Source organism: Pseudomonas sp. 09C 129 (assembly GCF_002843625.1).
Lineage (GTDB): Bacteria > Pseudomonadota > Gammaproteobacteria > Pseudomonadales > Pseudomonadaceae > Aquipseudomonas > Aquipseudomonas chlororaphis.
Genome location: NZ_CP025261.1, coordinates 1,591,321 through 1,647,530, shown reverse-complemented (window position 1 = coordinate 1,647,530; position 56,210 = coordinate 1,591,321). Strand labels below are relative to the sequence as shown.

The following is a 56,210-nucleotide window of genomic DNA, read 5'->3' as shown; positions in this document are numbered from 1 at the left end:
CCGACATTCCCAAGCGTGAGTTCGAGACCCACAAGTCCGGGCGCATGGGCAAGACCGGCACCCTGCACAACATGGCCGGCCAGCTCTGCGGCACCAGCTACGCGATCCAGTACATGGACCAGTTCACCACCGAACCCAAGGGCGAAGCCGGCGACGGCGACCTGTTCGGCGATTCCGGCAACCCGGAAATCACCCTGGTGGGCACCAGCCACAGCGGCAAGAACTACAACTTCGCCGGCTTCCTGCAGGAAGAGATCGGCGCCGACATTCTCAACGTCGCCTTCCCCGGCGGCGGCTTCGAAGGCTCCATGCTGCAGTACCTGGGCAGCGAGGAATTCCAGACCAAGCCACCGAAGATCCTGATCTGGGAATTCTCGCCGCTGTACCGCCTGGACCAGGAAACCATCTACCGGCAGATGATGGCCCTGCTCGACAACGGCTGCGAAGGCAAGCCGGCGCAAATGAGCGCCAGCGCCACCCTCAAGCCCGGCAAGAACGAGCTGATGGTCAACAGCAAGAACATGGACCTGCGCAACAGCAGCCACCAGGTCGATATCCGCTTCGCCGACACCTCGGTGAAAACCCTGCAAGCCACCCTCTGGTACATGAACGGGCGCCACGAGGACATCAAGATCGACAAACCGGAAACATCCGACACCGACGGGCGTTTCGCCTTTGAACTGCGCACCGACGAAGACTGGGCCTCGCAGAACCTGCTGGCGGTCGAAGTCCAGGGTCCGGAAGCCGGCGCCGCGGCACAGAAAGTCGAAGCGAAAATTTGCAAACGCAACGTATTCCCGGATGCCGGTCAACGCACCGCGCAAATCGGGCAATGAGGTTCCTATGCAAAGCAAAACGCTGAAACAGTTACTGGCACCGAGCCTGTTGAGCCTGGCGATGTTCGCAGGCGCAACCCAGGCCGCGGCCCCACTGCGCCCGCCCCAGGGGTATTACGCGCCGGTGGATAAATTCAAGAGCGGCGACCACAGCGAAGGCTGCGACGCCATGCCCGCGCCTTACACTGGCTCGCTGCAATTTCGCAGCAAGTACGAAGGTTCGGACAAGGCTCGCGCGACCCTCAACGTGCAATCGGAAAAGGCCTTTCGCGACAGCACCGCCGACATCACCAAGATCGAGCGCGGCACCAGCAAGCGGGTGATGCAGTTCATGCGCGACGGCCGTCCGGAACAATTGGACTGCACCCTGAGCTGGCTGAGCGCCTGGGCCCAGGCCGATGCGTTGATGTCCAAGGACTTCAACCACACCGGCAAGTCCATGCGCAAATGGGCCCTGGGCAGCATGGCTTCGGCCTACCTGCGCCTGAAGTTTTCCGACTCCCATCCGCTGGACACTCACCAGCAGCAGGCGCAGCAGATCGAGGCCTGGTTCAGCAAGATGGCCGACCAGGTGGTCAGCGACTGGGACAACCTGCCGCTGGAGCAGACCAACAACCACTCGTACTGGGCCGCCTGGTCGGTGATGGCCACCGCCGTGGCGACCAACCGCCGCGACCTGTTCGACTGGGCGGTGAAGGAATACAAGGTCGGTGCCAATCAGGTCGACGCCGACGGCTTCCTGCCCAACGAACTCAAGCGCCAGCAACGCGCCCTGGCCTATCACAACTACGCCCTGCCGCCGCTGGCGATGATCGCCAGCTTCGCCCAGGTCAACGGCGTCGACCTGCGCCAGGAAAACAACGGCGCCCTGAAACGCCTGGGCGAGCGGGTGCTGGCCGGGGTGAAAGACCCGGACGAGTTCGAGGAAAAGAACGGCAAGGAACAGGACATGACCGACCTCAAGGTCGACTCGAAATTCGCCTGGCTCGAACCCTTCTGCAGCCTCTACACCTGCGCCCCGGATGTACTGGAACGCAAGCACAAGATGCAACCGTTCAAGACCTTCCGCCTGGGTGGCGACCTGACCAAGGTCTACGACCCCTCGCACGAGAAGGGCAACAAAGGCTCGTAAGCGACACCTGTAGCCGCTGCCGAGGCACGAGGCTGCGACAAGGCTCGAAGAGCCTTCCGAGGTCCTCAAGAGCACGACCGCTTCGCGGCCGATCGCAGCCTCGTACCTCGGCAGCGGCTACGGACGAATGCAATACGCCGCCCCCGGTTTTTCACGGGGGGGTTTGGGGGGCTCTGGCCCTTTACTGTTGGTCAAACATGGAGAGATCGGGATGGTTTTCTCATCCAACGTGTTCCTGTTCCTGTTCTTGCCGATCTTTCTCGGCTTGTACTACCTGAGCGGGCAACGCTATCGCAACCTGCTGCTGCTGATCGCCAGCTATGTGTTTTATGCCTGGTGGCGGGTGGACTTCCTGGCGCTGTTCGCCGGCGTCACCCTGTGGAACTACTGGATCGGCCTGAAAGTCGGCGCCGCCGGCGTGCGCACCAAACCGGCCCAGCGCTGGCTGCTGCTCGGCGTGGGCGTGGACCTGGCCATCCTCGGCTATTTCAAATACGCCAACTTCGGCGTGGACAGCCTCAACGCGATCATCACCAGCTTTGGTCTGAACCCGTTCATCCTGACCCACGTGCTGTTGCCGATCGGCATCTCGTTCTACATCTTCGAGTCCATCAGCTACATCATCGACGTCTACCGCGGCGACACCCCGGCGACCCGCAACCTGATCGACTTCGCGGCGTTCGTGGCGATCTTCCCGCACCTGATCGCCGGCCCCGTGCTGCGTTTTCGCGACCTGGCCGACCAGTTCAACAACCGCACCCACACCCTGGACAAGTTCTCCGAAGGCTGCACGCGCTTCATGCAGGGCTTCATCAAGAAAGTGTTCATCGCCGACACCCTGGCGGTGGTCGCCGACCATTGCTTCGCCCTGCAGAACCCGACCACGGGCGACGCCTGGCTGGGCGCCCTGGCCTACACCGCGCAGCTGTACTTCGACTTCTCCGGCTACAGCGACATGGCCATCGGCCTGGGTCTGATGATGGGTTTTCGCTTCATGGAAAACTTCAAGCAGCCCTACATCAGCCAGTCGATCACCGAGTTCTGGCGGCGCTGGCACATCAGCCTGTCCACCTGGCTGCGCGACTACCTGTACATCACCCTGGGCGGCAACCGCAAAGGCACGCTGATGACCTATCGCAACCTGTTCCTGACCATGCTGCTCGGTGGCCTGTGGCACGGCGCGAACATCACCTACGTGGTCTGGGGCGCCTGGCACGGCATGTGGCTGGCGATCGAGAAGATGCTCGGCATCAACACTTCGCCGCGCAGCCTGAACCCGATCCGCTGGGTGCTGACCTTCCTGCTGGTGGTAATGGGCTGGGTGATCTTCCGCGCCGAGAACCTGCACGTCGCCGGTCGCATGTACGGCGCCATGTTCAGCTTCGGCGACTGGTCGCTGTCGGAACTCAACCGCGCCAGCCTCACCGGCCTGCAAGTGGCAACCCTGGTCGTGGCCTACGCCACCCTGGCGTTCTTCGGCCTGCGTGACCTGTATCGCAACCCGACGCCGGTCAAGAGCAAGCCTGAAATCAACACCGAGGCCGACGGTCCGGCCACCGCCCAGCCGGGGCTGATCAAGGCTGTACCGGGGGACAAGCCGGACAGCATCCACCAGCCGGGCTACACCGTGGGCGTCGAAGCCCAGGTCCAGCCGGCCTACTGGGTCGCCGACTGGCCGCGTTACGTGATGCGCACCCTGGTGCTGCTGCTGTTCATCGCTTCGATTCTCAAACTCTCGGCGCAAAGCTTCTCGCCGTTCCTTTACTTCCAGTTCTGAGGGATCTGACCATGACCCGCTCATTACGCGTCTTCTATATCGCCCTGTTCCTGGTGACCCTGATGGTCCTGGGTCTGTGGTCGGTGCGCAGCTTCTTCGGCTTCAGCACCAACAACGACGCCACCGTGCTCAACGGTCGCTGGGCCAAGGCCGTGGAAACCCACTACGACGACGAGTTCCCGATCAAGCGCCTGGGCACCAACCTGTGGGCGGCCCTGGACTTCAAGCTGTTCAACGAAGGTCGTCCGGGCGTGGTGCTCGGCCGCGACCAGTGGCTGTACAGCGATGAAGAGTTCCACCCGATCGTCAACGAAGAACTCAACCTGCAAGGCAACTACGCGCTGGTCGAAGGCGTACGCCAGGCCCTGAAAGAGAAAGGCGTGAAACTGGTGATGGCGATCGTGCCGGCCAAGGTGCGCCTGTACCCGGAACACCTGGGCGACGTCCAGCCGGCCAGCATCCACGCCAACCTCTACCAGGACTTCCACGCCCGGGTGGCGGCCGACAAGATCCTCGCCCCCGACCTGCTGGGCCCGTTGCAACAGGCCAAGCAGAACGGCCAGCAAGTGTTCCTGCGCACCGACACCCACTGGACCCCGGCCGGCGCCGAAGTCGCCGCCAACCAGTTGGCCAAGGCGATCGCCGACAAGGCGCCGCTGATGGGCCAGCCGCAACGCTTCGTCACCGAAGCCGAGCAGACCGTGGTGCACAAGGGCGACCTGCGCCTGTTCCTGCCCCTGGACCCGCTGTTCGAGAACCTGATGCCGGCCAAGGAGCCGCTGCAGAAACGCGTGACCCGTGCCGCCGACGATCAGCCGGCCGCCGACGACGCGCTGTTCGCCGACAACGAAGTACCGGTGGCCCTGGTGGGCACCAGCTACAGCGCCAACCCGAACTGGAACTTCGTCGGCGCGCTCAAGCAGGCCCTGCACAGCGACGTGGTCAGCTACGCCGAGGACGGCCACGGCCCGGTGTTGCCGATGCTCAGCTACCTGAAAAGCGATGCCTTCAAGAACAGCCCGCCCCAGGTGCTGATCTGGGAGTTCCCCGAACGATATCTGCCGGTCAATAACGAAATCGGCGACGCCGACCCGCAGTGGGTCGCAGAGCTCAAACAAGCCGGCGCCCGCCAACAGAACGTAGCTGCACTCAACAAATCCGAGACGCCCGATCGGGCGCAAAACTGAAAGAGAGGTGACACCCATGACTTTCACTATCACTCCGCGTCGTCTCGCCAAGGCAATCACACTGGCTGCCGGCATGAGCGTCCTGTCCCTGCCCGCCTTCGCCGGTGGCGACGCCGCGCTGTACGGCCCAACCGCACCCAAAGGCTCGTCCTTCGTGCGTATCTACAACGCCAGCAACCAGGAAGTCAGCGCCACCGTCGGCAGCACCAGCCTCAGCGACGTCGCGCCGCTGGCCAGCAGTGACTTCAGCTTCATGCCCGGCGGCGACTACACCGCCAAGGTCGGCAGCCAGAGCGTGCCGGTGAAACTCGCCGCCGACCACTATTACACCCTGGTCAACAACGCCAGCGGCCAGCCACAACTGATCGAAGAACCGCCGTTCAAGAACAAGCAGAAGTCCCTGGTCCGGGTGCAGAACCTGAGCGACAAGGCCCTGACCCTGAAGACCGCCGACGGCAAGACCGACGTGGTCCAGTCGGTGGCCGCCAAGGGCCGTGGCGAACGAGAAATCAACCCGGTGAAAGTCAGCTTCGCGCTGTACGAGGGCGAGAAAAAAGTCAGCGACCTCAAGCCGGTCGCCCTGGAGCGCGGCGAAGCCGCGGTGCTCTACGTCACCGGCAACGGCAGCAGCCTGTCGCCAGTCTGGGTCAAGCGCCCGGTCTCGACACGCTGATGAATCGATCGGGCAGGTGAAGGCCATTTCTGTAGCCGCTGGCGAAGCCTGCGATCGGTTGCGCAGCAATCGTGAAAACGGCTCACGCGGTCTTTCAGCAAGACCGTAGCGCCTGAATCACGACCGCTTCGCGATCGTTCGCAGCCTGACGGCAGCGGCTACAGGGATCGGCATACACCGCCCGGCAAGCAACAAAAACAAGAGAGTGAAACGACAGAACGCAGTAGCTCTAACCCAAACGATTTTTGAAGGAGTAACAACATGATTCCGGTGATCTTGTCAGGTGGTAGTGGCTCACGTCTTTGGCCGCTTTCGCGTAAGCAATTCCCTAAACAGTTCCTCGCCCTGACCGGCGAACACACCCTGTTCCAGCAAACCCTCGAGCGCCTGGTGTTCGAAGGCATGGACACACCGATCGTGGTCTGCAACAAGGACCACCGCTTCATCGTCAACGAGCAGCTGGCGGCGCGCAAACTCGAAGCGCAGCGCATCCTGATGGAGCCGTTCGGCCGCAACACCGCGCCGGCCGTGGCCCTGACCGCGATGATGCTGGTCAACGAAGGTCGCGACGAGCTGATGCTGGTGCTGCCGGCCGACCACGTGCTGGAAGACCAGAAGGCCCTGCAACGCGCCCTGGCCCTGGCCACCGTGGCCGCCGAGCGTGGCGAGATGGTGCTGTTCGGCGTGCCGGCGACCAAGCCGGAAACCGGTTATGGCTACATCAAGTCGACCAACGATGCGCTGCTGCCGGAAGGCGTGAGCCGCGTCTCGCACTTCGTCGAGAAACCCGACGTCAAGCGTGCCGCCGAGTTCGTCGAGGCCGGCGGCTACTTCTGGAACAGCGGCATGTTCCTGTTCCGCGCCAGCCGCTTCCTCGAAGAGCTGAAAAAGCACGACCCGGACATCTACGACACCTGCCTGCTGACCCTGGAACGCAGTGCCCAGGACGCCGACACCGTGGACGTCGACCCGGCCACCTTCGCCTGCTGCCCGGACAACTCCATCGACTACGCGGTGATGGAAAAGACCCAGCGCGCCTGCGTGGTGCCGCTGAGCGCCGGCTGGAGCGACGTGGGCTGCTGGTCGTCGCTGTGGGACGTGCATGAAAAGGACGTCAACGGCAACGTCAGCAAGGGCGACGTGGTGATCCAGGACAGCCGCAACTGCATGATCCACGGCAACGGCAAGCTGGTATCGGTGATCGGCCTGGAAAACATCGTGGTCGTGGAAACCAAGGACGCCATGATGATCGCCCACAAGGACAAGGTCCAAGGCGTCAAACAGATGGTCAACACCCTCAACGAGCAGGGCCGCAGCGAAACCCAGAACCACTGCGAGGTCTACCGTCCGTGGGGCTCCTACGACTCGGTGGACATGGGCGGGCGCTTCCAGGTCAAGCACATCTCGGTCAAGCCGGGCGCGTGCCTGTCCCTGCAGATGCACCACCACCGCGCCGAACACTGGATCGTGGTCAGCGGCACCGCCGAAGTCACCTGCGACGAGAACGTGTTCCTGCTCACCGAAAACCAGTCCACCTACATCCCGATCGCCTCGGTGCACCGTCTGCGCAACCCGGGCAAGATCCCGCTGGAGATCATCGAAGTGCAATCGGGCAGCTACCTGGGCGAAGACGACATCGAACGCTTCGAAGACATCTACGGCCGCTCCACCCCGGTGGAACGCGGTATCTCGGTGAAAACCATCGCCCAGTAATCACAGCGACAAGTTTCAAGCGGCAAGCTGCAAGTAAAAGCAGGGAGTCGTTGCCAGCAAGTCCTTGCCCCCCGTCCGACCGACTGCGTCCCCTATCCGCAGGCGGTTGGGCGGGGGATTTTTTTCAGGAGCAGCGGCAAGTGGCAAGCTTCAAGCGGCAAGCTAGATCAACAGCCATCCGCGGATACAAAAGGTTGTTTCAGGCTAAAAATATCGAGTTGACCACCCTCTCGCGGCTCCCTATCCTCGCGCCTGTCACGACTCATTCGTGATCGGGATTGACGGCTCGGTTGTTTTCTCAGGAACGCAGTTTTTCCAACTCTGTTTTCTTTTGGAGCCCTCCATGACCGACCGTATCGCTCTCACCAGCAACGAATCCTCCACTCCCACCCTGTTCATCGACACCCGTGCGCCCATGGACGAACTTCACGCCAGCGCTGCCTACCGCATCCTCGCGGTGACCCAGCTGATGGAAAGCCTGAGCCACATGGACACACGCGACGCCGATGCCACGGACCTCAGGCAAATCGCCCATGCCAGTGCCATCCTGCTGCGCGATGGTTGCGACCTGCTGGATGTTTTGGGGCGGAGTATTCGTCGTAGTGAATCTCTGACAGATCACTAAAAAATCGCAGCCTGCGGAAGCTCCTACGGGTGTACACGTCTCTTGCGTAGAAGCCACCGCAGGCTGTCTGACGACATGGTGCTCCCGATCTTGTACCAGGCTGCGTTTCGCCAATTCCTACATGACTTTTTGAAAACGCCACTGGTCGTTTCAGATAGCTCTCAACGACTTCATCCACCCCGCTCATTAGTGTTTCGCGAGGCTCAAAAACACAGCGAACACAGCGATGGCCGAGCAATCTTCCGGCAATAAATACACCACCGATTCCCGCGGCAAACCGACGCCAATGCCCCGCGTATTGCGCCCGACCAATCCCAACCCGCCGCTGCCGGGAGCGCGGCCGAAGAACCCCGCGATACTGGGCAGGCCGCAGACCTCTCCTCCCCCTACGGAGCCGGTTCGCCCATCCGCCCCAGCGGCGCCCGGCTTCTACGTCGTGCCCCAGAGCATGCCGCTGGCCGAACTGCAACGCCGTCTGTTCGACAGCCCGCCACCCGACGTCCTGGCCAAATACCTGTCCCTCAATCCGGGCCTTGGCGATACGGTCAAAGCCGGCAGCCTGATCGTGCTCAGCGATCCGGCCAACCACGCCTGCACCTACGAGGAAGCGCAACTCATGCAGGCCGCCGAACAGGTTAAGATCGCCCTCGAACCGCTGACGCCCGACGAAGCCGACTTTATGGTCCACCATCAGGCCGAGATCACCGGCTTTACCGGCCAGGCCTCGACCTGGCTGGGCATCGGCACCGCGACGATGGGCAAACACCTGGACAAACTGCGCGAGACCCTGCACGACATGGAACGTCTGCATCAGGACAGCTACCGCCAACACGGCCACTCAAATCCCCCGAGTTCTTCTCCCGGCGCCAGCAATTGCTCAGGCAACTGGACGCCCAACTGCTGAACTCCACCCGCCTGCGCGGCTACACCACCCTGGGCGACCACCCCAAGCTGAAAACCGCCCTCGGCCTCTCCAGCCGCAGCCTGGTCCATCAATGGGACAAGGCCGGTGGGCCCGGGCAGATACCGGGCTATGTCGCCCACGTAAAATCGGTCAGCCGTGCGGCGAAGTACATGCAGATGAGTGGGTATGTGGGGATTGCGCTGGGTGGGGTTTCGTCGGTGTTGAAGGTTCGGGAGGTTTGTCAGGCGGGGGCGGGGGATGAGAGTTGCAGGAAGGTTATGTTTACTGAAACGGGGAAGTTTGCGGGGTCAACCGCTGGAGGAATACTGGGTACTGAAACCGCAATGGCAGGAAGCAGATTTATTTGTGCTGCTCTCGGGGCCTCTACCGCAATTGGCGGAGTGCTATGTGTTGCAACCTTGGTAGGCGTAGGAGCATCCCTGGGAACAGATTCTGGTGATGTGATTGGGGAGAGGATTGGGGAAATCATTTATGAGCGCGCGCAGCCATGGTAGATGAGAAATTCTGGTATTCAGGGATCGCGCTTGTACTGCTCCTCTGTCCAGTTCTGCTAGCTCTTGCAAGTCTTACATTCAGCTACTACCTGAGTCGCCGCCACTTGAAAGAGATGCTGGTAGCCATGCAGGAGAGTTCTTACTTCTATGGATGGCTCGACAAGCTTCCCTATCAGGGATGGTTCGAGCGCATTCTGATGTTTGTCAGCGTTCGAGGAATGATGCTCTTCCCCAACGCCGGAGTTCGTAGAGGCTTTCTTTGTGCAAAGGATGTACGCAATTTCCCTCCACGACTGAAACACCTTCTGACTGTAAAGAATACGTTGGACGGCGTCGTGATCCTATGGACAGCCATTGTGTATACGTTTTTGAAGTTGAATAGCTGATGACCTCTATGGAGCTTTACACGTCTTGTGGGATGAAGGCATCCAAGACAGTTATTCAGGTGATGAGCCGGGAAAGAACTGAGGAAGTTATTTACGGGGTAATCCGACCATGATGGCAAAGAGTTTTTGGTATTCATGGTTAGGCCTCGTACTGGTCGCCAGTCCGCTTCTACTGTGCGTAATAAACCTCTCGTTCAGCTACTACCTGAGCCGTCGCTACCTGAGAGAAATGCTGGAGGCCCTGCAACGGAGCCAACACTTTTATCGCTGGGCCAAGAGCCTTCCCTACGAGGGATGGTTCACCCATTTTTTATGCTGGCCGCCGTTCGAGGATCGATGCTTTGGCCTGGTCCTGCGGCTCGTAGAGGCTTTCTTTCCGAGGAAGACATAGACAACTTCCCTCCCCATCTCCAACGCCTGTTAACTATCAGGAACTGGATGGATGTTGTGCTACTGACCTGGGGCTCGATCATGTATGCGTTGTTGAAATTAACAAGCTGACTTTCTCTAGCCAGGGAGGCATCTTTTCATCAGGTTTTATTTTTAAAGATGCACATGTACATCCTCGAGCGTCTCGAAGATCTCTTTCCCATCGGCGGCCAGTATATTCAGTTCGCCAAACACCGTTTCCCAGTTGCCCAGCGCTTCCAGCGTCTGATCGATGTAGTCGTCAGGCTTGAGAAACTTGTAGTCCGCACACAAACGCCTGATCGCCTTTCTGGAGGGGCGCCCCTGGCCGTCGAACGCGGTGGTGTGTTCTCCCATGCCGGTGGAGAAGGTAAGGTCGTACGCGGGCGCGAGAACCCATTGCCCCTCCAGGCCGTCCTGCCCCTCTTCGTACAGAAAGGCAAAGTTCTTCGCGTGATCGTCGTAGTTGTGGGCCAGGCCGTTGAACACCATGAGCCGGGCCATTTTCTCCACTTCCTTGGCGCTCTTGGTCAGTGCGAAAGTCAGCCTCAGCAAGTCCTTGTAGTCCAGGCATGGAATTCTGAAGTCCGCATGCAGAATCCCGGCAGCGGTCATCATGTGGACTTTCCGGTTGTGCTGTCGATCAAAGCGTCGAGTCGCAAAGAAGCGCTCGTTCCATCCCTGCTCCGAGGGCACTGTGATCAGTTCGCAATGGGCCATATCAACCCCGGCCGTGCGGGCCATGCGGGCATAGGCACATTCAATTGCGCCCATCGACCACGGCTCCTGAAGGGCTCTGAATTTCACGATCCAGTGCGCATAGCCCTCAGGCAAGGGTTCAAAGGCGGAAACCACATGGGACAGATCCTCCGAAAACGCAACGGCTGCCTTGGGACGCGCGCCCCCCGGTGAGCCACCGGCAATCCGCAGAGCCTTCAGGACCTCAACCGTCTCCCCCACCTGGACCTGGATCGAAGCCTCATACAACGCTGAAAGACTGATGGGCTCCCGAGCCACTTTTTCCGACATGGGGTAGTACTCGAGGGCGCCCATCCCCCGGTTGCCGATGTAGGCAAGCCGGTCGAGCTGAGTCAGGCCATGGGTGACCCGCGCGCCATACTCCGCAGTAAAAAAACGCCCCATCAGCAGCAACCCCCAACCGTCGGGAAGGGAATCGGCAAAGGCCCCATGGATACCGAGAAACAGATGGGTATCGGGCTGCTGCGGCTTCTCGTCGAAGGTCAGTTGGGGGGATAGGTTGAAACCCTGGGTCAACCAGTCCTTGGCGTAGGTGAAGTAGGTACCTTGGCGGTTCCAGCTAAGCAGCCCCACCTGCCGGCCATGCATGAAGACCCCCAACGCCTCGATCGGCTTGTATTTCTTGATGCCTGGTTCAGTCATCGGGTTCCCCTTTGGCGTTTTGAGTTTTGCAACTCAAACAGCGTGTTCGGTGAAGGTGGCTTGAACAGTTTGAGCATCGGATCGAGTTCATCCAAAGCTGCCGCGATCAGCACCATCGATTCGAGGGAAATTGCCCCATGCAGCTCGAAGCGCTTGATCGTCGAAGCGGGTACCCCGGATTTCTCGGCCAGGGTTCTGCGCGACAGGTTTTTTGACAATCTGAGGGCCTGTGCGTTTTTTCCGATCTCGGCCGTGATCTCGGACGGTGTGTACATAAAACGGGTAAGCGACATAACGCTGCGTCTGCCTCCGGCCTGCTGATTATGAATCAATCATATGGACAACATAGGATCCATTATAGTAAAAAATTAACAATAATAGACCCTATATTACCCATAACAAAAATATTGGCTACGAGGCATTGAGTAAAACGTAGCCAAGGCATCATCCATCGCCAACCCCACCTACGCTTAGGTAGGATGACGGCTCTATTTCCCCCGAGGTTCTCCTCATGTTCATCGGCGTTCTGCTGGTTATCACCTGGCTGATCCTGCTGGTCCGTTACCCCGCCAAGGCCTTGCCGGTGTCCATGGCCGCCGCTGTCGGGCTGGGCCTGGTGGCGGTGTGGGTGGTCTGGCTGGACAACCGCGAAGCCCAGCAACTGGCGCGCCTGGAATTGCGCATCAGTTATGCCCCCGAGCATTGCCCGGCGGATCGCCCGCTGCTGCTGAAGATGAACAACGGCAACGATGTGCCACTGACCGAACTGCGCTGGCGCGTCGCCGCCTACGCCCCGGGCGACACCGTGAACCTGGCCGACAACCAGTACAGCGCCCCGCGTTATCGCGGCCCCGGCGAGTTGCAGGCCGGCGCCAACTGGGAAGACTGCCTGCCCCTGCCGCCGCTGCGCCCCGGCTACCGCCCGCAAACCCTGGAGTTTCGCGCCGAACGTTTGCAGGGCAGTTTCTCCGACTGATTCCCCCCTTCCCTCTTTTTGTACAAGGACCGCGCCATGCCCGTTGCGCTGATCACCGGTTGTTCCAGCGGCATCGGCCGCGCCCTGGCGGATGCTTTCAAGGCCGCCGGTTTCACCGTCCTGCCCACCGCCCGCAGGGCCGAGGACGTGGCCATGCTGCGAGCCGCGGGTTTTGACGCGGTGCAACTGGACGTCAACGACGGCCCGGCGCTCACCGCCCTGGGCGAACGCATCAACCAGCAATATGGCGGCCTCGACCTGCTGATCAACAACGCCGGCTACGGCGCCATGGGCCCGCTGCTCGATGGCGGTGTCGAAGCCATACAGCGGCAGTTCGAAACCAATGTGTTCGCCCTGGTCGGCGTGACCCGGGCCGTGTTCCCGGTACTGCGCCGCAGCCGCGGGCTGGTGGTGAATATCGGCAGTGTGTCGGGCGTCCTGGTGACGCCTTTTGCCGGTGCCTACTGCGCCTCCAAGGCGGCGGTGCATGCCTTGAGCGATGCGCTGCGCATGGAACTGGCGCCGTTCGGCATCCGGGTGATGGAGGTCCAGCCCGGGGCTATCGCTTCGAGCTTTGCCAAGAATGCCGGGCACGAAGCCGAACAGCTGTTGACCGAACGATCGCCCTGGTGGCCCGTGCGCGAAGGCATCCGCGCACGGGCCAGGGCCTCCCAGGACCACCCGACGCCCACCGGCGAATTTGCCGCCAGGCTGCTCAAGGCCGTGCAGCAGGACAAACCGCCACGCCTGGTTCGGATCGGTAATGGCAGTCGGGCGTTGCCCTTGATGGCCAGTCTGTTGCCCAAGGGTCTGCTGGAGAAGGCGCTGATGAAGCGTTTTGGCCTGGGCGCAAAACTGTAACGGCCGATCACCGGCAGCGGAACGTCTTTTAGTCGCCTAGGTTGTACCCTCTCCCAATCCCAGTAGAATGCGCGCACTCGAGGCTCCCAGGGCCTCGATCAGGCCGCATGGATCGCTGGCGAACCGCTGAAACTCCCCCCTCTTCCATGCTCGCCGTCACTCAATCGTCGATCAGGGAATATCCATTGAAACCTCAACACTTGCTGCCGCTGGTACTGGCCACCGCGCTTATCGGCTGCGCGCCATCGCCAGACGAGGAGCTGAACGCCACCCTGCCCCAGCTCAGCCTCAAGGAGCTGTTGCCGCCAGCCGTCGCCAACGAGTACTGCAACCCCAAGCTGGACAGCGATCTGCTGTATGGCATCGGCTACCAGCTGTACAACGACGACAAACCCGAGCAGGCGCGCAGTTGCCTGATCATGGCCGCACCCACCCACGACCGGGCCCTGTGCTACCTGGCGAGCATCGCGGAACAGGACACTAGCAAGGACAGCGCCGAGCGCGACCGCGAAGCCTTCGGCTACGTGGCCTATTCCGCGCAGAAGAATGACTCCTGCGCCGAGTTCGGCATGTTCCAGAACTTCACCTACGGCATGCGTGGGCAGACCCCGGACAGCGACCTGGGCCTGCGCTGGCTGGAGCGTTCCGCGCGCCATGGCGATGCGGACGCGCAACAGACCCTGGTGCGCCTGCACAGCAACAAGAACAATCTGCCGCTGGCCTACAGCTGGGCCAGGGTCCTGGATGACAGCGCACAGATCGACGCCTTGAAACAACGGATGAACCCGCAGCAAATCAGCGAAGGCGAACAGGGCTTCGAGCAACTGGGCAAGATCGTCACCAGCAAGGACGCGGTGCGCAAAGAGGCCCGCGAGGAGAACATCGCGGTGTACTCGGCGAACATCCATATGGAATACCCCGAGACCTTCAAGGGCCTCTCGGTGGCCGAGCGTCATGCCCTCATGGAGCAGGCCGTGGCCACGGTGAGCGGCCGTCCCGAGTTCAGCACCCGTGGCCAGCTGTACGCTTATGTGATCATCGCGCGGCAGGCGCAATTGAAGCAGGCCGGCGTCGATGTGCTGCAGAACCCGCAGATCGTGGAACTGCTCAGCGATAAAGAGCTGGAAGTGGCGGATGCCGTGAAGAAAGCCGACGTGATCCTCGGCCAGGCCGCCCTGTAACAGCGGGAACACCGCCGGCCGCGCCTACAGGGGCCTTATACATGGCCGCTGTCTTGTAGGTGCCGGCTCCTGCAAGGGGACAGGGTCAGGTTGTTCACCCAGGCAATCCCAGTAGAATGCCCGCACTCCAATCGCAAGGAAGCGGCACCTCAAGCACGGAACGGCTGCACCCCGCCCCTGCTCATGCCCTCTTGACGTCCTCCCTTTTACGATTGAACCTCAGGGACTCTCCATTGAAATCTCGTAGCCTGCTGCCCTTGGCTATCTTCACTCTGCTGCTGGGCTGCAATGCCTCGTCACCGGACGAAAAGCTCAATAACTCCCTGCCGGACCTGAGCCTCGAACAGATCCTGCCCAAGGTCGAGGCCAACCAGTACTGCACGCCGGAGATGGACAGCGAATTGCTGCTCGGCCTCGGCATCCGCCTGATCGATGAGGACGAGGTGCTGTATGGCGCAGGCCGTACCTTGCTGGCGAGCAAGGAAATAAAAATGGCCCGCAGCTGCCTGATCATGGCCGCCCCCCGCTACACCACGAGCCTGTGCATCCTGGGCAGCATTGTCGGCGCCAGGCAAAACGACTACGACAAAAGCGAAGCCTTCAACTATATCGCCTACGCCGCCAAGCACAATGAATCCTGCGCGGAAGCAGGCCTGTACGACATCTACAGCGTTGGCAAGCTGGGCCATCCACCGAACAAGGAATTGGCCATGGGCTGGCTTGAGCGCGCCGCTCGGCACGGCGACCAGGAGTCGCAACAGGACATGGTGCGCTGGAGCAGCGAACAGGACAATTTCCCGGTGGCCTATGCCTGGGCCAGGGTCCTGAATGAGGCAAAAACAATCGAGGCAGTGAAGCGCAAAATGAGCCCTCGGCAAATGGCCGAGGGCGAGCAGCACTACACCCAGCTGCTCAGCCAACTCACCCCCGAAAAGGATATTGAGCAGGCGCTGCGCAAGGACCTCATCGCCCTGAGCTCAGGGGATCTGTACTACAGCCACCCGGAGGTATTCGAGGGCATGTCCCCTATGCAACGGCATGCTTTCGTGGCCCAGTTGGTGGACATGCTGGACCTCTACCCGAAGTTCCACACGCGCGGCCAAGTGGTGGCCTACGCCTTGATTTCCCGCCTTGTGCAAAGTACCGGGCCGGCCGTGGACCTGTGGCAGGACCCGGCACTGCATGCCTTGCTGGTCAATGATGACCTGAGCGTGGAAGACACCGTGGCCAAGGCCAAAACCATCCTGGCCAAGCGCAAGCAATAGCTTGAGAGGCTGGCGCTAGTTCTTTTGAAGCGCCGCCGAGGTGTCGCGTGCGCAAGGCCCAAGAGCCCTTTGCCGTTGCCAAACAGATGCTGCGGTTTCGGTTGTGCCCCCTCGCAATCCCAGTAGAATGCGCGCCTCTTGAGCGCTTGCGCTCAACACAGCATGGAATCGCTGGCGTCGACACTGAAAGCACGGAACTGCTCAAGCTCCCCCCTCTCCCGTCCTGTCCCTGCTGCATTCCATGCGCCTCTTCATTCAATCGCAGATCAGGGAATATCCATTGAAATTGTTCAACGTGCTGCCACTGGCATTGGCTGTCTTGCTGGCGGCTTGCGCCACCACGGCTCCAGAAAAAACCGAGCCGAAAGTCCCCGAACTGAATGACACCCTGCCCAAGCTGACGCTGGAAAGCGTCTTGCCCAAGGTCAGCGCCAACGAGTACTGCAACCCGGCCATGGACGCCGATGTGCTGTACGGCGCCGGTTACAAACTCTACGAGGCCGAGGACTACACGAACGCCAAGAGCTGCTTCGCCATGGCCGCGCCGAACTACACCCGGGCGTTCTGCTACCTGTCCACCAGCACCGATCAGGAAACGGACAGACCCAAGGCCGAGCGCGACCGCGAGTCCTTCAACTACATCGCCTACTCGGCGTCGCAGAACGATTGGTGCGCCGAGTACGGCATGTACGCCACCTACTGGTTCGGCGACAAGGACATCCCCCAGGACCGGCAGCTGGCGGTGCGCTGGCTGGAGCGCTCGGCGCTGCACGGCAACCCGGAGCCGCAGCAGAGCCTGGCCGACGCAGCCGAAGAGTCTGGCGACCTGGTGAAGACCTATGCCTGGCTGAAGGTCATCGATAACACCGAAGACACCAGCCAGCTGGATGCCTTGAAAGGCAAGATGAGCCCGGAGCAACTGGCCGAAGGCGAACAACGCTTCAGCGAGCTGAAGGCGCGCGTGACCAGCAAGCAGGTGATGTACGACGAGGCGCGAGCTGAGGAGGTGGCCATTTTCTCGGCCGAGATCCATTTCGATATCCCCGACCTGTTCAAGGGCATGACGACGGCCGAGCGCCAGGCCTTTGTCAAAACGGCCATCGCCAAGGCCCGGGACAGCGGCAAGTTCAAACTGCATTACGCGGTGACCCAGTACATCATCGTCTCGCGGCTGGCCCAGCAGCGTTACCCCAGTGTCGACGTGCTGCAGAACCCAAAGCTGGTGGTCGCCATCAACCACGTTGACGACGGCTTGGAGGCTACGGCGAAGAAGTCCCTGGCGATCATGCAGAAAAGCTACAAGTAACCCTCGCTCTCCAGCTCGATAGCGCCTGGTCGCCCGCCGGCTCCCGCAATATGTCGCGGGAGCCGGTTCGCCAGAGATGCCGCCCAGGCACGCCCGGCAGCGGCCCGATCACTGCGCATCCCCACCCTCCTTCACCACCACCGTGCAGGTAATCCCCGCCGCCAGCAGCACGCCTTCCGGCACCTCGTCGATATGGATGCGCACCGGCACGCGCTGGGCCAGGCGCACCCAGTTGAAGGTCGGGTTGACGTCGGCGATCAGCTCGCGGCTTTCCGGGTTGTCGCGGTCGTAGATGCCGCGGGAAATACTCTCCACATGCCCCTTGAGCACCTCGCCGCTCATCAGTTGCATCTCGGCCTTATCGCCGACGCGCACATGGGGCAGCTTGGTTTCCTCGAAGAAGCCGTAGACCCAGAACGAATGCCTGTCGACCACCGCCATCTTCGGCTCGCCGATGCGCGCGTAATCGCCGCGGTGCACGTTGAGGTTGGTCACGTAGCCGTCGACCGCGGCGCGCACCTGGGTGCGCTTGAGGTTGAGCTCGGCGGCCTCCAGTTGCGCCTGGGCCTGCTGGTAGTCGGCCAGGGCCGAGTCGGCGATGTTGCTGGCGTCGTCGCGGTTCTCCTTGGAGATCACCAGGTTGTCCAGGTCGGCGCGGCGGTGGGCGTTGACCTTGCGCATCTCCCAGGTGGCCTTTCTCGAAGCCACCAGCGACTGCGCCTGCTTGACCGCGATCCGGTAGTGCTCGGGGTCGATCTGCATCAGCAGGTCGCCCTTTTTCACCAGTTGGTTGTCGCGCACCGGCACGTCCACCACTTCCCCGGTGACGTCGGCGGCGACGTTGATGATGTCGGCGCGCACCCGGCCGTCGCGGGTCCACGGCGTGTTCATGTAATGCACCCACAGGGTGCGGCCGATCCACAGGGCCAGGGCCAGCACCAGCAGGGTCGCGAGCAGGCTGAAAAACTTTTTCATCAAAGGACTCTCAACGGTAGACAGTCAGCGCCATGGCGCCGAACAGACAGCAGAACAGGCTCAGGCGCAGCAGCGCCGGGTGCCAGAAAAAACGGTACAGGTCATAACCCGAGATGAAGCGGTCCAGGGCCCAGGCCAGGGCCGCGGCAATGAAGAACATCAGGGTCATGGTCGGCATGTACACGCCGTGGAAGGCGATTTCACGAGGCATGTTCAAGTCCTTGGGTCGGGGCCTGTACGGGCTGTGCGGCGTAGGCGGCCAGCGGCGATTGCGGGTCGAGCAATGAGCTGCGGATGAAGTGCAGGTAGCTCTTCACCCGGCGCAAGACCGAAGTATCGAAGTGCGGGGCGAAGGGCTCGTCGCTGGCCTGGACCCGGCCGATCGCGTGATCGACCGCGACCAGCGCGCGCGCAAGGTTGCTCTGGCCCGGTTGCAGGAACAGCCGTACCAGCGAACGGCCCATGACCCGGATCGCCTGGCGCCACGGCTGGGATTCGGCATAGGCCGGGTGCACCGGGAGGATCGCCTGCTCCTTGCGCAGCTCGATGATCGCGTGGCCCACCTCCAGCACCACGAACATCCAGCGCAGCAGCTCGCGCTGCACCTGCGGCTGCCCCGCCGCCAGGCCATAGGCCTGGTGCAGCAGGTCGCGGGTGCGGCTTTCGAAGCTCGACGCCAGGCCCTTGAGCTTGCCGCTGATGGCGTACACCACCTGGCCACGCAGGTCCTGCTCCAGACGGCGCCATAGCCAGCGGCTGTTGGGCGGCAGGATGATCGCCCCGGCGGCGGCGCAGACCAGCATGCCCATGACCATGGCGATGTAGTCGTTGATGAAGGCGTAGGGGTTGTAGACGGTCAGGTTGTCCGGCACCGAACCGGTGCTGAAGAAGATCAGCAGCCCCAGGCCGACCCCGGCGTACTGCGGGCGGGAAGCGAGGAACGAACCGAGCACGATCACCGGCGCCAGCATCACGCACAGCAGTGGAAAACCGTCGATCCAGGGGAACACGAAGAACATCTCGACGAAGCCGACCACGGCCCCGATCAAGGTGCCGCAGGCCATCTGGAAGGCCATGCGTTTCGGGTTCGGCGTGGCGGCCGAGAGGCCGACGGTGGCCGCCGCGATCAGGGTCATGGTGGCGCCGCTGGGCCAGGCGGTGGCGACCCAGTAGCTGCCGAGCACGATCAGGATGAACGAGGCGCGGATCCCCGAGGCGGCCGAGGCCAGCCAGTTGGTCTGCGGGGTGAAGGGCTCGTCCCAGCGCTCGCGTTCATGGCTGTGTTCGGCCAGGGATGCGTGGGTCTGGGCGTAGCTGTGCAGCTCGTCGACGAAGCGATAGAGCAGCTCATAGGCGGTGTGGAAATCCAGCTGCTCGGCATCGCTCGGCTCATGTTCCTGGAACAGCGCGCGCATGCTCCGCACCCGCGTCGGCAGCTCGGCCTTGTAGCTCGCCAGCTGCTCGGCCAGGCGCGCAGCATCGGGGCTGGTCAGGGCGCGGCCGGAGAAGCCGTCCAGCAGTTCGGCGAGGTCCTGCAACCCCGGTTTGGTCGCCGCCAGCACATACTCGGCGGCGCTGCTGCGCAGGCGTTCGAGCAACTGGTGCAGGGCGTTGAAACGGGTGGTGATGCCCATGAACTCGCTGTTCAAACGGCTCAGGCGACCGTTGCGCCGACGCATGTGCGGGTCTTCGAAGACGGTGACGCTGCGCAGGCCCTCCAGGCCCACCGCTTCGGCGATGAAACGCACGTTGCCGCTCTCGAACGCGTCGCGCTGGCTGCGGCCGCGCAAACCGTCGGTGACGAACAGGGCGAACACCCCGAAGCGCTGGTACAAGGCGTTGCGCATCGCCGCGCTGGCGGTCTGCGGCAGGATCGCGGCGCTGACCAGGGTCGAGCAGAGAATCCCCAGGGAGATCTCCAGCACCCGCCACACCGCCGCCATAAAGGCCCCGTCCGGATGGGCCAGGGCCGGCAAGCCGACCATCGCCGCGGTGTAGCCGGCCAGCACGAAGCCGTAGGCGCGGAAGTTGCGATAACGCGCGGCGCCGGCCGAGCAGATGCCGACCCAGATCGCCAGCGAACCGAGGAACAGTTCGGTGTTCTGGGCGAACAGGGCGATCAGCGCCACCATCACCGCCGACCCGGCCAGGGTGCCGAGAAACCGATAGAAGCTCTTGGCGAACACCTGGCCGCTCTGCGGCTGCATGACGATGAACACGGTGATCATTGCCGTGCGCGGTTGCGGCAACTCCAGGCGCATGGCCAGCCACAGGGTGAGGAACGCGGCGGCCAGGACCTTGAAGATATAGACCCAGGTCACGCCGTCGCTGCGTGCCCAGTCGAAGAAACCCCGGCGCCATTCAAGGGAGTACAGCCAGCGCAAGGGAGCAGGCAAGGGAGTCATGGGGGCTTACTCGGTGATCAGCACTTGGTGGTCGGCTTTTAATGGTCAGCTTTTAATGGTCAAAGATGGCCAGCGCCGCCGGAGTCTTGCTCGGTTGGGTCCGGCTGTCCTCGGGCACATCGCGCCCCGCCTCCAGGCCGCCGCCCAGGGCCGTCACCAGCTCGGCATGGGCGCTCAGGCGCGCGGCCTGGACCTGCTGCTGGATCTGCTGCTGGTGGAACAGCATGCCCTGGGCATTGAGCACATTGAGGTAGTCGGTGAGGCCGCGCTGGAAGGCGACCATGGCGATGTCGTAGGTCTTCTGCGCCGACGCCACCGACTCGGCGGCGAACTCGGCCTGCTTGTCCATGGACTCGCGGCGGATCAGCTGGTCGGAGATGTTCTTCAGGGCGTTGACCAGGGTCTGGTTGTAGTGGGCCACGGCGATGTCATAACCGGCCGCGGCCTCGCCCAGCTCGGCGCGCAGGCGGCCGCCGTCGAAGATCGGCAGGCTGATGGCCGGACCGACGTTGTAGTTGAGCTTCTTGCCGGTGAGGAACTCCAGCGCCCCGCCACCGGTGGCCATGTAGCCGAGGCTGCCCACCAGGTCGACGTTGGGGTAGAAGCCGGCGTGGGCGACATCGATGCCGCGGGCCTGGGCCGCCACCTGCCAACGGCTGGCGACCACGTCCGGGCGCTGGCCGAGCAGTTCGGCGGGCAGCGCCGACGGCAGTTTCAGTGGCGCAGCCAGGGACAGGCTCGGCCGTTGCAACTGCGCGCCCGCCCCCGGTCCCTTGCCGGCCAGGGCGGCGATCTGGTTGCGGCCCAGGGCGATTTCTTCGTCCAGGGCGTCCAGCTGGCGATGGGTTTCCGGCAGCGGAGTCTGCGCCTGGCTGACTTCGAAGTGGGTGCCGATGCCGCCGGCCAGGCGCTTTTGCGCCAGTTCAAGGATCTGTTCCTGCTGCTTCAGGGTGGCGAGGACGATGTCGCGCTGGGCGTATTGCAGCGACATCTGGATATAGGCGCGCACGACATTGTTCTGCAGTTCCAGCTGGGCCAGGCGCGCCTCGGCGGCGCTCATGTGCGCCAGGTCCACGGCACGCTCGCTGGCATTGCTTTCCCGGCCCCAGAGGTCGAGGGCGTAGCTGAAGCCGAGCGCGGCGTTGTTGTCCCAGGTGGTGCTGTTGGCCAGTTCGCCCGGGCCGTAGAACTGATCGGTGGGCCAGTTGTGGCGCTTGAGGGTAGCGTCGCCCTTGATCTGCAGCGACTCGGCCGACTCGGCGATGCCGGCCATGGCACGCGCCTGGCGCACCCGGGCGGCGGCCATGGCCATGCTCGGGCTGCCCTGCACGGCCAGGCTCACCCAGTGGTTCAGCTGCGCATCGCCATAGGCCTGCCACCATTGGGCGGCGGGCCAGCGGGCGTCGCGCGCGGCGCTCTGGATCGCCTCGTCGGTGGCCAGTGTATTGGCCGGTAGTGCCTTGCCCTGCGGGGCAATGCCCCCGGTTCCGATGCAGCCGCTGATTGCTAACGATAAAGCCCAAACACTGAGAGTCTTCAGCTCTCTGCTGATGCGACGCGGCACTGCTGCGAATTCCTGAAATAGGGAGAAGGCGGATCCCTGTAGGAGCGAGCGTGCTCGCGAGACGGTGTCACTGAGCCACCGCATTGCACGGGCTCCGGCAGCCGGCCCCTACAGATCGGCGCAATTCTAGGCGGCGGGCTTTACGGCGATAAGCTGGGATTCCTGTGAATCTTTATTACCGTTCGCGCGATAATCCCTTGGTGCAATAGCCAACAATCTGTTACTTCGTGTCACAATTTGCCATCTCCCCAGAGAGCACCCCATGGACACTTTGCAAAACATGCGTGCCTTCAGCTGTGTCGCCGAAGCCGGCAGCTTCACCGCTGCCGCCGTCCAGCTCGACACCACCACGGCGAATGTCTCGCGCGCGGTCTCCAATCTGGAGGCCCATCTGCAAACCCGCTTGCTCAACCGCACCACTCGCCGCATCGCGCTCACGGAGGCCGGCAAGCGCTACCTGCTGCGCTGCGAGCAGATCCTGGCCTACGTCGAAGAAGCCGAGGCCGAGGCCAGCGATGCCCACGCGCGGCCGTCGGGGCAGTTGAAAGTGCACACCATGACCGGCATCGGCCAGCACTATGTGATCGACGCCATCGCCCGTTACCGCAAGTCGCACCCGGACGTGACCTTCGACCTGACCCTGGCCAACCGCGTGCCGGACCTGCTGGACGAGGGTTACGACGTGTCCATCGTGCTGGCCAGCGAGCTGCCGGACTCGGGTTTCGTCTCCCAACGCCTGGGCATCACCTACAGCATCGTCTGCGCCTCGCCGGCCTACGTGAAAGCCAACGGCTGCCCGAGCAGCCCCAGCGACCTGTCGAACCATGCCTGCCTGCGCCTGGTGAGCCCGGTGATCGCCCTGGACAAATGGCTGTTCGACGGCCCCGAGGGCCAGGAAGGGGTCACCCTCAACGGCTCGCCGTTCCTGGTGAACTCCGCCGACGCGCTGAAAACCGCGATCACCAGCGGCATGGGCCTGGGCGTGCTGCCGGTGTACGCGGCCATCGAGGGCCTGCGCAACGGCACCCTGGTGCGGGTCATGCCCAAATACCGCTCCCAGGAGCTGAACCTGTACGCCATCTACCCGTCGCGCCAGTACCTGGACGCCAAGATCAAGACCTGGGTCGAGTACCTGCGCAACACCCTGCCGGAGATTCTCGCCGCCCATCAGGCGGAGCTGACGGCCTATGAACTGAGCGGCGGACTCAGCGGCGTGCGCCTGGCCCCTTGATCGGGGCTTTCTCATGTATCCCCCTGTAGCCGCTGCCGCAGGCTGCGAAAGGTCCGCAGGACCTCCTGCGGCTGCTGGAACGTCACGGCCGTGCCGGCCGATCGCAGCCTGCGGCAGCGGCTACATTCGCAGAATCATCCGGCCCTGACCGCCTGCGCAGCCGCTACAAAAAGCCCGTGGGGAATGTTAGCTTGCTTGGCATTCTCCTCTGCCTGACGAGCTTTCCCGCGATGAAAAAGACCGTACTTGCCTTCAGCCGCATCACTCCGGACATGATCGAGCGCCTGCGCCAGGACTTCGAGGTGATAGTGCCCAACCCCAAGCAGGGCGATATCGGCGCGCAATTCAACGAAGCCCTGCCCCACGCCCACGGCCTGATCGGCGTCGGTCGCAAGCTGGGCCGCGCGCAGCTGGAAAACGCCAGCCGGCTGGAAGTGGTCTCCAGCGTCTCGGTGGGCTACGACAACTATGACCTGGCCTACTTCAACGAACGCGGGATCATGCTCACCAACACCCCGGACGTGCTCACCGAAAGCACCGCCGACCTGGCCTTCGCCCTGCTGATGAGCAGCGCCCGGCGCGTCGCCGAACTGGACGCCTGGACCAAGGCCGGGCAATGGCAGGCCAGCGTCGGCGCACCGCTGTTCGGTTGCGATGTGCATGGCAAGACCCTGGGGATTGTCGGCATGGGCAACATCGGCGCGGCCATCGCCCGACGCGGTCGCCTGGGCTTCAACATGCCGGTGATCTACAGCGGCAACAGCCGCAAGCCCGCGCTGGAACAGGAGCTGGGCGCGCAGTTGCGTAGCCTCGAGCAGTTGCTGGCCGAAGCGGATTTCGTCTGCCTGGTGGTGCCGTTGAGTGAAAAGACCAAGCACCTGATCAGCCACCGCGAACTGGCGCTGATGAAGCCGGGCGCGATCCTGGTGAATATCTCCCGCGGCCCGGTGGTGGACGAGCCGGCGCTGATCGAAGCCCTGCAGAACGGCACCATTCGCGGCGCCGGCCTGGACGTCTACGAGAAGGAACCGCTGGCCGAGTCGCCGCTGTTCCAGCTGAAAAACGCCGTGACCCTGCCGCATATCGGCTCGGCCACCCATGAAACCCGCGACGCCATGGCCAACCGCGCCCTGGCCAACCTGCGCAGCGCCCTGCTCGGCGAGCGTCCGCAAGACCTGGTCAACCCGCAGGTGTGGAAAGGCTGATACCACTGCCTATCACCACCTGTAGCCGCTGCCGAGCCTGCGAGGCTGCGAAAAGGTCCGCAGGACCTTCAGCGATAGACCTGCAGAATCAGGTCGCCTGGTTTTGCGACGGCTGCGCCGCCGTTCGCAGCCTCGCAGGCTCGGCAGCGGCTACAGATTCAGATTCAAATCCGGATGCAGATGCAGGCACAAGTCTGGGCTTGCGGAACACCAGTACGTTGCCCAGCATCACCAGGACCAGCCCGGCCAGCGCCGGGGCGGTCCATTGGTAACCTTCGGCGAAGGCCGAGACATTCAGCGCCACCACCGGGAACAGCACGGTGCAGTAGGCCGCCCGCTCCGGGCCCATGCGGCCGACCAGGGTCAGGTAGGCGGTGAAGCCGATCACCGATCCCGGGATCACCAGATACAACAGCGAGCCGATGTAGCGCGCGTTCCACTCCATATCGAAAGGGATGCCCTTGACCAGGCAATAGCCCGCCAGCATCGCCGCGCCATAGGCCATGCCCCAGGCGTTGGTGGTCAGCGGCCTGAGGCCGGCTTTCTGCTGCAGGCTGGACAGCATGTTGCCCGCCGAGAAACACAAGGTGCCCAACAGCGCCAGGCCCAGGCCGAGCAGGGTTTGCGGGCTGGCGCTATGCCCCGCCAGTTCCGGCCAGAACAGCAGGCCCAGCCCCAGCAGCCCCAACGCCCCGCCCAGCAGTACGTTGCGGGCGATCTTCTGGGCGAAGAACACCCGGGCATTCAGGGCGTTCCACAGGGTCGCCGTGGAAAACACCACCGCCACCAGGCCGCTGGGAATCCACTGGCTGGCGTGCAGGAAACACATGAAGTTGATACAGAACAGGCACAGCCCCTGGGCCAGGCAGATCAGGTGCCCGCGGCGGTTCATCACCTGCAGCTTGCGGCTGAGCAGCAGCATGACGAACAGCACCAGGGCCGCCAGGGCGAAGCGATAGACGATGGACACCGGAATCGCCACCACCCCCAACTGCCACTTGAGGGCAATCCAGGTGGTGCCCCAGATCAGGACGGTGAGCAGATAAAGCGAGAGGTTCATGGCGAGAGACTCCTGTGCAGGGCAACCCAGTCTCAGGCCATTGCCTGCCCGGGCGCTTGCATAAACTTGCGCTTTTGTCGGTTGCCGGGCTGGCAGCGCGCCGCCCACGGAGTAGGATGCAGAACATCGTGTAGCCGCTGCCGACAGGCTGCGATCGGCTCCGCAGGAGACGTGCCCTTGAGATCGCTGAAGGCCTTCGGCCTTATCGCAGCCTATCGGCAGCGGCTACAGAATGCCGTTCAATTTCAGACCTGACCGCCATGCCCGCACTGGAAACCCTGCAAGTCTTTCAAGCCCTGAACCGCTCGCCCAATGCTCGCCTGGAGCACAGCGCCGAGCTCGGTGACGGCCTGGCCGCAGCCTTGTGGAGCAACCATCACGACGCCCAGGACTACGAAGCGCCGAGCCATCACACCCTGTCGTGCTACATCGCCGGCGGCACCGGGACCTTTCGCCGCGGCCAGCCGGGGACCAAGGGCGGTCCGGACAAACTGTGCATTCTGCCCGCCGAGCACCAGTCAGCCTGGGTGATCAACGGCGGGATCCGCCTGGCCCACCTGTATTTCAGCCCGGAACAATTCGCCCTGGGCTGCGTGACCCTGCTGGACCGCGAACCCCGCGAGCTGCAATTGCAGGAAACCACCTTCCTCGACGACCCGCAGCAGGCCCAGCGCTTTCGGCAACTGATCCAGCTGAACTGGGACGAGCCCGGCGAGCGCCTGCTGACCAGCAGCCTGGCCCACGAGATGCTCAGCCACGCCCTGCTGACCCAGGTCGGCCAGCGCCAGGGCCTGCGCCTCAAGGGCGGGCTGGCGGCGCACCAGCGCCGGCAACTGGTGGAATACATCGACAGCCAACTGGCCGAGCCGATCAGCCTCGGGCAACTGGCCGCGCGCTGCGCCTTGTCGGAATACCACTTCGCACGGATGTTCCGCGCAAGCTTCGGCCTGCCGCCCCATCAATACCTGCTGGCGCGACGCCTGAAACATGCCCGCGACCTGCTGCGCGGCACCCGCCTGCCCCTGGGCGAGATTGCCCTGGCCTGCGGCTTCGCCAGCGCCAGCCACTTCACCAACCGCTTTCGCCAGGCCCTGGGCGGCACGCCCGGAGAATATCGCCAGGCGTTTCTCGGCTGACGGCGAGTGATCGGCAGGCGTACCGCGTCGCACCTTTTCGCGGGCAAGCCTCGCTCCTACGAACGCGGCGCCTGTAGGAGCGAGGCTTGCCCGCGAAGACGGTGTATCGGTTACCCTCCGTCGTTCCAGGCTTTTACTGCAACAGCACCCGCGTCACCCGGTCTTCCAGGGCCTTGATCTGCGCGCCATCGGCACGGTAGTTGTTCGACAGCATCACCAGCACCAACCGGCGACCATCGGCCGCGCGCAGATACCCGGACAGCGACGACACGCCCTGCATCGAGCCGGTCTTGGCGTGCAGGTTATCCACAGCCTCGGTGCCTTGCAGGCGATAACGCAGGGTGCCGCCGGTCATGCGCTGGGCATCGCCGGCCACCGGCAGCGCCGCGTACCAGGTGGCGAACCAGGGCTGCTTGCGCGCCACCAGCAGCAGGTCGCTGAGGCTCTGGCTGGAAATCTGGTTGCGCCGCGACAGCCCGGAACCGTCCACCTGCACCAACCCTTGCGGGCTCAGGCCCTGGCGCCGCAGGAAGCCCTCGATGGCCGCCACCCCGGCAGCGGCGGTGCCGGCATTGGCGGTCTTGCGGCCCATGGCCTTGAGCAGCACTTCGGACATGTTGTTGTTCGACAGCTTGAGCAAGGGTGTGATCAGGCCCGCCAGCGGCATCGACGAGTGGCTGGCCAACACCCGGGCGGCGGGCGCCGTGGGCTGGCCGAGACGCACCTGGCCCTGCACCGTCACGCCCTGCTCGGCCAGCGCTTGTTGGAACACGTCCGCCACCAGGCGGGTCGGCTCCCACACGCTGACCCAGTTGCGCCGCGACTGCCCCGGCGGCAAGGCGCCGCTGACCAGCAGCAGATTGCTGCCATGCTCACGGCCGACCTGCAGGCTGTCCGCCGTCCCGACCCGGCCCTGATTGCGCAAGCTCATCAGCCGGTTTTCCGGGCTGACGCGCACCGCCAGCGGCGCTCCCGGCACCGTCGGTGCGGTTACCGCAACCAGTACGCTGCCGGCGTCGAAGTCGTCGTTTGGGGAGATATTGAGGGCGGAAATCTGCGCCGCGTAATACAGGCTTTCATCGTCGCTGGCCCAGTCGACACCGAGTCGTTGATCGTCGAAGGCGGTGTCGTCGAGCACCAGGTCACCCGCGACCTGACGAATGCCGGTGCGCGCCACCGCCGCCGCCAGCTCCTGATAATCCTTGGCCTGCATGCTCGGGTCGCCAGAGCCGCGCAGGTAGAGATTGCCCTGCAGCCGCTCGCCCTGTTGCGCACCGTCGCCCAGCACCTCGGAGGCGAAACGGTAGTCGGGGCCGAGGACGTCCAACGCGGCGGCGGTGGTCAGCAGCTTGAGGCTCGAAGCCGGGATCAGGCGACTGTCGGGGTTGTGCTGATACAAGGCCGCACCGCTCTCGGCATCGCGCACCGTCAGCGATACCGTGGCGCCCTGGAGCGCCGGGTCGGCCAGGACCTGATCCAGGTTGGCGGCGTACCGGGCGCCGGGATGGCTGGCGCAAGCCGCCAGCGACAAGGCCAGGAACAACCCCAGCCCGCGAGTGTAAAAACGATGTACTGAACCCATGAGAAAGGTATTTCCTTGATGACCTCGAACCCACCGCCGACAACCTTGCGGCTGCGGCGGGCGCCCAGATAACGATTGGCGAGGGGCCCGTGTCAACGAACAATCGCAGCCGACGCCTCAGGCCGGACGTTGCGCAGCGCTCATTGCGCCAACGCGACCAGCGGACTGACCAGCAGCCCCAGCCCGGCCGCCAGCAGCGCCAGGCGCGGCTGATAGGGCAACAACAGCACCAGCGACAAGGCGCTGAGCATCAAGGCCGCGCACCACTGCACCAGGCCGAAAGCCCAGCCAGCCGCCGCGATCGCCGCCCACAGCGAACCCGCCAGCAGCAACCAGCCGCCGAGGCGCAGGCCACTGCGGCGCCGGGCCGTGGGTTTGTAGCCCAGGAGTTCGGCGTGGTGACGGTCCATCGACAGGCACAACCCGGCAAAACCGGGATAACACAACAGCAGCGCCAGAAGCATTCAGTTCACCTCGGTTTCAAGGGCGGCCCGTCGCGAGCGGACGGCAGCGGAGGGATAGACGGCAGGACGCGACATCTTCCAGGCCGCCCAGGCCAGGAACAGCCCCGCCGCCAGGCAGGTCAGGTCGAACCCGGCCCGGACCCAGTCGCCGTGCACCAGGAAACCATCCAGCACATCGGGCACCGTCAGCGCATCGAGCAGCGGCACACTGGCCAGCAGCAACGCCGCCGCGCCCAACTGCTCGACCCAGGCCTTGCGCCCGCGACGCAGTGCGGCGTGCAGCAGGCTCAGGCCCCAGACGATAAAGAAGCTGTTCACTTCCCAGTCCGCCCGCCCGGCGAGGCTCACCGGCAACAGGCGGTTGGCCCAGAAGAAGGCGGCGACAGCCAGCACCAGGCCGGACATGCTGGCGATGTTCAGCACTTCCACCAGCCGCAACTCGAAGGGCGTCACGCCGCTCTTGGCATGCTTGAGCTGGCGCTTGCCGAGCCAGATCACCAGCCCGGTGCCGATCATCGCGGTGGCGGCCAGGCCGCAGATAAAGTACAGCCAGCGCAGCAGCGGCCCGGCGAAGAGGCCCATGTGCAGCCCGTAGAAACCGCCTCGGATAGCGACGATCGGCGACTGCGGCGGGGCAACCTGCAGCAGCTTGCCACTGACGCCGTCGAACGAAACCGCACTGCCAAAATCGCGAACCACCTGGTCGCCACCGTGGCGCATGACATTCACCGAGGCATTGGCATCCCCGGGATTGTTCACCGTGATACGCCCCACGCGGCCGCCCGGCCACTGCTCGCGAGCCTGTTGCAACAGTGGTTCGAGCTGCACCAGCGGCGCCGGCCGGCCCGCGGCCGGTGCGTTGCTGGTGGCGGGAAACGCCTCATTGAACAGTGCCCGGGTGTCTTCGCCGTAGGTGGCCAGGATGCTCGCCGGCATGACCATCGACATGAAGATCACCAGGCTGCTGTAGGTGATCATCAGGTGGAACGGCAGCACCAGCACACCCACCGCGTTGTGCCCGTCGAGCCAGGAGCGCTGGCCCTTGCGAGGGCGGAAGGTGAAGAAGTCCTTGAAGATTTTCTTATGGATGATGATGCCGCTGATCAAGGCAACGAACATCAGCATGGCCGCCGCGGTGGACAGCCAGCGACCCCAGGGATAGGGCATCTGCAACTGGAAATGGAAACGGTAGAAGAATTCGCCGCCGCGGGTATCGCGGGCCTGCAGCTCGGCGCCGGTGGCCGGGTCCAGCAGTTTCTGGGTAAAGGCGCCGCGCTCGCCGGGCTTGCCCGGAAATTGCCACATCACCGACAACACCGGCTCGCGGGCATCGGGCAGGTTGATGAACCAGCGCGAGGCACCCTGGGCGTGCTGCTGCAAGTAGCTCTGGGCGAGGATCAGGCTGGTCTCGTTGCTGACCGAGCGCGACGGCACTTCGGGCTGCATCCAATGGCTGATTTCATCCTTGAAGTAGGCCAGGGTGCCGGTCAGGAAAATCGCCAGCAGCAGCCAGCCGAATACCAGTCCGACCCAAGTGTGCAACCAGGCCATGGACTGGCGAAATCCCTCCTTCATGAGAGATTCATCCAATACGCCAACGCAGAAATCGCCGCCAACACCAGCGCCGCCAGCAGCAACCCGAACCAGGCCTGCCAGGCCGTGCGGCAGGCGAAGCACCAGAGCACCGCCACCAGGTAGAACAGGAAGGACGCCATCATGCCGCCGAATACCGCATCGGCGCGGGACACAGGGAGCAGCAGAGTCATGCAAATGCTGGACAACGCCGCCAGCAGGTAACCGCCGAACACCGCGGCCAGCACCCGTGAAGTCACGGCCAGACGATAGGAAAAAGGGATCGCAGCAACTTTGCTTTTCATGTTTCGACCTTGAAACCAGGACAGCCCGGCATTGGCAAATACCTCACGCGGGCTCAAGTCGGCGCAATATTAATGATAAATATTCTCATGTGCAAAAAATCACCACCCCACCGAGAGCTCTTCCGTCGGTCCGGGTTGATTGCCCAATGCCATGCCCGGCCACTACAATGCGAACAATTCTTGTTCTCTTAAGCATTTTCATGCTGCCGGAGCGTTCGGCTTGGCTCACTCCTCTACCGTCGAAGTCCTCTATCACGCCCATCACAGCTGGCTGAACGGCTGGTTGCGGCGTCGGCTCGGCTGCCCCGACAGCGCCGCCGACCTGGCCCAGGACACCTTCATACGGGTGCTCAGCGCCCGAGAAACGCCGTCGATCGTCGAGCCGCGGGCGTTCCTCACCACCATCGCCAAACGGGTGCTGTGCAACCACTACCGGCGCCAGGACCTGGAACGGGCCTACCTCGACACGCTGGCGCAGATGCCGGAACTGCTGGCGCCGTCCGAGGAGGACAAGGCGATCATCCTGCAGACCCTGATGGAGCTGGACCAGTTGCTCGACGGTTTGCCGCGCCTGGTGAAACGCGCGTTCCTGCTGGCCCAGGTCGATGGCCTGAAACACAGCGAGATCGCCCGCGAACTGGGGATTTCCATCGCCACGGTCAAGCGCCACCTGCACAAGGCAGCCCTGCGCTGCTACTTCGCCCTATGAACGCTGCACTCCCCCGCCCGCCGGACATCGGCGCCCAGGTCGCCGACCAGGCCGTGCACTGGCTGCTCGAAATGCAGGCGGGGCCGCTCAGCCCGCGCCAACAACTGGCCTGGCAGCAGTGGCACGACGCCCACAGCGAACATCAACGGGCCTGGGAACATATCCAGCGGGTCAACCAGCGGCTGCGCGGCCTGTCTTCGCCCCTGGCCCATGCCGCGCTCAACGTGCCGAAATCCTCCAGCCGGCGCCAGGCGCTGAAACTGCTGCTGATCCTCGGCGCCGGTTCCGCCGCGGCCTGGGGCTTGCGCGAACACAATCCGCTGACCCCGCTGATGGCCGACTACCGCAGCCCGGTGGGCCAGCGGCGCACGCTGCAACTGAGCGATGGCAGCCAGCTGCAGCTCAATACCGACAGCGCGGTGGACGTGAGTTTCGATGGCCAGCAACGGCTGATCCGGCTGTTGGCCGGGGAGATCCTGCTGACCGCCGCGGCCGACCGCCGGCCGCTGCTGATCCAGAGCGCCCAGGGCCTGCTGCGCCCGCAAGGTGCACGCTTGAACCTGCGCCAGTTCAGCCAGCGCACCCAGCTGGCGGTGTTCGAGGGCAACGTCAGCCTCAGCCCGTCGGATTATTCGGCAGCGCCATTGCAGGTAAGCAAGGGGCAACAATTGAGCTTCACCCGCAGCGCCTGGGACAACCCGCGGCCGCTGGACGCCGGCAGCGGCGCCTGGAGCGAGGGCATGCTGGTGGCTGCCCATATGCGCCTGGCGGACTTCCTCGACGAGTTGGGCCGCTACCGTCGCGGCCAGCTCAACTGCGATCCACGGGTCGCCGACCTGCTGATCTCCGGCAGTTACCCACTGGACGACAGCGAACGGATCCTCGACCTGCTGGAAATCAGCCTGCCGGTGAAGGTCCGGCGCTTCACCCGTTATTGGGTCACGGTCGAGGCCCGTGCCTGAACCTGTAGCCGCTGCCGCAGGCTGCGATAAGGTCCGAAGGACCTTCGAGGGCCTCAAGAGCACGTCCCCTTCGGGGTCGATCGCAGCCTGCGGCAGCGGCTACCAATCGGCACCGATTCAATGTTTTTTCCGACGTGCGAATTATTTTCATTTTGTGTGAGCCGTTTTCCAGCACTCGCGTGACAGAGAAGGAAAGCCCCCCTTGACTGCAACCTTCTCAGGATCGATGTCCATGCCCCAGCACCCCACTCGCCTTACGCCCCTTGCCCGTACCCTGCGCCAGTTGCTGCTGGGCGCCAGCCTGAGCTTTTCCGCCCTGCCGCTGGCCATGGCCGCCGACGGCCCGACGCGCGATTACCACATCGCGGCGGCGTCGCTGGAAAACGCCCTGAACCAGTTCGGCCGTGAGGCCGGGGTGCTGATTTCCTTCGGCTCCCAGGTCACCAGCGGCGTGCAGAGCCAGGGCCTGGAAGGCAGCTACACCACCGAAGAAGGTCTGAATGCCCTGCTCAAGGGCACCGGCCTGCAAGCCCGCGCCGAAGGCGGCAATGCCTTCAGCCTGCAACCGGTGAGCACCGAAGGCGCACCGGCGGCCCTGGAGCTGGGCGCCTCCAGCGTGGTCGGCGACTGGCTGGGCGACGCGGCGCAGACCAACGTCTTCGAGCATCCAGGTGCGCGGGATGTGATCCGCCGCGAAGAATTCGAACGCCAGGGCGCGACCCAGGCCCGCGACGTGCTCAACCGCATCCCCGGGGTCAACGCCCCGGAAAACAACGGCACCGGCAGCCACGACATGGCGCTGAACTTCGGCATTCGCGGGCTCAATCCGCGCCTGGCCTCGCGCTCCACGGTACTGATGGACGGCATTCCGGTGCCCTTCGCGCCCTATGGCCAGCCGCAGCTGTCCTTCGCCCCGGTCAGCATGGGCAACATGGACGCGGTGGATGTGGTGCGTGGCGGTGGCGCGGTGCGTTACGGGCCGCAGAACGTCGGCGGCATCGTCAACTTCGTGACCCGTGCCATCCCCGATGCACCCACGGTCAAGGGCGGCTTCCAGACCGAGACCAGCCCGTCCTCCAGCCACGACGGCTTCAAGACCACCGGCAACCTGCTGGCCGGCGGCACCGCCGACAACGGCCTGGGCAGCGCCCTGCTGTACTCCGGCACCCGTGGCGGCGACTGGCGCGAACACAGCGACACGCAAATCGACGACCTGATCCTCAAGGGCCATTACCAGCTCGACGACGCCAACAGCTTCAACGCCATGGCCCAGTACTACGAGGGCGAGGCCGACATGCCCGGCGGCCTCAACGTCGCCGACTACAAGGCCGACCCGTATCAGTCGACCCGTCCGTACGACAAGTTCTGGGGCCGTCGCACGCTGATCAACTTCGGTTATCGCTACCAGGAAGATCGTCGCGAATTCACCGTCAACAGTTTCTTCACCAAGACCCTGCGCAGCGGCTACCTGGACCAGGGCAGCTTCCTCTCGCTGTCGCCGCGCGAATACTGGGTGCGCGGCATCGAAACCCGCTTCGCCCAGGGCTTCGACCTGGGGCCGACCAGCCACGAGCTGGGCATCGGCTACCGCTACGTCAACGAGGCCGGCCACGAGTTGCGCTACCGCACGCCGATCAGCGCCAACCAGCAACTGCCGAGCACCAGCAGCCGCAACGACCGCGATACCCGCGGCGGCACCGAGGCCAATGCGTTCTTCGTCGACGACCGCATCGACATCGGCAAGTGGACCCTCACCCCGGGCATCCGCTACGAGATGATCGAGTCCCAGCAGACCAACAACCTGACCAACGTCAAATACAAGGGCGACTACAACACCGCGCTGCCGGCGCTGAATGTGATGTACCACCTGACCGACAGCTGGAACCTCTACGCCAACACCGAGGGTTCGTTCGGCAGCGTGCAGTACAGCCAGATGCCCAACCGTGTGAGCAGCGGCGAAGTGAAACCGGAGAAGGCCCGCACCTGGGAACTGGGCACCCGCTATGACGACGGCGCCCTGCGGGCGGAGATCGGCGCGTTCCTGATCAACTTCGACAACCAGTACGACAGCAACCAGACCAACGACTCGGTGATCGCCCGTGGCGAAACCCGTCACCAGGGCATCGAGACCAGCGTCAATTACGCGCTGGACGGCCTGAGCCCGGCACTGGCCGGTTTCGATCTGTACGCCACCTACGCCTACGTCGACGCCACCATCCGTGAGGACGGGCCGAACAAGGGCAACCGCGTGCCGTTCTCGTCCAAGCACAAGGGCACCCTCGGCATCGGCTACACCGAAGGCCCGTGGAAGCTGAACTTCGACAGCAGCTACCAGAGCAGCCAGTTCGCCGACAATGCCAACACCTCCGCCGAAAGCGCCGACGGCAGCACCGGGCGGATTCCCGGCTACATGCTGTTCAGCAGCCGCGCCGCCTACGACTTCGGCCCGCAACTGTCGGACCTGAGCGTGGCGGTCGGGGTGAAGAACATCTTCAACCACCAGTACTTCACCCGCTCGTTCGACGACAACAACAAAGGCAAATACGTGGGCGAACCGCGGACCCTGTACGTACAGACCTCCGTGGCGTTCTGATCCACGGCCACCACCTGGCAGTAGGAGCGAAGCTTGCTCGCGATAGCGTCCGGCCTGACACACCGCGCCGCCTTCATCGCCGGCAAGCCTGGCTCCTACAGAACAGCAAATCATTCCGCTCTGCAGGCACGCACTTGCTGGCGATGGCATCGAGGCTGACAAAACAGCTCGACATGTTTATCAAGGCGTTCAAGCCAAAAGATCAGTAATCAATTACAACGGCGCCAAAAATCAGCCGCTGATGACTTGCACCCTGTCATTCAGAAATAACCATATAACAAATCAAACCTATAAAAATCCGATGTTGGTTGCACACAGCAATGACGATGAATTGAAGGCAGTAGTCAGTCACGTGATGCCATCCTTTTCAGGAGTATCGATCTCACGGACAACCTCAATTGGAGCTTGCTATGCAAAACGACTTTACGTCCCCAACCTCTGTTGTCTTTTCTAACCGAGGTGCAGATATTGAGTTCAAACCCAGGAAGAAAAATGTCCTGATGAGAATCATATCTAAAACCTCCATTTGCAGTCAGTCTCTCGCAGCCGGCGGCTGCGAAGGGTGGAAGTGGTAAACATGATCGTTTGACAGTGGAGAACCTCTTTGCTTGCAAAGAGGTTCTGATAATTGGTTGAAAGCGAGCATGATCAATATGAGTTCAAACTTCTACTCTATTGCCGACTTTGATGAAGATAGCGTCCCTGGCTTCGCGGCAAAAGCCTACAAACTGACACTGCCTTATGTTACTCAATTCTTGACAGCCAGACACCCGCATCGAAATGGCGCTGTCTGTCCATTTATCGCTGGCGCTCTTAAAAACGAAACGCTGTATTTCAGCTTTGCCGACTTCCATGACCATCACGACTGGTCCGCCTTCATAGAACAATGCATCAGATTCATGGAAAGCAAGCGGAGTGATAATAAGCTTGGTCGTGCCTTGATCATCCTGCTTCCCGACGACTTCGACCTGGAGGCCTTGTTACGAATTCATGTAGATAACAAAGTAAAATGTGTAGAGTCCTTTTTAATGCTTGGTGCCCTCTACAAAGACAGCAATGCAAAAAGCCTTCACAGCCCTGACTTTTTCCCTCTGAGAACACCCACCCCAACTCTTGTGATGCGAGAAATTACCGCGGGGGACTTAGTTTTTCTTGAACCTAAGCATTACAGCATTTTTACCCGACTGAAGTTTCTTAAATCATATGTTCGTCGCTTCGAAAGCGACAAATCTTCAGCGTACGAAATGCGCCAGGCTTCTGTTTCAAGGAAGATCATCAAGCAATACAGCATAAAAATAGTTTTGGATTGCCTTTTCCGACTGGCATTGCTCTCTATCATCATCGGCAGCATCACTGTAGCTCTTAAAGGAGCCACGCATGTTTACCTCCAATAGGTATTTCATTTCAGGCATTGTGCTGATCATCTCTCAGCAAGTCTCCCTGGGCATATCAACCTATTATATTGCCATGGCTGGCGCGGCTCTTTCGCTGCAAGACTACCAACTGCTAAAGACTCGGATAATCCTTTTCTTCTCATTTGCCTTGCTGGGATACCTGATCAGTTCCGCAGTAGAGTTCATTTCTGCAAAGCTCAAGATTGATTTATGGGAGAAATACATCTTCTCCGTTTACGAGCATCTTCGCCACAATCAACCTCTTTCGTCTGAAGCAAACCGCAAGAATGTCCAGAGCTGGCTGGGCAGTGAAGTACCGACAACGCTGGATGGCACAGTCAATCTCTATTTCGGCATGACTTCCGTGTATAGCAATATCATAGTCACCCTCTATGTATTTTATTGGGTGCTCGGGCCCCACATCGCCATACTAATGGCAAGCTCCATTCTGATTTCATACTTTCTGGTAAAGGCCATGAAAAGCAGAATAAGTGTCTCCGCCACAGAAATACAACAGAAGAGGCTCAACGTAGTCAAGCGTGCAAGTTCGCTTTGGGATTACTACCTGAATGCAAACTCATCCATGATTGGCTACTCGGAGGCTTCTTCCAGATCATTGATCGCGGACTTCCTTAAATCCTCCCTGTACTACACCAGGCTTGAGCAATTGGCCGCGTGCTTGCCGATATGTATAGCCGTCGCAATAATTCTGATATACCTGCAAGGACTGCCTCTGAGCCAGTCTGTCCCTTGGGGGATGATCGTTGCGGTTTTACCGCGGTCCCTGCAGGTATTCGGAAATGTTCACTCAATGAGTTTGTATAACAGCAAGTACGTATACTTTTGCAAAAGAATCAGCAATCTGTTGAATTTCACCGATACATTGGAGCCACTGAACCTCAACAAACAAGTCGTTCGCGAAGATATATCGATTTGCAATACCGTGAATGGAAAGACCATCCCCATTGATCAATTGCTCGATGACATTCGCACAATCGCCAGTCTTAAAGGAAGATTTCTCGTGTCAGGCAAGAATGGTTCTGGAAAGTCGTCTTTTTTAAAACTGATCAAGTCAGAGTTTGCCGAGTCCATTTTGCTGCCAAACCACGTAAGCTTTCATGAAACCGACGCTCCACTTTCCACTGGAGAAAGTCAGGTTCAAAAGCTCCTTCATGTACTGAATCAAAAGGCCCGGATAATCCTGCTCGATGAGTGGGATGCAAATCTGGACAGCCAGAACAAGCTACGAATCGGCAACATCCTGAGCCAGAAAGCCGAGGAAATATTGATTATTGAAGTGCGGCATATTCAAGAGGCGATCTGAAATCGACTCCAAATGCCTACTGTCGAGCCCCTTGCCACGCAGGTATCCGCATTTGCCCGATCAGCCAACGACCTTTCGCGAACACAGCAGGATGAGCCTGGGTTGAGCTACAAAAAAAGGCCATCGCAGCGATGGCCTTTATGTGTCTCCCCCAATAATGAGGGCCTGCATTGGATGTCCAGCACCTACAAACATCAGCTGCGCAGCAGGCGCATGTTTTTGAACAGTAACTCAGCCGTCAGCTATTGAGCGCGGCCTGTTCGTTTTCCAGGAATTCCTCTTCAAGCAAGGCATCGGCCTGGCCTTCGCGGGCGCTTGGCGCTGCCGCGGCGCGCTTGTTGCGCAACCGGCCGAACAGGTGTTCCAGGGAATTCTCCAACTTGGTGGCCGCTCCTTCGATGGCCAGTTCCAGGGATTCGGCTTTGTGGGTCACGGAAATCGGTTGATGGCCTTTTGGCCGCGCCTCCAGTTGGCAGCGCAAATCGTGGGGACCGGGCTTGTCGCCGTTCTCGTCCCGCAGGTGAACCTCGACTCGGGTCAGGTCCTCCTCGTAGCGTTCGAGCGTGCTCTCAATGGTAGTACGTACCCACTCCTCCAGTCGGATGCTGCTTTGAATATGGTTATCGCTATTGACCTGGATTTGCATAGTTCTTCCCTTATTTCAGCTAGCTCGCGAGAGGAACCGCGTGCCCCTGAGGGCGTACTTTTTGCGGCCTCTTGGTTACAGAGTTGGGCAGAGCGCAGAACAATTCAACCCCTTAAAAAAGATAAATATCTATTCGCAAATAAAGCCGGACAAAGCGCAAAAGCGCTGTTAATGTCGGGAGTTGGGTCGCCTCACTCCCCTGTCCTTTCTGCTTACCCGTGTCCCCCTCCCAGCGGGTGCAAACCGCGAAATATCTCCGCCTCTTCCACCAGCCAGTCGTGCACCGCGCGCACGCCCGGATGGCTCAGCGCACCCGGCGCATACAGCAGCACATAACGTTTGTGATTGGGCACCGCGAGGCCGAACGGCACGATCAGGGTGCCGCGCTCCAGCTCATCGTTGAGCAGGGTACGCCGGGCAATCGCCACCCCCATCCCGGCGATCGCCGCCTCGATGGTCAGGTGGTTGCGATTGAAGGTGTGCCCGCGCCGCACATCCGCGCCCTCGCAGCCGATGGCATTGAGATAGAACTCCCACTCCGCGTACTCATAGCTGCCGCGCCAGGCGGTGATGTCGTGCAGCAACGGGAAATGCACCAGGTCCGCCGGGCCGTGCAACGGCGGCCGCCCGCGCAACAGCCCCGGGGCACAGACCGGAAAGATCTGTTCATCCAGCAGGGCTGTGGATAACAGCCCCGGATAGCTGCCGTCGTTGAGGTCGATGGCCAGGTCGAAATCGCCTTCGTGCAAGGCCACGCTGCTGTCCTCGGCCACCAGCCGCAGCTGAATGTCCGGAAAACGCTGCTGCAGCCGGGGCAAACGCGGGGTCAGCCATTTGCCGAGAAACGACGGGATCGAGCGCAGGCGCAAGGTGCCGCTGATCATTCCGGCATCCAGCCGGCGCAATTCGGCGTCGATGCTGCCATAGGCCTCGTTCACCGTGATCGCCAGCCGCTGCCCCTCGGCGCTCAGCTCCACCCCACGGGCGCGCCGGTGAAACAGGCGAAAGCCGAGCCGCTCTTCCAGCAGGCGGATCTGCTGGCTGACCGCCCCCGGGGTGATGTGCAGTTCTTCCGCGCAACGGGTGAACGACAAGTGCCGCGCGGCACAGGAAAACACATGCAGCCAGACGTAGGTCTGGGCATGAAACTGACGACTCATCGTTTAGTCCTGCTAAAGGCTGTCTTAGGAAAATTCGTTGGTCAGTCTTGACCGAGCTAGGCAGTATCGCCGACCTGACGCTCGGCCTACAAAAAATGGCAGCGATTTCTCTTCCATTGCTTGTAAGGCTTTAGCATGGCTATCAGTGTTTTCGATCTCTTCAAAGTAGGTATCGGCCCATCCAGCTCCCACACCGTCGGCCCGATGCGCGCCGCCGCGACCTTCGCCCAGGGGCTGTTCGAGCAAGGGTTGCAGGAGCAGGTGCAGCGGGTGGAAATCCGCCTGTACGGCTCCTTGTCCGCCACCGGCGTCGGCCATGCCACCGACCGTGCCTGCGTCATGGGCCTGATGGGCGAATGGCCCGACAGCATCGACCCGAGCAGCATCGGCCCGCGCATCCAGCAACTGCGCGAAAGCGGCGAGCTGAGCCTCGGCGGCCGCTCGCGCATCGCCTTCGACTGGCACCGCGACCTGCTGCTGCTCGACGAGAGCCTGCCCTACCACCCCAATGCCATGTCGCTGTCAGCCTTCGCTGCGGACGGCCTGCTGTGGCGGCAGACCTACTACTCCGTGGGCGGCGGTTTTATCGTCGAGGAAGCCGAAGTGGCCGAAGGCGCCCCGGCGGCCAACGGCGTCGAACTGCCCTACGACTTCAACAGCGCGGTGGAACTCCTGGCCCTGTGCCAACGGCACCAGTTGCGAGTCTCGGAACTGATGATGGCCAACGAACGGGCCTGGCGCAGCGACGCCGAAATCCGCAGCGGCCTGCTGCACATCTGGGCGGTGATGCGCGAATGCGTCGAGCAGGGCCTGCGCCACGAAGGCACCCTGCCCGGCGGCCTGGATGTGCCGCGCCGCGCGGCCAAGCTGCATCGCAACCTGCTGGAAATCGGCAAGCCCAACGTCATCAGCTCGACCCTGTCGGCCATGGAGTGGGTCAACCTGTTCGCCCTGGCGGTGAACGAGGAAAACGCCGCCGGCGGGCGCATGGTCACCGCACCGACCAACGGCGCGGCGGGGATCATCCCGGCGGTGCTGCATTACTACATGAAATTCAACCCCGAAGCGTCGGACGACGACGTGGTCGACTTCTTCCTCGGCGCCGCCGCGGTGGGCATCCTCTGCAAGAAAAACGCCTCGATCTCCGGCGCCGAAGTCGGCTGCCAGGGCGAGGTGGGTTCCGCCTGCGCCATGGCCGCCGCCGGCCTGGCCGAGGTGCTTGGGGCCACCCCGGAGCAACTGGAAAACGCCGCCGAAATCGGCCTGGAACATAACCTCGGCCTGACCTGCGATCCGGTCGGCGGCCTGGTGCAGGTGCCGTGCATCGAGCGCAACGCGATCGCCGCGGTGAAGGCAATCAACGCCACCCAGATGGCTCTGCGCGGCGACGGCAAACACTTCATTTCCCTGGACCGGGTGATCCGCACCATGCGCGATACCGGCGCCGACATGCACGACAAATACAAAGAAACTTCACGGGGCGGCCTGGCCGTGAGTTGGGTGGAGTGCTGAGGAGCGCTCCCTGACCGTCCGCCCCACGTGAGCCCGAGCAAAAATAATAACGAGGCAATACCGATGACCGATGTACGAACACCCGCTGCCGAAAACCCTGCCGTAGAGACCGCCCGCGACACCACGACCGCCAGCCAGGGCTGGAGCAAACACGACACCACCTGGATGCTCGGCCTGTACGGCACCGCCATCGGCGCCGGTACCCTGTTCCTGCCGATCAACGCCGGGGTCGGTGGCTTCTGGCCGCTGATCGTGCTGGCGCTGCTGGCCTTCCCGATGACCTTCTTCGCCCACCGCGGGCTGACCCGCTTCGTGCTGTCCGGGCGTTCCGGCGACATCACCGAGGTGGTGGAAGAGCACTTCGGCATCGGCGCCGGCAAGCTGATCACCCTGCTCTACTTCTTCGCCATCTTCCCGATCCTGCTGGTGTACAGCGTGGCGCTGACCAACACCCTGGGCAGCTTCATGGAGCACCAGCTGCACATGACGCCGCCGCCACGGGCGATCCTGTCGCTGGTGCTAATCCTCGGCCTGATGGCCATCGTGCGCTGCGGCCAGGGCGTGATCGTGCGGGCCATGAGCGTGCTGGTCTATCCCTTTGTCGCCGCGCTGTTGCTGCTGGCCCTCAGCCTGATCCCGAACTGGAACGGCGCCTTCTTCGCCTCGGCCAATAACGGCATGTCCACGCCGCTGTTCCTCAAGACCCTGTGGCTGGCGATCCCGGTGATGGTGTTCTCGTTCAACCATTCGCCGATCATCTCCGCCTTCGCCGTCGACCAGAAGCGCCACTACGGCGCCCAGGCCGAAGGCAAGAGCAGCGGCATCCTCGCCGTGGCCCACGGCATGATGGTGCTGACGGTGATGTTCTTCTGCTTCAGCTGCGTGCTGGCCCTGTCGCCGGCCGACCTGGCCGCGGCCAAGGCGCAGAACATCTCGATCCTGTCGTACCTGGCCAACCACTTCCAGACGCCGGTGATCGCCTATGCGGCGCCGCTGATCGCGCTGGTGGCCATCACCAAATCCTTCCTCGGCCACTACATCGGCGCCAGCGAAGGTTTCCAGGGGCTGATCGTGAAAAGCCTGCGCAGCCGCGGCCGGACCCTGTCGTCGCGCTGGCTGGAGCGTTGCACCGCGCTGTTCATGGTCCTGACCTGCTGGGCCGTGGCCACCTTCAACCCGAGCATCCTCGGCATGATCGAAACCCTGGGCGGACCGGTGATCGCCTGCCTGCTGTTCCTGATGCCGATGTACGCGATCCGGCGCGTGCCGTCACTGCGCCAGTATTCGGGCCAGCTGTCGAATCTGTTCGTGGTGCTGATCGGTCTGATCGCACTGTCAGCGATCATTTATTCGTTCATGCCCTGAAACGGGTAGCCAAAGAAAAACGGACCTATTGGTCCGTTTTTTTTCGCCCCCGGGTTTATTGGTCGACGGCTTTCCCGGCATGCCCTTTGCTTTGCAAGACCCGAGGAATACGGACGTTATCAAACCTCGGCGAACGGCCTGCCAGTGGTCTGGACATGCGAACTAATCCCGATCCCGGCCGGTCAATGACTGCACGATACAATCAGGCGGTGACGCACATGGACAACCCCTTTCAGCTGATTACCGATGCCTTCGCCCCGGAATACCGGGTCAACCTGAGCATCCAGGGCCTGGACGGCAGCATCATGCTGACCCTGTCCAAGGCCGGCCGGGTCGTGGCCAAACGCATGATCAGCGCCGAGCAGCGCAACGATCCACAGCGACTCAAGCGCCTGGTGCAAAGCATTCAGTTCGGCATCGCCATCGAGCAGGGCCACAGCGCCGTGGCCATCCTCGAAGCCATGACCAACAGCGACAGCTTCAAGCTGCCGCTGCCGGCCGCCAAGGGCCGGCCGCCCCTGAGCGTGGCGATTTAAAGCTCGCCCTTCTCCACTTCCGGGTGCTCGCTGGAACCCGCACCGACTTTGCGTTGCGGGTGTTCGATCTTCACCGACGGGAACTGCGACGAGGCATAGCGCACCACCAGGATCGAGAACGCCAGCAGCAGGATGCCGCCACACAGGTAGATGATCCCCAGGTCCGGCGGGTTGTGGTGCGACACGTTGGAGATCAGCAGGCGGGTCAGCGCAGTGATCGCCACGTAGATCAGGAAGCGCACCGGCATGTGGTTGGTCTTGAAGTAGATGCCGACCATGGCGCCCAGTTCGAGGTAGATGAACAGCAGGAGAATGTCATCGATCTTGATATGACCTTCTTCGAGCATCCCGAGAAATTCCATCACCGCCGCCCAGGCCGTCACCGCGCCGATGGCGAACAGCGCCAGGTAGTGAAAGGTCTCCACGAACAGGTTGCCCAGGGACTCGGCCAACTGATGGACGTTCTGCCGCAGTTTCTCGGCCCAATTGATTTTCACGATGGTTTTTCCTTAGGTCGACTCGACCGGATGATGCGGGTTGGACGTGACGGTTGTTCTGCATGCAGAAAAAAGGCCAGCGTCTGGGGAATGAGATGGCGGCCGGGGTCGGCTGGACACTTCTGTGGGGCTTTCAAGGGCGTCTTCGCGATCCGACTTGCCCGCGATGGGGATCGACGCGTAATCACCTGACAAACCCTGAAACCCGTCTAGATTAAAAAGCCACTATTCAAAGCATAAGGATTCGCTTATTCTTCTCGCCTGTATATAAATACAGTAGTAGCAAATACCCATTATCGTGAAGGCATGTGAGGTGGTGAATGGCCGTCGAAGTGGTATACCGCAGCAGCCGAGATCTGGAGCGCTTGTTCATGGATAAAGCCGAAGCTGACCGTCATGACAAAATGCTCGAACTGGCTGAATTGCTGGCGCAAGTGTTGCAAAAAGCTGTGCCGTCCCTGAGCGAGCAACAGGTGGAAGAAGCCGGGATCTACATGGCAAAGAACCGCGATGTGTTCGCCAAGGCCTTCAAGAGCCAGCCGGACGCCCTGTCCGAACTGCTCAGCGCGCCGGTTGCGGCAGCCGAGCCAGAGGCTCCGCTGGCAGCGCCGGAAGCCGCGGAACCCGCAGCACTGACCAAGCCCGCCAAGGCGAGCAAAGCCGCCAAGTAAGCCGGTTGCGAATCGAGAAGGCCCTGGGTATCCCGCCCAGGGCCTTTTTTATGCCTGTGGAAATCAGGCCTGACCGCTTTTGATCAATCTCCACACTCAAAATCGACGGTACTGAAGTCGGCCAGAAATACATGACGACTTAAGACCATCCTTAGTCTTCAGTTAGTGTCTGATCTGGTTTTAATACAGAACCATATAGAATATTACGCAATCAATGCAGCCATTTGTACTAATAAACGGCTTCATGTACCGCAACGAAAAGAAGTTATTCTTCAAAACATCCAAAGCCCCACCATAAAGCAGAAACACCACGCTCATTCAATATCAATAGCTTAACATCCCATTACAGGGCCATATCAGCAAAAACAAAGAACTGCCAAAAGCATGACGCGACCAGAACCCCATTAAATTTTCAACCATCATGACTTCACATTAAAAAGCTCAGTGCTACTCTCAGCGTTCCGTCTGAGCCATCAAACTTAAAGTTGACGGAAAACTTACACAAAAGGAATATTGTGATGAAGCAAATTGATGTTCTGATAGTGGTCGATGTTGAAGGTGCTCTGTCAAGCGGTGATCTATCAAATAATGTGTATATGATAGATACCAACAAATATGTTGGATCGAGTACCGGGGAGGGGACGAACGGACTCCACACGGCGTGTAAGGATGGACAGTTAATCAACTGGGGCGTTACAGGTGTCTCACCTTCAAGTGATGTACAGATCAGTCGCTTCGTCGGTCAGATGGTGAGTGACGGCACTTGCAATCCTAAGCCGTTCAACACCCCTGAGGGTGAGAGTGAGTTCTGGCAAGGCCGGGTCGAGGCGCGCGGTTTCAAAGGACGCAAGCAGTACTCGGTGGACCTTAAGTTGAATGGAAAAACATTAACCTTTGATCCGTATCTGGAGATCAAGCAATAGCTGTAAGCGTTGTGTTTCGATACCGACGAGGCTTACTGTACAAACAAATAATTTCGTGCACTTAGCCCCTGCTTTTTTTATAACGTCGGCTTTATTTATCTGAGTGCAACACTAGAAAAGCCCGCCCATTGCGTCGGGCTTTTCTACCCCCTATAAACACTTACTTTTACTGATGAAACATACCAATCCCACCGCCCAGATTTTCCGATGAAATAAACGACCTTCGCCAACACCGAATACATCAGCCAGTTTGGCTACAGTGATCTGCAAGACCGAGAAAGCCAAGACTCCAGTATGAGCTAAAGTTGCCCCCTTCCTAGGCTTCAGGTTGCTCCAGCGCTTCGACCAACGCCTTGAAAAACCGCGCCGCCTCGCCACCGGTGACCACCCGATGATCGAAGGTCAGGGACAGCGGCAACAGCGGATGCACCGCCACCGCGCCGTTCACGGCCACCGGCTCGTCGCGGATCACCCCGGCGGCGAGGATCGCCACTTGCGGCGGCACCACCACCGGGTTGGCATAACGGCCGAACAGGGTGCCGAAGTTGGACAGGGTCAGGGTCGCGCCCATCATCTCCTTGGGCGGAATCGAGCGTGCCTGCACATCGGCGCGCAAGCGCGTCACCCCCGCCTTGAGGTCCACCGCGTCGCGCTGGCCGACATTGCGCAGCACAGGCACGAACAAGCCATCGGGGGTGTCCACGGCGATGCCCAGGTCGAGGTGCTGGTGCTGCTTGATCGACAGGGTCTTGCCGTCGAACGCGCTGTTGAGCACCGGCTCCACCGCACAGGCCGCCGCCAGCGCCTTGGCCAGGCGGATCAACGGGTCGCGGGCCTGGCCCCAGCGGTGCAGGTCGGCATCGCCGTAAATCGTCACCGGCACCACCTCGGCGTGGGAGCGGGCCATGTTCAGCGCCATGCTCCGACGTACCCCGCGCAGCCGGTCGCCGCCGAACCGCTCGCGTTCCTGCTGCGCGGCGTTTTCCACATCGCTGCGGCTGATCAGCCCATCCTTGGCCGAACCGCTCAAGGCATTCACGTCCACGCCCAGTTGCCGGGCCAGTTGGCGCACCGCCGGCGTGGCGCGGACTGCCATATGCTCGCGGGTCGAGGGCGCGGCGCCGACAAAAAACCGGTCTTCCTGACTGGCCCCGCCACCTTCGAGGCGCCCGACCACGGTGCCGGCATCCGCCTCGCCTTCGTAGCCGAGCAAGGGTTCGCCGACATGCAGGATGTCGCCCGGCGCGCCGTAGGTTTTCGCCACCACCCCGTCATAGGGCGCGGGAATGTCCACCAGGGCCTTGGCGGTTTCCACCGACACCAGCAACTGATCGGCCTTGACCGTATCGCCGGCCCTGACGTGCCATTCGACGATCTCCGCTTCCTGCAGGCCTTCGCCCAGATCGGGCAGTTTGAAATATTTCATCGCAGCCTCCTCAGGCAAAGTTCAGGGTGCTGTCGCAGGCGTGAAGAATGTCTTCGACGCCGGGGATGTACAGCGACTCCAGGCGATACAGCGGCGGTGGAATGTCCGGCGCGGTGACCCGCAGGATCGGCGCCTGCAATTCCAGCAATACCCGCTCGTAGAGGCTGGCGGCAATTTCCGCGCCGACGCCGCAGGTGCGCGGCGCCTCGTGCACGATCACGCAGCGCCCGGTCTTGCGCACCGAGGCTTCCAGGGTGTCGAGGTCCAGCGGCTTGATGCTGGCGACGTCGATCACCTCCGCCGACACGCCCAGCTCGGCCAGCGCGTTGGCGGCCTGCAAGGTCTCGACGATGCTCGCGCCCCAGCTGACCAGGGTGATGTCGCTGCCTTCGCGCAGGGTGAAACAACTGTCCAGCGGCAGGCGCTTGCCGTCGTCCACCAGCGGTTGCGGGTTCATGCGGTAGAGCCGGGTCGGCTCGAGGAACAGCACCGGGTCGGGATCGTCGATGGCTGCCAGCAGCAGGCCGTAGGCCCGCGCCGGCGAGGACGGCACCAGCACCCGCAGCCCCGGGATATGGGCGAACAGCGCCTCGGTGCTTTCGCTGTGGTGCTCCGGCGCGCGAATGCCCGCGCCCATGGGCGTGCGCAGCACCATCGGGCAGGTGATGCGCCCGCGGGTGCGGTTGCGCATGCGGCTGGCATGGGACACCAGGTGCTCCATGGTCGCGTAGATAAAGCCCATGAACTGGATTTCCACCACCGGCTTCAGGCCTTGGGCGGCCATGCCGATCACCAGACCGCCGAGCATGGTTTCCGCCAGTGGCGAATCGATCACCCGCTTGAAGCCGAAACTGTCGCGCAGCCCCAGGGTGGCGCGGAACACCCCGCCGTTCACCCCCACGTCCTCACCCAGGACAATCACGTTCTCGTCCTCGGCCATGGCCCGGTGCAGCGCCAGGTTCACCGCTTCCAGCAGGCTGAATGTGCCGTTACTCATGGTCCGTACCTCCCGCACGCCGCGCCAGCCGTTCGAGGAACACCTCGCGCTGTTCGGCCAGGGCCGCCGGCCACTGTGCGTAGACATGGTCCAGTATCGACTCGGGGGCCTGGGTGCCCGCCGCCTCGAAGTTATCCACAGCACGCTGCACCAATGCCTGGCATTCCACCATCAGCGCCTGCTCGCGGTTTCCCTCCCAGACACCCTGCCCGACCATGAAGCGTTGCAGGCGTTTGATCGGCTCTTCCAGCCAGGCCTGCTTGACCTCATCCGCGGCCCGATAGCGCGTGGCATCGTCGGCGGTGGTGTGGTCGCCCAGGCGATAGCTCAGGCATTCCAGCAGCACCGGTCCCTTGCCATGCCGGGCACGCTCCAGGGCCACCTGCACCCGGTCGTACACCGCGAGCATGTCGTTGCCATCGACCTGCTCGCCGTGGAAGCCGGCGCCGATGGCCTTCTGTGCCAGGGTTGGCGCGCCGCACTGGATGCGCCGTGGCACCGAGATCGCCCACTGGTTGTTGTTGACCACGAACACCACCGGCAACTGCCAGGTGCCCGCCACGTTGAGGGCCTCGAGGAAGTCGCCCTTGCTGGTGGCGCCATCGCCACAGGTGGTCACCACCACCCGGTGCTCGCCACGGATCTTGAATGCGCTGGCCACGCCGCAGGCATGCAGGGCCTGGGTGGCGATCGGCACACAGATGGGGAAGTCCTCGGCCACCGCCGGGTCGGCGAAATCGCTGCCGCGCTCGTCGCCGCCCCAGTACAGCAGGATCTCCTCCATGCGCACCCCGCGCATCAATTGCACGGCAGTGTCGCGGTAATAGGGCACCAGCACGTCTTCGGGCCGCATCAGGCTGCCGATGGCCACGCCAATGGCTTCCTGGCCGAGGGTCGGCGCATAGGTGCCGATGCGTCCTGTACGTTGCAGGGCCACGGCTTTCTGGTCGAACAGGCGGGTCAGGACCATCTGCCGGTAGAGCCGGGTCAGCAGATTGAAGTCGTCGGCCCAGGTCGGCAGGTCGCCGAGCAACTGGCCGTCCGGGGACAAATAGCGGGTATAGGGAAGTGCAACCTTGTGAGGCATCACATGGCTCCTGGCACGCCGGGTCAGCGTGCAGTTGTTGCGCCTCGCGCTTGTGGCGCGGGGCTTACAGGGCGAAAGGCCGGGTAAGGCCCTCGCGCCTAGCGGTACAGCACGCGCTCTGCCAAGTCGTCGGCCACCCGCGCCGGGGAGCGCTTTTCAGCCTGGGCATGAGCGAAGACCTCGGTGAGCCGCTGGCTGATCTTCGACAGGTGGGCGGTGATGGTCGCTAGGTCTTCACCGCGATGCTTGAGCGAAACGTAGATCAGCCCGCCGGCGTTGATCACGTAATCCGGCGCGTAGAGGATGCCGCGGTTTTCCAGCTGGTCGGCGACCTGCAGGTTGGTCAGCTGGTTGTTCGCCGAGCCGGCGACCGCCGAGCAGCGCAGTTGCGCCACGCTGTGGCTGTTGAGCACGCCACCCAGCCCGCAGGGCGCGAGGATGTCGCACGGGGTGCTGAGCAAGGCTTCGTTGGCGATGGGATGGGCGCCCAGTTGCTCCATGGCCAGTTGCACCTTGCCGGAATCGATATCGCTGACCAGCAGTTCGGCGCCCGCGGCATGCAACTGCTCGGCGAGGGCGAAGCCGACATTGCCCAGGCCCTGGATCGCCACCCGCAAGCCTTCGAGGTTGTCGCTGCCCAGGCGCGCCATGGCGGTGGCGCGGATGCCGGCGAACACCCCCATGGCGGCATGCGGTGCCGGGTCGCCGGAGGCGGTGGTGCTGGTGACGTGCTGGGTGGTTTGGGCGATGCAGTCCATGTCGGCGACCGAGGTGCCGCTGTCGATGGCGGTGATGTAGCGGCCATCGAGTTGCTCGACGCAGCGCCCGAAGGCTTCGAACAATGCGGCACGGCTTTCGACGTGTGGCGGACGGATGATGACCGCCTTGCCGCCGCCGTGAGGCAAGCCGGCCAGGGCGGCCTTGTAGCTCATGCCCTGGGCCAGGCGCACGGCATCGACCACGGCACTTTCGTCGTCGGGGTAGGCAAGGTAACGACAGCCTCCCAAGGCAGGCCCCAGGCGGCTGCTATGAATGGCAATCACCGCCTTCAACCCGGTGGCCGGGTCAACGCTCAGGTGCAGCGATTCAAGGCGAGTGCTTTGCATGAGAGCGAACATCGTCGGGCTCCCGAATCACTTCTTGTAGTCGCCAGTATAGGCTTGTGCATGAAAATTGCTGGAGCGCGCGGGAATAAGCCCGGTGCCTTACCGGGCTTTAGGAAATAACCTGCTACGGCATGTGTGCGGCACTGGACGAACGCCCGCGACGGGGCTAAAACGAGGCATTCGCTGGAGATTTCGATGAACCCGCGTCAAGCTTTTTTCGCCTGCCTGCAACAGTCCCCGCCCGCCCTTTTCGAGGCGGCGCTGTGGATCGCCGCCGAGCACGACAAAGAGGTGTCGCCCGAGCAGTTGCTGCAAGACTTCAAGGAACTGCAACAGCGGGTCAGCGCAGGCTTGCCGCTGCTGCCGGTCAGCGAACTGGGCCAGCCGCTGCTGCGGCGCATGAACGACCTGGGGTTCCAGCAGGACGAGTTCTTGCCGCTGCGCCCGCAGGCGGCGCTGCTGGACAAGGTGCTGCACACCCGGCGCGGGCAACCGCTGGCGCTGGGGCTGATCGCCCTGGAGCTGGCGCGGCGCCTGGAGATCCCCATGGTCGGGGTCAACTTCCCCGGGCACTTTCTGTTGCGCGTGCCCGGTGCCGATCATCTGCTCGACCCTTGCGGCGGGCGCCGCCTGTACCCCAACGACTGCCGTGAGCTGCTGGAGCGCCAGTACGGGCCGAACATCAAGCTGGCCGCCGAGCACCTGGCCACGGCCAGCCCGCAGCAGATGCTCCAGCGTCTGTCGCGCAACCTGCGCCAGTTGCACCTGAGCCACGACGACCACCTCAATGCGCTGATCGATGCCGAGCGGGTCCTGGAACTGGGCAATGGCAGCGCCTCCGACTACCTGGCCCGCGCCAGCCTCTACCAGCACCTGGACTGCCCCAACGCCGAACGCTTCGACCTGGAGCACGCCCTGCTGCTCAGCGAAGACCCGATCCAGCGCCTGCGCCTGACCGAACGCCTGGGGCACCTGCCACCCAATACCATCGTGCACTGATGGGGCGCTCTGCCTCCCATGCCACAATGCCCGGCGACAACTCTCCGTTTGCTTCAAGGATGAACAGCATGAACAGCGCCGAACGCTTTCTTCAGGACTTTCACCAACGTCGCCCCGGCACCACGCCGCCGGCTTTTTCCGGGCTTAGCCTGCCGGGGCGCGGTTCATCCTACGAGATGCTGGCAGCCACGCTCGCCACCACTCAGCCTCGCGCACGGGTGCTGGACCTGGGCTGCGGCGACGGTTTCCTGCTGGATCTGCTGGCCAGGAAGTATCCCGATGCCCGGTTGACCGGCGTGGACATGAGCGCAACCGAACTGCAGGCGGCCCGCACCCGCCTCGCGAACCGCAGCGTGCTGCTCAATGAGCGGGCCCAGTGCCTGTCGATTGCCACCGGCAGCATCGATGCCGTGGTCTCGCACCTGGCCCTGATGCTAATGAGCGATATCGAACAGGTGCTGGGGGAAATCCATCGGGTTCTGGCCAAGGGCGGGCAACTCTCGGCCATCGTCGGCCGGGCCTTTCTGTTGGGCGAGCCGGGCCAGCACTACTTGCAGGCCTTTCGCACCGCCGCCCGACGCGACCAGCTCCGTCCCTTGCCCCTGGTGGATCCCCGTACTCAGTCACAGCGTGGATGGCGGGAGCTGTTGGGCCACAGCTTCACCTCGCTGCACTTCGAGGAACTGGACCTTGAGTGGACGCCCACCTTCGAGGAGCTCTGGGATTCGTTGGCAGAAACCTACGACCTGGATCGCCTGACACCCGCCAATCGCGCATTGATGAAGAGCGAACTGCGCACGGCCACACAACCCTTGCTCCGAGCGGACGGCACGCTGCTGACCGGCTGGGGGCTGCTGCTGATCCAGGCCAGGGCGGCATGACAGCCCCGCCCGGGCTCTGGCAGGATGCTCGGCTCACACCAGGGAATGGGCACAGCATGCTGATCAGAAAAGCTCATGGCGACGACGCGCAACGCGTCTTCGTCATTCGCAACCAAGCCATCAACCACCAGTGCAGCGGCCATTACCCCGCCGCCGACCTGCAGGTCTGGACCGCCGGCAGCCTGGGGGACTACTTCGTCGAAGTCCTGAAGAAGACCGGGCACGTAGCCGTCATCGACGACCAGATCGCCGCCAGCGGCATGCTCGATCCGGAGTCGGGGCAGGTCGATGCGGTGTTTGTCGATCCGGCGTACATGGGCCGCGGGATCGGCCGGCAGATGATGGACTACCTCGAACAGCTGGCACTGCAGGCCGGCCTACCGCACCTGATCCTGGACTCGACCCTGAACGCCGCAGACTTCTATCGCCACTGCGGCTTCGTCGGCGAGCAGGTTGCCCAGTACCATTCGCCCCGGGGCCTGACCCTGGCCTGCGTGCCGATGATCAAGCATCTGGCACGCTGAGCCCGCGCGCCTTCAGGGTTTGAGCGGCGCCTGCAGTTCTGGTGCAGGCCCCGCGCCTGCCGAAGGCGCCTCGGACGGCGAGCGCACCTGGATGATCAGCAGCGCCGCAATCACCGCCGGAATCGCGCAGAAGAAAAAGATCTGCTGCACCGGGATGTGCATCGCCAGAAGCAGGCTGCCGAACAGCGGGCCGAGGATCGAGCCGAAGCGGCCGACGCCCAGGGCCCAGCCGGTGCCGGTGGCGCGGACATGGGCCGGGTAGAAGTTGCTGGCGAAGGCGTTGAGGGTCAGTTGGCCGCCGATGATGCAGAAGCCGGCGGCGAAGACGAAGGCCACCAGGTAACGCGGATTATCGTGGTTCAGGCCCAACAGCAGGGTGCACAGCGCCGCCCCGGCCAGCACCGCCGAGAGCAGCCGTACCTTGCGTTGCAGGCGGTCGGCGAACCAGGCCATGCAGATCGCCCCCAGGGTGCCGGCGAACAGGAACATCGAGGTCACCAGGTTCGCTTCGTTCAGGCCAAGGCCACTTTCCAGCAGCAGCGACGGCAACCAGCTGATCATGAAATACAGCAGGATCAGGCTGACGAAAAAGGTCGACCAGATCAGCAGCGTCGGGCGCGCATAACCGTGGCGGAACAGCTCGATCACCGTGAGCTTGCTGCCCTGCTCGGCTTGGTTCTGCGCGGCCGAGGCGGCCGGTGGTTGCCAGTCCGGCAGCATGCGCGCGGTGACCTTGCGCAGGCGGGCATAAGGCGGCTGATCGCGCAGCAGGCGCGGCAACGACTCGGGGAGGAACCAGGCCAGGAAGGGAAACAGCAGCAACGGCGTGACGCCGCCGGCGAGGAACACCGCCTGCCAGCCGAAGCGGTCGATGAAACCCGCGGCGACAAAACCGCCGGCCGCGCCGCCGAAAGAGAAACCGCAGGCAGCCAGGGTCACCATCAGGGTGCGCAGGCGCGGCGGCGAATATTCCGACATCAGCGCCATGGCGCTGGGCATCGCCCCGCCCATGCCGATGCCACAGATAAAACGCGCGACCATCAGGCTGTTCAGCGAATCGGCGAACACCATCATCACCGTGAGGCTGGCGTAGACCAGCACGCAGGCCAGCAGAATCCGCCGCACGCCAAACCGGTCCGCCAGCGGCGTCACCGCCAGCGAGCCCAGGGTCAGGCCCAGCAGGTTGGCACTGAACACCGGACCGAACGCGGCCTTTTCCAGGCCCCAATCCTGGGCCAGGGCCGGCACCACATAACCCAGCACCTGGGCGTCGTAGCCGTCGGTGACCAGCAACAGGGCCAGGAGCAGAAGAAGCAACCACTGATAACGCGACACCGGACGGGCGTCGAGGGCCGCCCGGAAGCTGGCAATCTGATTGTGCATCGCAAGGTACCTGCTGTTTTTTATGGTTATGGAAGCCGGCAGACCGTCATTGCTCTTGGGCGACAAGGATCGGTCTTGTGTACATCTTCAGGCGCGGGAACACGCTGCTGCCGCAGGCCTGTCTCCTGTAGCCGCTGCCGCAGGCTGCGATAAGGCCGAAGGCCTTCAGCGATCCAGAGATCTTCGCGACCGTTCCGGTCGATCGCAGCCTGCGGCAGCGGCTACACAGGTCAGGCGGGCGTATCGGGCTGGTTGGCCGGGTGGGCCTTCTGGAACGCCGGATGTTCGGCGGCCAGGGCGGCGACCCGGCGAATCCGCGGGTAGGCGTCCAATGGCACCTTGAAGCGCTCAGCCGCGTACAGCTGGGGAATCAGGAAGGTGTCGGCCAGCCCCGGCTGCTCGCCGAAGCAATAACCCTGCTCGCCGATCAACTGCTCGACCGCCGCCAGGCCATTGCTGATCCAGTGACCGATCCACTCCAGCACCCGGGCCTCGTCGTAGCCCCACTGGCGCAGCAGGTTCTGGGTGCTGGAGTTGTGCAGCGGATGGATATCGCAGCCGATCAGCAACGCCACCGCCCGCTCGTGGGCGCGGGCCGCCAGCTCCTGGGAGAGCAGCGGCACCTGTGGATAACGTTCTTCCAGGTATTCGACGATGGCCAGCGACTGGATCAGCAGCTCGCCGTCATCGGTGCGCAAGGCCGGCACGCGGCCTTGCGGGTTGATTTGCAGGTATTGCGGCTGGCGGTTCGCACCGCCGCCGGCCGCCAACAGGTTGACCGGCAGCGCCTGGTAGTCCAGGCCCTTGAGCGCCAGCGCGATGCGCACCCGGTAGGACGCGGTCGAACGGTAGTAGGTATAGAGCTCCATGACGCGCACCTCTTCTTAACGGGAAGGCAGGACTTTACCGCGGCATTCGCCGAAACCGATGGAGGCGAAACCCTCGCGGCGGCAGCGGCCGCGCAGGATGATTTCGTCGCCGTCCTCAAGAAATTTACGCACTTCGCCGGACGCCAGTTCGATCGGTTTCTTACCGCCTTCGGTGATTTCCAGCAGGCTGCCGAACTGGTTGCTTTGCGGGCCCGACAGGGTGCCCGAACCGAACAGGTCGCCGGCCTGCAACTGGCAGCCGTTGACGCTGTGGTGAGCGACCATCTGCGCCACGGTCCAGTACATGTACTGGGTGTTGCTCAGGGTCAGGCGGTGGGCCGGCAGGCCTTGCTCGCGCATCGCTTCGGTGAGCAACAGCACTTCCAGCTCGATATCGAAACCACCGGCGGCCTGGTCGCGCTTGTCCAGCAGGTACGGCAGCGGCTGCGGGTCGCCTTCGGGACGTGGCGTCTGGGCACGGCGGAACGGTTCCAGGGCTTCGGCCGTCACCACCCAGGGCGAGATGCTGGTGATGAAGCTTTTCGACAGGAACGGGCCCAGCGGCTGGTATTCCCAGGCCTGGATATCCCGCGCCGACCAGTCGTTGAGCAGGCAGAAGCCGGCGATGTGCTCGGCAGCGTCGCCAATGGCGATCGGCTCGCCCAGCTCATTGCCCTGGCCGATCCAGATGCCCAGCTCCAGTTCGTAGTCCAGCCGCGCGCATGGGCCGAAGGTCGGCTCGCTCTGGCCGGCGGGCAGGGTCTGGCCCTTGGGCCGGCGTACGTCAGCACCGGAAGTACGGATGGTGGAAGCGCGGCCGTGGTAACCGATCGGCACGTATTTGTAGTTCGGCAGCAACGGGTTGTCCGGGCGGAACAGCTTGCCGACGTTCTGCGCGTGCTCGATGCCGACATAGAAGTCGGTGTAGTCATTGATCCTTGCCGGCAAGTGCATCTGGCAATCGGCGGCCAGGGGCAGCAGTTTCGCGCCCTGGGCCTCGACCTTGCCGCGCAGGCTGCTGCCTTCGCCGAGCAATTCCAGCAGGCGCTCGCGCAGGGCCACGCGGGCCGGGCGGCCCAGTTCGAAAAAGGCATTCAACTGGCCGCCACGGGTGGCATCCACCGCGGCCTTGGCCGGGCCCTCGAACAGCCCGGCGTCGAGCGCCGCTTCCAGGTCGAAGATGTGCTCGCCGATGGCCACGCCGCTGCGCGGCGCCGAACCCTTGTGGCTGAACACCCCCAGCGGCAGGTTCTGCAGCGGGAAGTCGGCATGGTCGTTGGCGGAGGCAACCCAGCTGCGGGTGATGGTTGGCTGATTCATGGGTTATTTCCGATTCGGGTTGAAGGTGGCGGGCAGCGAGGCCCAGCAAGCATCGTAGTCGTTCTGCAATTGCGGGCACTCCAGGGCGAACTGGCTCGGACGCAGCACCTGGCTGGTCTCGAACATGAAGGCCATGGTGTTGTCGATCTTGGCCGGTTGCAGCTCGGCGTTGATGGCCTTGGTGCAGCTTTCGCCATCCGGGCCGTGGGCGCTCATGCAGCTGTGCAGCGAAGCGCCGCCGGGCACGAAGCCTTCGGCCTTGGCATCGTAGGCGCCCTGGATCAGGCCCATGTATTCGTTCATCAGGTTGCGGTGGAACCACGGCGGCCGGAAGGTGTTCTCGGCCACCATCCAGCGCGGCGGGAAGATCACGAAGTCGAGGTTGGCCAGGCCGTGCACGCTGGTGGGCGAGGTCAGCACGGTAAAAATCGACGGGTCCGGGTGATCGAAGCTGACGGTGCCGATGGTGTTGAAACGGCGCAGGTCATATTTGTACGGCACGTTGTTACCGTGCCAGGCCACCACGTTCAGCGGCGAATGATCCAGCTCGCAGCCCCACAGCTCGCCGAGGAATTTCTGCACCAGGGTCGTCGGCTGCTTGAGGTCTTCGTAGTGGGCGACCGGGGTCAGGAAGTCCCGCGGGTTGGCCAGGCCGTTGCTGCCGATCGGCCCCAGGTCGGG

The 56,210-nt window shown here is 62.7% G+C and carries 52 protein-coding genes and 2 pseudogenes (2 of these 54 only partly in view); 32 read left to right on the top strand and 22 right to left on the bottom strand.

The annotated features are described in order from the left end of the window. From CXQ81_RS07545 to CXQ81_RS31410, 11 genes and pseudogenes are all read left to right on the top strand, one after another. Positions 1–836, top strand: partial view of an alginate O-acetyltransferase gene (locus CXQ81_RS07545; RefSeq protein ID WP_007932828.1) — the 3' portion only. 613 nt of this gene lie to the left of the window's left edge; the window shows 836 of its 1,449 coding nt (coding positions 614–1,449); the start codon falls outside the window, past its left edge; the stop codon is at positions 834–836. Between the two features lie 7 nt (positions 837–843). Further along, complete coding sequence (locus CXQ81_RS07540; protein WP_053259713.1) at positions 844–1,968, top strand: mannuronate-specific alginate lyase; 1,125 nt, start codon at positions 844–846, stop codon at positions 1,966–1,968. 211 nt (positions 1,969–2,179) lie between these two features. Then, complete coding sequence (locus tag CXQ81_RS07535) at positions 2,180–3,745, top strand: MBOAT family protein (protein ID WP_101336892.1); 1,566 nt, start codon at positions 2,180–2,182, stop codon at positions 3,743–3,745. A gap of 11 nt (positions 3,746–3,756) precedes the next feature. Beyond that, on the top strand, positions 3,757–4,932 hold the full coding sequence (locus CXQ81_RS07530) for an alginate O-acetyltransferase (protein WP_007930047.1): 1,176 nt from the start codon (positions 3,757–3,759) through the stop codon (positions 4,930–4,932). A 16-nt stretch (positions 4,933–4,948) separates the two neighbouring features. After that, positions 4,949–5,605, top strand: coding sequence for an alginate O-acetyltransferase AlgF (locus CXQ81_RS07525; RefSeq protein ID WP_053259711.1), 657 nt, complete (start codon positions 4,949–4,951; stop codon positions 5,603–5,605). Between the two features lie 261 nt (positions 5,606–5,866). After that, the gene (locus CXQ81_RS07520) at positions 5,867–7,318 is read left to right on the top strand and encodes a mannose-1-phosphate guanylyltransferase/mannose-6-phosphate isomerase (protein WP_007930049.1); all 1,452 of its coding nucleotides are present in this window, start codon (positions 5,867–5,869) and stop codon (positions 7,316–7,318) included. Positions 7,319–7,661: 343 nt separating this feature from the next. Further along, the gene (locus CXQ81_RS07515) at positions 7,662–7,943 is read left to right on the top strand and encodes a short-chain dehydrogenase (RefSeq protein WP_101336891.1); all 282 of its coding nucleotides are present in this window, start codon (positions 7,662–7,664) and stop codon (positions 7,941–7,943) included. Positions 7,944–8,169: 226 nt separating this feature from the next. After that, the gene (locus CXQ81_RS31420; protein ID WP_256593459.1) at positions 8,170–8,847 is read left to right on the top strand and encodes a hypothetical protein; all 678 of its coding nucleotides are present in this window, start codon (positions 8,170–8,172) and stop codon (positions 8,845–8,847) included. Then, positions 8,817–9,362: a hypothetical protein gene (locus tag CXQ81_RS31415; protein ID WP_256593458.1), complete on the top strand. Its 546-nt coding sequence runs from the start codon at positions 8,817–8,819 to the stop codon at positions 9,360–9,362. Before CXQ81_RS31420 ends, CXQ81_RS31415 begins: the two co-directional genes overlap by 31 nt. Beyond that, a complete protein-coding gene (locus tag CXQ81_RS07505; RefSeq protein ID WP_053259708.1) occupies positions 9,356–9,748 on the top strand; it encodes a hypothetical protein in 393 nt (130 codons plus the stop codon). Before CXQ81_RS31415 ends, CXQ81_RS07505 begins: the two co-directional genes overlap by 7 nt. 112 nt (positions 9,749–9,860) lie before the next feature. Then, positions 9,861–10,249 (top strand): annotated as a pseudogene (locus CXQ81_RS31410) (hypothetical protein). A gap of 42 nt (positions 10,250–10,291) precedes the next feature. On the opposite strand, the gene CXQ81_RS07495 reads toward CXQ81_RS31410, so the two are convergent. Then, positions 10,292–11,557: a type II toxin-antitoxin system HipA family toxin gene (locus CXQ81_RS07495; RefSeq protein ID WP_101336890.1), complete on the bottom strand. Its 1,266-nt coding sequence runs from the start codon at positions 11,555–11,557 to the stop codon at positions 10,292–10,294. Next, on the bottom strand, positions 11,554–11,850 hold the full coding sequence (locus CXQ81_RS07490; RefSeq protein ID WP_097135857.1) for a helix-turn-helix domain-containing protein: 297 nt from the start codon (positions 11,848–11,850) through the stop codon (positions 11,554–11,556). Before CXQ81_RS07490 ends, CXQ81_RS07495 begins: the two co-directional genes overlap by 4 nt. Positions 11,851–12,068: 218 nt before the next feature. Between CXQ81_RS07490 and CXQ81_RS07485 the strand changes: the two genes are divergently transcribed. The 5 genes from CXQ81_RS07485 (at position 12,069) to CXQ81_RS07465 (ending at position 17,146) form a co-directional block, all read left to right on the top strand. After that, the gene (locus tag CXQ81_RS07485; protein ID WP_009042259.1) at positions 12,069–12,533 is read left to right on the top strand and encodes a hypothetical protein; all 465 of its coding nucleotides are present in this window, start codon (positions 12,069–12,071) and stop codon (positions 12,531–12,533) included. Between the two features lie 36 nt (positions 12,534–12,569). Next, positions 12,570–13,394 carry an SDR family oxidoreductase gene (locus CXQ81_RS07480; RefSeq protein WP_101336889.1) on the top strand — a complete coding sequence of 275 codons (825 nt, stop codon included), beginning with the start codon at positions 12,570–12,572 and terminating at the stop codon, positions 13,392–13,394. Positions 13,395–13,579: 185 nt separating this feature from the next. Continuing rightward, positions 13,580–14,575, top strand: coding sequence for a hypothetical protein (locus tag CXQ81_RS07475; RefSeq protein WP_256593457.1), 996 nt, complete (start codon positions 13,580–13,582; stop codon positions 14,573–14,575). 233 nt (positions 14,576–14,808) lie between these two features. Beyond that, positions 14,809–15,840 (top strand): hypothetical protein, encoded by a 1,032-nt coding sequence (locus CXQ81_RS07470; RefSeq protein ID WP_101336887.1) that lies wholly within the window; start codon positions 14,809–14,811, stop codon positions 15,838–15,840. A gap of 280 nt (positions 15,841–16,120) precedes the next feature. Beyond that, a complete protein-coding gene (locus tag CXQ81_RS07465; protein ID WP_256593456.1) occupies positions 16,121–17,146 on the top strand; it encodes a sel1 repeat family protein in 1,026 nt (341 codons plus the stop codon). 108 nt (positions 17,147–17,254) lie between these two features. Here the strand turns inward: CXQ81_RS07465 and CXQ81_RS07460 are convergent, their stop codons facing one another. Genes CXQ81_RS07460 through CXQ81_RS07445 form a run of 4 tightly spaced genes read right to left on the bottom strand, consistent with a single transcriptional unit; the run spans position 17,255 to position 22,090 of the window. Next, positions 17,255–18,121: an HlyD family secretion protein gene (locus tag CXQ81_RS07460; protein ID WP_101336885.1), complete on the bottom strand. Its 867-nt coding sequence runs from the start codon at positions 18,119–18,121 to the stop codon at positions 17,255–17,257. Between the two features lie 10 nt (positions 18,122–18,131). Continuing rightward, complete coding sequence (locus CXQ81_RS07455) at positions 18,132–18,332, bottom strand: DUF1656 domain-containing protein (protein ID WP_007930063.1); 201 nt, start codon at positions 18,330–18,332, stop codon at positions 18,132–18,134. After that, the gene (locus tag CXQ81_RS07450) at positions 18,322–20,526 is read right to left on the bottom strand and encodes an FUSC family protein (protein WP_101336884.1); all 2,205 of its coding nucleotides are present in this window, start codon (positions 20,524–20,526) and stop codon (positions 18,322–18,324) included. The genes CXQ81_RS07455 and CXQ81_RS07450 overlap by 11 nt, the downstream gene beginning before the upstream one ends. A gap of 52 nt (positions 20,527–20,578) precedes the next feature. Next, the gene (locus tag CXQ81_RS07445) at positions 20,579–22,090 is read right to left on the bottom strand and encodes an efflux transporter outer membrane subunit (RefSeq protein ID WP_101336883.1); all 1,512 of its coding nucleotides are present in this window, start codon (positions 22,088–22,090) and stop codon (positions 20,579–20,581) included. 262 nt (positions 22,091–22,352) lie between these two features. On the opposite strand from CXQ81_RS07445, the gene CXQ81_RS07440 reads away from it, so the two are divergent. Next, entirely contained in the window at positions 22,353–23,321 is a 969-nt protein-coding gene (locus CXQ81_RS07440; RefSeq protein WP_007930066.1) for a LysR family transcriptional regulator, read from the top strand. Positions 23,322–23,551: 230 nt separating this feature from the next. Beyond that, entirely contained in the window at positions 23,552–24,526 is a 975-nt protein-coding gene (locus CXQ81_RS07435; RefSeq protein WP_007930993.1) for a D-glycerate dehydrogenase, read from the top strand. 88 nt (positions 24,527–24,614) lie between these two features. Here the strand turns inward: CXQ81_RS07435 and CXQ81_RS07430 are convergent, their stop codons facing one another. After that, positions 24,615–25,586, bottom strand: coding sequence for a DMT family transporter (locus CXQ81_RS07430; RefSeq protein ID WP_053259695.1), 972 nt, complete (start codon positions 25,584–25,586; stop codon positions 24,615–24,617). Between the two features lie 260 nt (positions 25,587–25,846). Between CXQ81_RS07430 and CXQ81_RS07425 the strand changes: the two genes are divergently transcribed. Then, the gene (locus CXQ81_RS07425) at positions 25,847–26,722 is read left to right on the top strand and encodes a helix-turn-helix domain-containing protein (protein ID WP_053259694.1); all 876 of its coding nucleotides are present in this window, start codon (positions 25,847–25,849) and stop codon (positions 26,720–26,722) included. A gap of 133 nt (positions 26,723–26,855) precedes the next feature. Here the strand turns inward: CXQ81_RS07425 and dacB are convergent, their stop codons facing one another. The 4 genes from dacB to CXQ81_RS07405 all read right to left on the bottom strand — a co-directional run bounded on the left by dacB (position 26,856) and on the right by CXQ81_RS07405 (position 30,645). Then, positions 26,856–28,304 carry a D-alanyl-D-alanine carboxypeptidase/D-alanyl-D-alanine-endopeptidase gene (gene dacB / locus CXQ81_RS07420; RefSeq protein WP_101336882.1) on the bottom strand — a complete coding sequence of 483 codons (1,449 nt, stop codon included), beginning with the start codon at positions 28,302–28,304 and terminating at the stop codon, positions 26,856–26,858. 140 nt (positions 28,305–28,444) lie between these two features. Next, complete coding sequence (locus CXQ81_RS07415) at positions 28,445–28,768, bottom strand: DUF3325 domain-containing protein (protein ID WP_101336881.1); 324 nt, start codon at positions 28,766–28,768, stop codon at positions 28,445–28,447. After that, a complete protein-coding gene (locus tag CXQ81_RS07410; RefSeq protein ID WP_101336880.1) occupies positions 28,769–30,343 on the bottom strand; it encodes a PepSY domain-containing protein in 1,575 nt (524 codons plus the stop codon). Next, entirely contained in the window at positions 30,340–30,645 is a 306-nt protein-coding gene (locus CXQ81_RS07405) for a DUF3649 domain-containing protein (RefSeq protein WP_101339389.1), read from the bottom strand. The genes CXQ81_RS07410 and CXQ81_RS07405 overlap by 4 nt, the downstream gene beginning before the upstream one ends. A gap of 220 nt (positions 30,646–30,865) precedes the next feature. Here CXQ81_RS07405 and CXQ81_RS07400 point away from each other — a divergent pair, with 220 nt between their 5' ends. The 5 genes from CXQ81_RS07400 to CXQ81_RS07380 all read left to right on the top strand — a co-directional run bounded on the left by CXQ81_RS07400 (position 30,866) and on the right by CXQ81_RS07380 (position 37,627). Beyond that, positions 30,866–31,354 carry a sigma-70 family RNA polymerase sigma factor gene (locus CXQ81_RS07400; RefSeq protein ID WP_101336879.1) on the top strand — a complete coding sequence of 163 codons (489 nt, stop codon included), beginning with the start codon at positions 30,866–30,868 and terminating at the stop codon, positions 31,352–31,354. Next, positions 31,351–32,316, top strand: coding sequence for a FecR domain-containing protein (locus tag CXQ81_RS07395; protein WP_101336878.1), 966 nt, complete (start codon positions 31,351–31,353; stop codon positions 32,314–32,316). The genes CXQ81_RS07400 and CXQ81_RS07395 overlap by 4 nt, the downstream gene beginning before the upstream one ends. 232 nt (positions 32,317–32,548) lie before the next feature. Beyond that, positions 32,549–34,909 carry a TonB-dependent Fe(3+) dicitrate receptor FecA gene (gene fecA, locus CXQ81_RS07390; RefSeq protein ID WP_101339388.1) on the top strand — a complete coding sequence of 787 codons (2,361 nt, stop codon included), beginning with the start codon at positions 32,549–32,551 and terminating at the stop codon, positions 34,907–34,909. 644 nt (positions 34,910–35,553) lie between these two features. Continuing rightward, a complete protein-coding gene (locus tag CXQ81_RS07385) occupies positions 35,554–36,303 on the top strand; it encodes a DUF6875 domain-containing protein (protein ID WP_101336877.1) in 750 nt (249 codons plus the stop codon). Further along, positions 36,287–37,627 carry an ABC transporter ATP-binding protein gene (locus CXQ81_RS07380; protein WP_101336876.1) on the top strand — a complete coding sequence of 447 codons (1,341 nt, stop codon included), beginning with the start codon at positions 36,287–36,289 and terminating at the stop codon, positions 37,625–37,627. Before CXQ81_RS07385 ends, CXQ81_RS07380 begins: the two co-directional genes overlap by 17 nt. Before the next feature lie 238 nt (positions 37,628–37,865). On the opposite strand, the gene CXQ81_RS07375 is transcribed toward CXQ81_RS07380, so the two are convergent. Both CXQ81_RS07375 and CXQ81_RS07370 read right to left on the bottom strand, forming a co-directional pair. After that, on the bottom strand, positions 37,866–38,273 hold the full coding sequence (locus CXQ81_RS07375; protein WP_007932409.1) for an HPF/RaiA family ribosome-associated protein: 408 nt from the start codon (positions 38,271–38,273) through the stop codon (positions 37,866–37,868). A gap of 212 nt (positions 38,274–38,485) precedes the next feature. Next, the gene (locus CXQ81_RS07370; protein ID WP_101336875.1) at positions 38,486–39,433 is read right to left on the bottom strand and encodes a LysR substrate-binding domain-containing protein; all 948 of its coding nucleotides are present in this window, start codon (positions 39,431–39,433) and stop codon (positions 38,486–38,488) included. Positions 39,434–39,568: 135 nt separating this feature from the next. Here CXQ81_RS07370 and CXQ81_RS07365 point away from each other — a divergent pair, with 135 nt between their 5' ends. The 3 genes from CXQ81_RS07365 to CXQ81_RS07355 all read left to right on the top strand — a co-directional run bounded on the left by CXQ81_RS07365 (position 39,569) and on the right by CXQ81_RS07355 (position 42,846). Next, positions 39,569–40,945 (top strand): L-serine ammonia-lyase, encoded by a 1,377-nt coding sequence (locus tag CXQ81_RS07365; protein WP_087091289.1) that lies wholly within the window; start codon positions 39,569–39,571, stop codon positions 40,943–40,945. Between the two features lie 63 nt (positions 40,946–41,008). Then, entirely contained in the window at positions 41,009–42,310 is a 1,302-nt protein-coding gene (locus tag CXQ81_RS07360; protein WP_101336874.1) for a serine/threonine transporter, read from the top strand. Between the two features lie 218 nt (positions 42,311–42,528). Beyond that, positions 42,529–42,846 carry a DUF3509 domain-containing protein gene (locus CXQ81_RS07355; protein WP_007932393.1) on the top strand — a complete coding sequence of 106 codons (318 nt, stop codon included), beginning with the start codon at positions 42,529–42,531 and terminating at the stop codon, positions 42,844–42,846. Here the strand turns inward: CXQ81_RS07355 and CXQ81_RS07350 are convergent. After that, positions 42,843–43,343, bottom strand: coding sequence for a phosphate-starvation-inducible protein PsiE (locus CXQ81_RS07350; RefSeq protein ID WP_009042237.1), 501 nt, complete (start codon positions 43,341–43,343; stop codon positions 42,843–42,845). The two genes, CXQ81_RS07355 and CXQ81_RS07350, sit on opposite strands and share 4 nt — an antisense overlap. 320 nt (positions 43,344–43,663) lie before the next feature. On the opposite strand from CXQ81_RS07350, the pseudogene CXQ81_RS07345 reads away from it, so the two are divergent. Together CXQ81_RS07345 and CXQ81_RS07340 are read left to right on the top strand one after the other, a co-directional pair. Continuing rightward, a pseudogene (locus tag CXQ81_RS07345) lies at positions 43,664–43,921 on the top strand (YebG family protein); the annotation flags it as partial. A gap of 611 nt (positions 43,922–44,532) precedes the next feature. Continuing rightward, positions 44,533–44,937, top strand: a complete 405-nt coding sequence (locus CXQ81_RS07340; RefSeq protein WP_101336872.1) for a hypothetical protein — start codon at positions 44,533–44,535, stop codon at positions 44,935–44,937. A gap of 316 nt (positions 44,938–45,253) precedes the next feature. Here the strand turns inward: CXQ81_RS07340 and CXQ81_RS07335 are convergent, their stop codons facing one another. The 4 genes from CXQ81_RS07335 to CXQ81_RS07320 all read right to left on the bottom strand — a co-directional run bounded on the left by CXQ81_RS07335 (position 45,254) and on the right by CXQ81_RS07320 (position 49,565). After that, on the bottom strand, positions 45,254–46,363 hold the full coding sequence (locus tag CXQ81_RS07335) for a dihydrolipoamide acetyltransferase family protein (protein ID WP_101336871.1): 1,110 nt from the start codon (positions 46,361–46,363) through the stop codon (positions 45,254–45,256). 10 nt (positions 46,364–46,373) lie between these two features. After that, positions 46,374–47,360: an alpha-ketoacid dehydrogenase subunit beta gene (locus CXQ81_RS07330; RefSeq protein ID WP_101336870.1), complete on the bottom strand. Its 987-nt coding sequence runs from the start codon at positions 47,358–47,360 to the stop codon at positions 46,374–46,376. Then, entirely contained in the window at positions 47,353–48,447 is a 1,095-nt protein-coding gene (pdhA, locus tag CXQ81_RS07325; protein WP_101336869.1) for a pyruvate dehydrogenase (acetyl-transferring) E1 component subunit alpha, read from the bottom strand. Before pdhA ends, CXQ81_RS07330 begins: the two co-directional genes overlap by 8 nt. Positions 48,448–48,545: 98 nt before the next feature. Further along, positions 48,546–49,565 (bottom strand): Glu/Leu/Phe/Val dehydrogenase dimerization domain-containing protein, encoded by a 1,020-nt coding sequence (locus CXQ81_RS07320; protein ID WP_007932382.1) that lies wholly within the window; start codon positions 49,563–49,565, stop codon positions 48,546–48,548. Positions 49,566–49,748: 183 nt separating this feature from the next. Between CXQ81_RS07320 and CXQ81_RS07315 the strand changes: the two genes are divergently transcribed. The 3 genes from CXQ81_RS07315 (at position 49,749) to CXQ81_RS07305 (ending at position 51,957) form a co-directional block, all read left to right on the top strand. Continuing rightward, a complete protein-coding gene (locus tag CXQ81_RS07315) occupies positions 49,749–50,552 on the top strand; it encodes a SirB1 family protein (RefSeq protein ID WP_007932379.1) in 804 nt (267 codons plus the stop codon). A 68-nt stretch (positions 50,553–50,620) separates the two neighbouring features. Further along, positions 50,621–51,433: a class I SAM-dependent methyltransferase gene (locus CXQ81_RS07310; protein ID WP_007932377.1), complete on the top strand. Its 813-nt coding sequence runs from the start codon at positions 50,621–50,623 to the stop codon at positions 51,431–51,433. 56 nt (positions 51,434–51,489) lie between these two features. Next, positions 51,490–51,957 carry a GNAT family N-acetyltransferase gene (locus CXQ81_RS07305; protein WP_007932374.1) on the top strand — a complete coding sequence of 156 codons (468 nt, stop codon included), beginning with the start codon at positions 51,490–51,492 and terminating at the stop codon, positions 51,955–51,957. Between the two features lie 12 nt (positions 51,958–51,969). On the opposite strand, the gene CXQ81_RS07300 is transcribed toward CXQ81_RS07305, so the two are convergent. The 4 genes from CXQ81_RS07300 to hmgA form a co-directional block, all read right to left on the bottom strand. Further along, positions 51,970–53,340 (bottom strand): aromatic acid/H+ symport family MFS transporter, encoded by a 1,371-nt coding sequence (locus tag CXQ81_RS07300; protein ID WP_101336868.1) that lies wholly within the window; start codon positions 53,338–53,340, stop codon positions 51,970–51,972. Positions 53,341–53,570: 230 nt separating this feature from the next. Further along, positions 53,571–54,209 (bottom strand): maleylacetoacetate isomerase, encoded by a 639-nt coding sequence (gene maiA, locus CXQ81_RS07295; RefSeq protein WP_092417965.1) that lies wholly within the window; start codon positions 54,207–54,209, stop codon positions 53,571–53,573. 15 nt (positions 54,210–54,224) lie between these two features. Further along, positions 54,225–55,529 carry a fumarylacetoacetase gene (fahA, locus tag CXQ81_RS07290; protein ID WP_101336867.1) on the bottom strand — a complete coding sequence of 435 codons (1,305 nt, stop codon included), beginning with the start codon at positions 55,527–55,529 and terminating at the stop codon, positions 54,225–54,227. Positions 55,530–55,532: 3 nt separating this feature from the next. Then, on the bottom strand, positions 55,533–56,210 hold the 3' portion of the coding sequence (hmgA, locus tag CXQ81_RS07285; protein WP_101336866.1) for a homogentisate 1,2-dioxygenase. The gene runs 627 nt beyond the window's last position; only the last 678 of its 1,305 coding nucleotides appear in the window; its start codon lies off the right edge, out of view — the gene reads right to left on this strand; the stop codon is at positions 55,533–55,535.

What these genes read in the sequence shown, in the direction of transcription:
- CXQ81_RS07540 (WP_053259713.1), top strand. Translation starts at nt 844, where the DNA reads ATGCAAAGCAAAACGCTGAAACAGTTACTGGCACCGAGCCTGTTGAGC.
- CXQ81_RS07535 (WP_101336892.1), top strand. Translation starts at nt 2,180, where the DNA reads ATGGTTTTCTCATCCAACGTGTTCCTGTTCCTGTTCTTGCCGATCTTT.
- CXQ81_RS07530 (WP_007930047.1), top strand. Translation starts at nt 3,757, where the DNA reads ATGACCCGCTCATTACGCGTCTTCTATATCGCCCTGTTCCTGGTGACC.
- CXQ81_RS07525 (WP_053259711.1), top strand. Translation starts at nt 4,949, where the DNA reads ATGACTTTCACTATCACTCCGCGTCGTCTCGCCAAGGCAATCACACTG.
- CXQ81_RS07520 (WP_007930049.1), top strand. Translation starts at nt 5,867, where the DNA reads ATGATTCCGGTGATCTTGTCAGGTGGTAGTGGCTCACGTCTTTGGCCG.
- CXQ81_RS07515 (WP_101336891.1), top strand. Translation starts at nt 7,662, where the DNA reads ATGACCGACCGTATCGCTCTCACCAGCAACGAATCCTCCACTCCCACC.
- CXQ81_RS31420 (WP_256593459.1), top strand. Translation starts at nt 8,170, where the DNA reads ATGGCCGAGCAATCTTCCGGCAATAAATACACCACCGATTCCCGCGGC.
- CXQ81_RS07505 (WP_053259708.1), top strand. Translation starts at nt 9,356, where the DNA reads ATGGTAGATGAGAAATTCTGGTATTCAGGGATCGCGCTTGTACTGCTC.
- CXQ81_RS07495 (WP_101336890.1), bottom strand. Translation starts at nt 11,557, where the DNA reads ATGACTGAACCAGGCATCAAGAAATACAAGCCGATCGAGGCGTTGGGG.
- CXQ81_RS07490 (WP_097135857.1), bottom strand. Translation starts at nt 11,850, where the DNA reads ATGTCGCTTACCCGTTTTATGTACACACCGTCCGAGATCACGGCCGAG.
- CXQ81_RS07485 (WP_009042259.1), top strand. Translation starts at nt 12,069, where the DNA reads ATGTTCATCGGCGTTCTGCTGGTTATCACCTGGCTGATCCTGCTGGTC.
- CXQ81_RS07480 (WP_101336889.1), top strand. Translation starts at nt 12,570, where the DNA reads ATGCCCGTTGCGCTGATCACCGGTTGTTCCAGCGGCATCGGCCGCGCC.
- CXQ81_RS07460 (WP_101336885.1), bottom strand. Translation starts at nt 18,121, where the DNA reads ATGAAAAAGTTTTTCAGCCTGCTCGCGACCCTGCTGGTGCTGGCCCTG.
- CXQ81_RS07455 (WP_007930063.1), bottom strand. Translation starts at nt 18,332, where the DNA reads ATGCCTCGTGAAATCGCCTTCCACGGCGTGTACATGCCGACCATGACC.
- CXQ81_RS07450 (WP_101336884.1), bottom strand. Translation starts at nt 20,526, where the DNA reads ATGACTCCCTTGCCTGCTCCCTTGCGCTGGCTGTACTCCCTTGAATGG.
- CXQ81_RS07440 (WP_007930066.1), top strand. Translation starts at nt 22,353, where the DNA reads ATGGACACTTTGCAAAACATGCGTGCCTTCAGCTGTGTCGCCGAAGCC.
- CXQ81_RS07435 (WP_007930993.1), top strand. Translation starts at nt 23,552, where the DNA reads ATGAAAAAGACCGTACTTGCCTTCAGCCGCATCACTCCGGACATGATC.
- CXQ81_RS07430 (WP_053259695.1), bottom strand. Translation starts at nt 25,586, where the DNA reads ATGAACCTCTCGCTTTATCTGCTCACCGTCCTGATCTGGGGCACCACC.
- CXQ81_RS07425 (WP_053259694.1), top strand. Translation starts at nt 25,847, where the DNA reads ATGCCCGCACTGGAAACCCTGCAAGTCTTTCAAGCCCTGAACCGCTCG.
- dacB (WP_101336882.1), bottom strand. Translation starts at nt 28,304, where the DNA reads ATGGGTTCAGTACATCGTTTTTACACTCGCGGGCTGGGGTTGTTCCTG.
- CXQ81_RS07415 (WP_101336881.1), bottom strand. Translation starts at nt 28,768, where the DNA reads ATGCTTCTGGCGCTGCTGTTGTGTTATCCCGGTTTTGCCGGGTTGTGC.
- CXQ81_RS07410 (WP_101336880.1), bottom strand. Translation starts at nt 30,343, where the DNA reads ATGAAGGAGGGATTTCGCCAGTCCATGGCCTGGTTGCACACTTGGGTC.
- CXQ81_RS07405 (WP_101339389.1), bottom strand. Translation starts at nt 30,645, where the DNA reads ATGAAAAGCAAAGTTGCTGCGATCCCTTTTTCCTATCGTCTGGCCGTG.
- CXQ81_RS07395 (WP_101336878.1), top strand. Translation starts at nt 31,351, where the DNA reads ATGAACGCTGCACTCCCCCGCCCGCCGGACATCGGCGCCCAGGTCGCC.
- fecA (WP_101339388.1), top strand. Translation starts at nt 32,549, where the DNA reads ATGCCCCAGCACCCCACTCGCCTTACGCCCCTTGCCCGTACCCTGCGC.
- CXQ81_RS07385 (WP_101336877.1), top strand. Translation starts at nt 35,554, where the DNA reads ATGATCAATATGAGTTCAAACTTCTACTCTATTGCCGACTTTGATGAA.
- CXQ81_RS07380 (WP_101336876.1), top strand. Translation starts at nt 36,287, where the DNA reads ATGTTTACCTCCAATAGGTATTTCATTTCAGGCATTGTGCTGATCATC.
- CXQ81_RS07375 (WP_007932409.1), bottom strand. Translation starts at nt 38,273, where the DNA reads ATGCAAATCCAGGTCAATAGCGATAACCATATTCAAAGCAGCATCCGA.
- CXQ81_RS07370 (WP_101336875.1), bottom strand. Translation starts at nt 39,433, where the DNA reads ATGAGTCGTCAGTTTCATGCCCAGACCTACGTCTGGCTGCATGTGTTT.
- CXQ81_RS07365 (WP_087091289.1), top strand. Translation starts at nt 39,569, where the DNA reads ATGGCTATCAGTGTTTTCGATCTCTTCAAAGTAGGTATCGGCCCATCC.
- CXQ81_RS07360 (WP_101336874.1), top strand. Translation starts at nt 41,009, where the DNA reads ATGACCGATGTACGAACACCCGCTGCCGAAAACCCTGCCGTAGAGACC.
- CXQ81_RS07355 (WP_007932393.1), top strand. Translation starts at nt 42,529, where the DNA reads ATGGACAACCCCTTTCAGCTGATTACCGATGCCTTCGCCCCGGAATAC.
- CXQ81_RS07340 (WP_101336872.1), top strand. Translation starts at nt 44,533, where the DNA reads ATGAAGCAAATTGATGTTCTGATAGTGGTCGATGTTGAAGGTGCTCTG.
- CXQ81_RS07335 (WP_101336871.1), bottom strand. Translation starts at nt 46,363, where the DNA reads ATGAAATATTTCAAACTGCCCGATCTGGGCGAAGGCCTGCAGGAAGCG.
- CXQ81_RS07330 (WP_101336870.1), bottom strand. Translation starts at nt 47,360, where the DNA reads ATGAGTAACGGCACATTCAGCCTGCTGGAAGCGGTGAACCTGGCGCTG.
- pdhA (WP_101336869.1), bottom strand. Translation starts at nt 48,447, where the DNA reads ATGCCTCACAAGGTTGCACTTCCCTATACCCGCTATTTGTCCCCGGAC.
- CXQ81_RS07320 (WP_007932382.1), bottom strand. Translation starts at nt 49,565, where the DNA reads ATGTTCGCTCTCATGCAAAGCACTCGCCTTGAATCGCTGCACCTGAGC.
- CXQ81_RS07315 (WP_007932379.1), top strand. Translation starts at nt 49,749, where the DNA reads ATGAACCCGCGTCAAGCTTTTTTCGCCTGCCTGCAACAGTCCCCGCCC.
- CXQ81_RS07310 (WP_007932377.1), top strand. Translation starts at nt 50,621, where the DNA reads ATGAACAGCGCCGAACGCTTTCTTCAGGACTTTCACCAACGTCGCCCC.
- CXQ81_RS07305 (WP_007932374.1), top strand. Translation starts at nt 51,490, where the DNA reads ATGCTGATCAGAAAAGCTCATGGCGACGACGCGCAACGCGTCTTCGTC.
- CXQ81_RS07300 (WP_101336868.1), bottom strand. Translation starts at nt 53,340, where the DNA reads ATGCACAATCAGATTGCCAGCTTCCGGGCGGCCCTCGACGCCCGTCCG.
- maiA (WP_092417965.1), bottom strand. Translation starts at nt 54,209, where the DNA reads ATGGAGCTCTATACCTACTACCGTTCGACCGCGTCCTACCGGGTGCGC.
- fahA (WP_101336867.1), bottom strand. Translation starts at nt 55,529, where the DNA reads ATGAATCAGCCAACCATCACCCGCAGCTGGGTTGCCTCCGCCAACGAC.